Source organism: Mucilaginibacter flavidus, assembly GCF_024055575.1.
Taxonomy (GTDB): domain Bacteria; phylum Bacteroidota; class Bacteroidia; order Sphingobacteriales; family Sphingobacteriaceae; genus Mucilaginibacter; species Mucilaginibacter flavidus.
The window spans coordinates 114,379-172,041 of the sequence record NZ_JAMXOE010000013.1 but is presented as its reverse complement, the minus strand read 5'-3'; the positions used below and the strand labels follow the sequence as shown (position 1 = coordinate 172,041).

The 57,663-nt window shown below is 45.3% G+C and carries 54 protein-coding genes (1 of these 54 only partly in view); 22 read left to right on the top strand and 32 right to left on the bottom strand.

What is annotated here, in order from left to right; translation table 11 throughout:
- Nucleotides 1-123 precede the first annotated feature (123 nt).
- Nucleotides 124-1,035: a metallophosphoesterase gene (locus tag NAF19_RS18900; RefSeq protein WP_370362894.1), complete on the top strand. Its 912-nt coding sequence runs from the start codon at nucleotides 124-126 to the stop codon at nucleotides 1,033-1,035.
- Between the two features lie 148 nt (nucleotides 1,036-1,183).
- On the opposite strand, the gene NAF19_RS18895 is transcribed toward NAF19_RS18900, so the two are convergent.
- The 3 genes from NAF19_RS18895 to rsfS form a co-directional block, all read right to left on the bottom strand.
- A complete protein-coding gene (locus tag NAF19_RS18895; RefSeq protein WP_252791892.1) occupies nucleotides 1,184-1,822 on the bottom strand; it encodes a LutC/YkgG family protein in 639 nt (212 codons plus the stop codon).
- A 115-nt stretch (nucleotides 1,823-1,937) separates the two neighbouring features.
- Nucleotides 1,938-3,962 carry an ATP-dependent zinc metalloprotease FtsH gene (ftsH, locus tag NAF19_RS18890; RefSeq protein WP_252791891.1) on the bottom strand — a complete coding sequence of 675 codons (2,025 nt, stop codon included), beginning with the start codon at nucleotides 3,960-3,962 and terminating at the stop codon, nucleotides 1,938-1,940.
- Between the two features lie 174 nt (nucleotides 3,963-4,136).
- On the bottom strand, nucleotides 4,137-4,511 hold the full coding sequence (rsfS, locus tag NAF19_RS18885) for a ribosome silencing factor (RefSeq protein WP_252791890.1): 375 nt from the start codon (nucleotides 4,509-4,511) through the stop codon (nucleotides 4,137-4,139).
- Nucleotides 4,512-4,558: 47 nt separating this feature from the next.
- Here rsfS and NAF19_RS18880 point away from each other — a divergent pair, with 47 nt between their 5' ends.
- From NAF19_RS18880 to apaG, 5 genes are all read left to right on the top strand, one after another.
- Nucleotides 4,559-5,329, top strand: coding sequence for a biotin--[acetyl-CoA-carboxylase] ligase (locus NAF19_RS18880; protein WP_252791889.1), 771 nt, complete (start codon nucleotides 4,559-4,561; stop codon nucleotides 5,327-5,329).
- 108 nt (nucleotides 5,330-5,437) lie between these two features.
- Nucleotides 5,438-5,890: a protein-disulfide reductase DsbD N-terminal domain-containing protein gene (locus NAF19_RS18875; protein ID WP_252791888.1), complete on the top strand. Its 453-nt coding sequence runs from the start codon at nucleotides 5,438-5,440 to the stop codon at nucleotides 5,888-5,890.
- A gap of 8 nt (nucleotides 5,891-5,898) precedes the next feature.
- Entirely contained in the window at nucleotides 5,899-6,351 is a 453-nt protein-coding gene (locus NAF19_RS18870) for a protein-disulfide reductase DsbD domain-containing protein (RefSeq protein WP_252791887.1), read from the top strand.
- Between the two features lie 11 nt (nucleotides 6,352-6,362).
- The gene (locus tag NAF19_RS18865; RefSeq protein ID WP_252791886.1) at nucleotides 6,363-8,117 is read left to right on the top strand and encodes a protein-disulfide reductase DsbD family protein; all 1,755 of its coding nucleotides are present in this window, start codon (nucleotides 6,363-6,365) and stop codon (nucleotides 8,115-8,117) included.
- Nucleotides 8,118-8,240: 123 nt separating this feature from the next.
- On the top strand, nucleotides 8,241-8,627 hold the full coding sequence (gene apaG / locus NAF19_RS18860) for a Co2+/Mg2+ efflux facilitator ApaG/CorD (protein WP_252791885.1): 387 nt from the start codon (nucleotides 8,241-8,243) through the stop codon (nucleotides 8,625-8,627).
- A 112-nt stretch (nucleotides 8,628-8,739) separates the two neighbouring features.
- On the opposite strand, the gene NAF19_RS18855 is transcribed toward apaG, so the two are convergent.
- The 3 genes from NAF19_RS18855 to NAF19_RS18845 all read right to left on the bottom strand — a co-directional run bounded on the left by NAF19_RS18855 (nucleotide 8,740) and on the right by NAF19_RS18845 (nucleotide 11,128).
- The gene (locus NAF19_RS18855; RefSeq protein WP_252791884.1) at nucleotides 8,740-9,903 is read right to left on the bottom strand and encodes a hypothetical protein; all 1,164 of its coding nucleotides are present in this window, start codon (nucleotides 9,901-9,903) and stop codon (nucleotides 8,740-8,742) included.
- Nucleotides 9,904-9,996: 93 nt separating this feature from the next.
- On the bottom strand, nucleotides 9,997-10,287 hold the full coding sequence (locus NAF19_RS18850; RefSeq protein WP_252791883.1) for a hypothetical protein: 291 nt from the start codon (nucleotides 10,285-10,287) through the stop codon (nucleotides 9,997-9,999).
- Between the two features lie 121 nt (nucleotides 10,288-10,408).
- Nucleotides 10,409-11,128 carry a zinc metallopeptidase gene (locus NAF19_RS18845; protein WP_252791882.1) on the bottom strand — a complete coding sequence of 240 codons (720 nt, stop codon included), beginning with the start codon at nucleotides 11,126-11,128 and terminating at the stop codon, nucleotides 10,409-10,411.
- A gap of 119 nt (nucleotides 11,129-11,247) precedes the next feature.
- On the opposite strand from NAF19_RS18845, the gene NAF19_RS18840 reads away from it, so the two are divergent.
- The 3 genes from NAF19_RS18840 (at nucleotide 11,248) to NAF19_RS18830 (ending at nucleotide 13,276) form a co-directional block, all read left to right on the top strand.
- On the top strand, nucleotides 11,248-12,390 hold the full coding sequence (locus NAF19_RS18840; RefSeq protein WP_252791881.1) for an NAD(P)/FAD-dependent oxidoreductase: 1,143 nt from the start codon (nucleotides 11,248-11,250) through the stop codon (nucleotides 12,388-12,390).
- Nucleotides 12,391-12,482: 92 nt separating this feature from the next.
- Complete coding sequence (locus tag NAF19_RS18835; RefSeq protein ID WP_252791880.1) at nucleotides 12,483-12,662, top strand: hypothetical protein; 180 nt, start codon at nucleotides 12,483-12,485, stop codon at nucleotides 12,660-12,662.
- The gene (locus tag NAF19_RS18830) at nucleotides 12,662-13,276 is read left to right on the top strand and encodes a hypothetical protein (protein ID WP_252791879.1); all 615 of its coding nucleotides are present in this window, start codon (nucleotides 12,662-12,664) and stop codon (nucleotides 13,274-13,276) included. Before NAF19_RS18835 ends, NAF19_RS18830 begins: the two co-directional genes overlap by 1 nt.
- 22 nt (nucleotides 13,277-13,298) lie before the next feature.
- Here NAF19_RS18830 and NAF19_RS18825 read toward each other — a convergent pair whose 3' ends face one another.
- Entirely contained in the window at nucleotides 13,299-14,324 is a 1,026-nt protein-coding gene (locus NAF19_RS18825) for a GntR family transcriptional regulator (protein ID WP_252791878.1), read from the bottom strand.
- A 386-nt stretch (nucleotides 14,325-14,710) separates the two neighbouring features.
- Between NAF19_RS18825 and NAF19_RS18820 the strand changes: the two genes are divergently transcribed.
- From NAF19_RS18820 to NAF19_RS18795, 6 genes are all read left to right on the top strand, one after another.
- Nucleotides 14,711-17,170: a PIG-L family deacetylase gene (locus NAF19_RS18820; RefSeq protein ID WP_252791877.1), complete on the top strand. Its 2,460-nt coding sequence runs from the start codon at nucleotides 14,711-14,713 to the stop codon at nucleotides 17,168-17,170.
- Nucleotides 17,171-17,379: 209 nt separating this feature from the next.
- Complete coding sequence (locus tag NAF19_RS18815) at nucleotides 17,380-17,820, top strand: GNAT family N-acetyltransferase (RefSeq protein WP_252791876.1); 441 nt, start codon at nucleotides 17,380-17,382, stop codon at nucleotides 17,818-17,820.
- 501 nt (nucleotides 17,821-18,321) lie between these two features.
- A complete protein-coding gene (locus tag NAF19_RS18810) occupies nucleotides 18,322-18,738 on the top strand; it encodes a DUF695 domain-containing protein (protein WP_252791875.1) in 417 nt (138 codons plus the stop codon).
- Between the two features lie 624 nt (nucleotides 18,739-19,362).
- On the top strand, nucleotides 19,363-22,179 hold the full coding sequence (gene carB, locus NAF19_RS18805) for a carbamoyl-phosphate synthase large subunit (protein ID WP_252791874.1): 2,817 nt from the start codon (nucleotides 19,363-19,365) through the stop codon (nucleotides 22,177-22,179).
- A gap of 84 nt (nucleotides 22,180-22,263) precedes the next feature.
- Nucleotides 22,264-22,959: a hypothetical protein gene (locus NAF19_RS18800; protein WP_252791873.1), complete on the top strand. Its 696-nt coding sequence runs from the start codon at nucleotides 22,264-22,266 to the stop codon at nucleotides 22,957-22,959.
- A 351-nt stretch (nucleotides 22,960-23,310) separates the two neighbouring features.
- Nucleotides 23,311-24,714, top strand: a complete 1,404-nt coding sequence (locus tag NAF19_RS18795) for an NHL repeat-containing protein (RefSeq protein WP_252791872.1) — start codon at nucleotides 23,311-23,313, stop codon at nucleotides 24,712-24,714.
- Nucleotides 24,715-24,825: 111 nt separating this feature from the next.
- On the opposite strand, the gene NAF19_RS18790 is transcribed toward NAF19_RS18795, so the two are convergent.
- From NAF19_RS18790 to NAF19_RS18765, 6 genes are all read right to left on the bottom strand, one after another.
- Nucleotides 24,826-25,371 (bottom strand): NUDIX hydrolase, encoded by a 546-nt coding sequence (locus NAF19_RS18790; protein ID WP_252791871.1) that lies wholly within the window; start codon nucleotides 25,369-25,371, stop codon nucleotides 24,826-24,828.
- Complete coding sequence (locus NAF19_RS18785) at nucleotides 25,368-25,772, bottom strand: hypothetical protein (protein WP_252791870.1); 405 nt, start codon at nucleotides 25,770-25,772, stop codon at nucleotides 25,368-25,370. The genes NAF19_RS18790 and NAF19_RS18785 overlap by 4 nt, the downstream gene beginning before the upstream one ends.
- Nucleotides 25,773-25,883: 111 nt before the next feature.
- Entirely contained in the window at nucleotides 25,884-26,687 is an 804-nt protein-coding gene (locus NAF19_RS18780; RefSeq protein ID WP_252791869.1) for a TPM domain-containing protein, read from the bottom strand.
- 10 nt (nucleotides 26,688-26,697) lie between these two features.
- Complete coding sequence (locus tag NAF19_RS18775; protein ID WP_252791868.1) at nucleotides 26,698-27,132, bottom strand: TPM domain-containing protein; 435 nt, start codon at nucleotides 27,130-27,132, stop codon at nucleotides 26,698-26,700.
- A gap of 88 nt (nucleotides 27,133-27,220) precedes the next feature.
- Nucleotides 27,221-27,799: a LemA family protein gene (locus NAF19_RS18770; protein WP_252791867.1), complete on the bottom strand. Its 579-nt coding sequence runs from the start codon at nucleotides 27,797-27,799 to the stop codon at nucleotides 27,221-27,223.
- Between the two features lie 730 nt (nucleotides 27,800-28,529).
- Nucleotides 28,530-29,048, bottom strand: a complete 519-nt coding sequence (locus NAF19_RS18765) for a hypothetical protein (RefSeq protein ID WP_252791866.1) — start codon at nucleotides 29,046-29,048, stop codon at nucleotides 28,530-28,532.
- 146 nt (nucleotides 29,049-29,194) lie between these two features.
- Here NAF19_RS18765 and NAF19_RS18760 point away from each other — a divergent pair, with 146 nt between their 5' ends.
- The 4 genes from NAF19_RS18760 (at nucleotide 29,195) to NAF19_RS18745 (ending at nucleotide 32,462) form a co-directional block, all read left to right on the top strand.
- A complete protein-coding gene (locus NAF19_RS18760) occupies nucleotides 29,195-29,980 on the top strand; it encodes a Type 1 glutamine amidotransferase-like domain-containing protein (RefSeq protein ID WP_252791865.1) in 786 nt (261 codons plus the stop codon).
- A gap of 144 nt (nucleotides 29,981-30,124) precedes the next feature.
- Entirely contained in the window at nucleotides 30,125-31,213 is a 1,089-nt protein-coding gene (locus NAF19_RS18755) for an Mrp/NBP35 family ATP-binding protein (protein WP_252791864.1), read from the top strand.
- A 225-nt stretch (nucleotides 31,214-31,438) separates the two neighbouring features.
- Entirely contained in the window at nucleotides 31,439-31,717 is a 279-nt protein-coding gene (locus NAF19_RS18750) for a NifU family protein (protein ID WP_252791863.1), read from the top strand.
- 112 nt (nucleotides 31,718-31,829) lie between these two features.
- The gene (locus NAF19_RS18745) at nucleotides 31,830-32,462 is read left to right on the top strand and encodes a peptidase associated/transthyretin-like domain-containing protein (RefSeq protein ID WP_252791862.1); all 633 of its coding nucleotides are present in this window, start codon (nucleotides 31,830-31,832) and stop codon (nucleotides 32,460-32,462) included.
- 95 nt (nucleotides 32,463-32,557) lie between these two features.
- Here NAF19_RS18745 and radA read toward each other — a convergent pair whose 3' ends face one another.
- The 5 genes from radA to mutL all read right to left on the bottom strand — a co-directional run bounded on the left by radA (nucleotide 32,558) and on the right by mutL (nucleotide 38,842).
- Nucleotides 32,558-34,021, bottom strand: coding sequence for a DNA repair protein RadA (gene radA, locus NAF19_RS18740; RefSeq protein ID WP_252791861.1), 1,464 nt, complete (start codon nucleotides 34,019-34,021; stop codon nucleotides 32,558-32,560).
- A 192-nt stretch (nucleotides 34,022-34,213) separates the two neighbouring features.
- The gene (locus tag NAF19_RS18735; RefSeq protein WP_252791860.1) at nucleotides 34,214-35,323 is read right to left on the bottom strand and encodes an endonuclease/exonuclease/phosphatase family protein; all 1,110 of its coding nucleotides are present in this window, start codon (nucleotides 35,321-35,323) and stop codon (nucleotides 34,214-34,216) included.
- Nucleotides 35,313-36,170, bottom strand: coding sequence for a rhomboid family protein (locus tag NAF19_RS18730; RefSeq protein ID WP_252791859.1), 858 nt, complete (start codon nucleotides 36,168-36,170; stop codon nucleotides 35,313-35,315). Before NAF19_RS18730 ends, NAF19_RS18735 begins: the two co-directional genes overlap by 11 nt.
- An 86-nt stretch (nucleotides 36,171-36,256) precedes the next feature.
- On the bottom strand, nucleotides 36,257-36,961 hold the full coding sequence (locus NAF19_RS18725; RefSeq protein ID WP_252791858.1) for a rhomboid family intramembrane serine protease: 705 nt from the start codon (nucleotides 36,959-36,961) through the stop codon (nucleotides 36,257-36,259).
- 24 nt (nucleotides 36,962-36,985) lie between these two features.
- Nucleotides 36,986-38,842 carry a DNA mismatch repair endonuclease MutL gene (gene mutL / locus NAF19_RS18720; protein ID WP_252791857.1) on the bottom strand — a complete coding sequence of 619 codons (1,857 nt, stop codon included), beginning with the start codon at nucleotides 38,840-38,842 and terminating at the stop codon, nucleotides 36,986-36,988.
- 618 nt (nucleotides 38,843-39,460) lie between these two features.
- Here mutL and NAF19_RS18715 point away from each other — a divergent pair.
- Both NAF19_RS18715 and NAF19_RS18710 read left to right on the top strand, forming a co-directional pair.
- Nucleotides 39,461-39,859, top strand: coding sequence for a BlaI/MecI/CopY family transcriptional regulator (locus NAF19_RS18715; RefSeq protein ID WP_252791856.1), 399 nt, complete (start codon nucleotides 39,461-39,463; stop codon nucleotides 39,857-39,859).
- A 23-nt stretch (nucleotides 39,860-39,882) separates the two neighbouring features.
- Complete coding sequence (locus tag NAF19_RS18710) at nucleotides 39,883-41,928, top strand: M56 family metallopeptidase (RefSeq protein ID WP_252791855.1); 2,046 nt, start codon at nucleotides 39,883-39,885, stop codon at nucleotides 41,926-41,928.
- A 195-nt stretch (nucleotides 41,929-42,123) separates the two neighbouring features.
- Here NAF19_RS18710 and NAF19_RS18705 read toward each other — a convergent pair whose 3' ends face one another.
- From NAF19_RS18705 to NAF19_RS18665, 9 genes are all read right to left on the bottom strand, one after another.
- Complete coding sequence (locus tag NAF19_RS18705) at nucleotides 42,124-42,501, bottom strand: DMT family transporter (protein ID WP_252791854.1); 378 nt, start codon at nucleotides 42,499-42,501, stop codon at nucleotides 42,124-42,126.
- An 11-nt stretch (nucleotides 42,502-42,512) separates the two neighbouring features.
- Nucleotides 42,513-43,472 (bottom strand): sterol desaturase family protein, encoded by a 960-nt coding sequence (locus NAF19_RS18700; RefSeq protein WP_252791853.1) that lies wholly within the window; start codon nucleotides 43,470-43,472, stop codon nucleotides 42,513-42,515.
- Nucleotides 43,473-43,706: 234 nt separating this feature from the next.
- Nucleotides 43,707-45,137, bottom strand: a complete 1,431-nt coding sequence (locus tag NAF19_RS18695) for an N-acetylneuraminate synthase family protein (protein WP_252791852.1) — start codon at nucleotides 45,135-45,137, stop codon at nucleotides 43,707-43,709.
- A 123-nt stretch (nucleotides 45,138-45,260) separates the two neighbouring features.
- On the bottom strand, nucleotides 45,261-46,067 hold the full coding sequence (locus tag NAF19_RS18690) for an SDR family oxidoreductase (protein ID WP_252791851.1): 807 nt from the start codon (nucleotides 46,065-46,067) through the stop codon (nucleotides 45,261-45,263).
- A 67-nt stretch (nucleotides 46,068-46,134) separates the two neighbouring features.
- Nucleotides 46,135-47,490, bottom strand: a complete 1,356-nt coding sequence (locus NAF19_RS18685; RefSeq protein WP_252791850.1) for an aminotransferase class III-fold pyridoxal phosphate-dependent enzyme — start codon at nucleotides 47,488-47,490, stop codon at nucleotides 46,135-46,137.
- Between the two features lie 11 nt (nucleotides 47,491-47,501).
- Nucleotides 47,502-48,440, bottom strand: a complete 939-nt coding sequence (locus tag NAF19_RS18680; protein ID WP_252791849.1) for a transketolase family protein — start codon at nucleotides 48,438-48,440, stop codon at nucleotides 47,502-47,504.
- Nucleotides 48,441-48,442: 2 nt separating this feature from the next.
- Nucleotides 48,443-49,300: a transketolase gene (locus tag NAF19_RS18675; RefSeq protein ID WP_252791848.1), complete on the bottom strand. Its 858-nt coding sequence runs from the start codon at nucleotides 49,298-49,300 to the stop codon at nucleotides 48,443-48,445.
- Nucleotides 49,301-49,310: 10 nt separating this feature from the next.
- A complete protein-coding gene (locus tag NAF19_RS18670) occupies nucleotides 49,311-50,120 on the bottom strand; it encodes a cytidylyltransferase domain-containing protein (RefSeq protein WP_252791847.1) in 810 nt (269 codons plus the stop codon).
- A gap of 16 nt (nucleotides 50,121-50,136) precedes the next feature.
- Nucleotides 50,137-51,183 (bottom strand): hypothetical protein, encoded by a 1,047-nt coding sequence (locus NAF19_RS18665; RefSeq protein WP_252791846.1) that lies wholly within the window; start codon nucleotides 51,181-51,183, stop codon nucleotides 50,137-50,139.
- A 212-nt stretch (nucleotides 51,184-51,395) separates the two neighbouring features.
- Between NAF19_RS18665 and NAF19_RS18660 the strand changes: the two genes are divergently transcribed.
- Nucleotides 51,396-52,718 (top strand): APC family permease, encoded by a 1,323-nt coding sequence (locus tag NAF19_RS18660; protein WP_252791845.1) that lies wholly within the window; start codon nucleotides 51,396-51,398, stop codon nucleotides 52,716-52,718.
- Nucleotides 52,719-52,809: 91 nt separating this feature from the next.
- Here the strand turns inward: NAF19_RS18660 and NAF19_RS18655 are convergent, their stop codons facing one another.
- The 5 genes from NAF19_RS18655 to NAF19_RS18635 all read right to left on the bottom strand — a co-directional run.
- Nucleotides 52,810-53,343, bottom strand: a complete 534-nt coding sequence (locus NAF19_RS18655) for a YceI family protein (protein WP_252791844.1) — start codon at nucleotides 53,341-53,343, stop codon at nucleotides 52,810-52,812.
- A gap of 144 nt (nucleotides 53,344-53,487) precedes the next feature.
- The gene (locus NAF19_RS18650) at nucleotides 53,488-54,795 is read right to left on the bottom strand and encodes a carbohydrate porin (RefSeq protein WP_252791843.1); all 1,308 of its coding nucleotides are present in this window, start codon (nucleotides 54,793-54,795) and stop codon (nucleotides 53,488-53,490) included.
- A gap of 147 nt (nucleotides 54,796-54,942) precedes the next feature.
- A complete protein-coding gene (locus tag NAF19_RS18645) occupies nucleotides 54,943-55,584 on the bottom strand; it encodes an HD domain-containing protein (protein ID WP_252791894.1) in 642 nt (213 codons plus the stop codon).
- A gap of 146 nt (nucleotides 55,585-55,730) precedes the next feature.
- Entirely contained in the window at nucleotides 55,731-56,348 is a 618-nt protein-coding gene (locus tag NAF19_RS18640) for a SprT-like domain-containing protein (protein ID WP_252791842.1), read from the bottom strand.
- 857 nt (nucleotides 56,349-57,205) lie between these two features.
- Nucleotides 57,206-57,663, bottom strand: partial view of a T9SS type B sorting domain-containing protein gene (locus NAF19_RS18635; RefSeq protein ID WP_252791841.1) — the end only. The gene runs 1,486 nt beyond the window's last position; only the last 458 of its 1,944 coding nucleotides appear in the window; its start codon lies off the right edge, out of view; its stop codon occupies nucleotides 57,206-57,208.

The following is a 57,663-nucleotide window of genomic DNA, read 5'->3' as shown; positions in this document are numbered from 1 at the left end:
CACTTTATTATAATCATTGCCCCCCTCGTCCTGTATAGTAAATTTACGCAAAACACTTTGAACTTCAAAGAACTTTTTTTCATATTTTTGTTTGTCCCAACTGATATATAGTTACCTAAATTTATCATCCTTTCCGATCAGCACAAAGGTGCACGCGACGGAGCCGATGTTTTTGCAAATGCCGCACCAAACTATCTCGCCGCGCTCGACTATTATCACACAAACAATTTCTGCTACATTAACCTGGGCGATAGTGAAGAATTATGGGAGAACCTGTTTGTTACCGTAAAACGGCACAATAAAACAACTTTCGAGGCAGAGCAAAAGTTCATCGAGCGTAATGCCTTCGTGAAAATATTTGGCAACCACGATCTGTATTGGGCAAATGATCCGCTAGCGCCGGTTAGCCTGCAAAGCATATACCATCAGCAAGTTAAAATTTATGAAGGCGCTATACTCAAAACAACCGTTAATGGCAGCCCTTGGGAGATATACATGACCCACGGTCACCAGGGTGATTTGCAAAGTGACGGTAATTGGTTTAGCAAGTGGTTTGTGTCTGACATATGGGGGCCGTTCCAGGCATATCTGCGCATAAACCCCAACACACCCGCAAATAACAACCAGTTAAAGACCGATCATAACCAAATAATGTATGAGTGGAGCTCGAAGCGAAAAAACCTGTTACTGATAACCGGTCACACGCACCAGCCCGTATTCAGGTCGTTAACCCAGTTGGAGGCATTATACGAGAAATTAGGGATTGCGAAAAATGATAACGATACCAAGCAGGAAGCGGCACTACAGGCTAAAATTGACGCCCTGCATTTAAAGAGCAACCGGCCACCTGATTTTAAAGGATATTTGGATACCTATTTTAACAGTGGCTGCTGTTGCTTTGATGATGGCGACATAACAGGGATCGAAATTGCCGATAGCTGTATCAGGCTGATAAAATGGGAATATGGCGCGGGTAAAATTAGTGAGCGGCTAGTTTTGGAAGAATGTAGGTTGGAGGAATTGAAATTGAACTGAGAAGCTAAAAAAAATTGTCATTGCGAGCGAGGAACGAGCGCGGCAACCGCGAACTTTACAGAGCAGGTTGACGGGTAGTCAGCGATACATGGCGGCTGTGCATGCGTGCGGTTGCTTCGTACCTCGCAATGACAAATCGGCTTAAACTTTATCCTTCCAGCAAAAAAACAAACAACTCCTTAGGCCCGTGAGCGCCCAGTACCAGCGTCTTTTCAATGTCCGCAGTACGACTCGGGCCGGTTACATTGCTTATCATTGATGGTAAATTGTTTTCGTATCTGGCTTTCAGCAGCTTTAACCCGTCTTTTATATCGAGCACCATTTGCGATGTGTATGCCAGTACAATATGCACAGGTGGATAGATGCTTAACCGGCGACCGGCCATGTTGCCGTTCGAAAGTAAAATACTGCCATTGCGGGCTACCAATGCCTCGCAAAGGGTAAAGCCAACGTCGGCCTGGTCAAAGTCTCTATCGGTTTCGTAATAAGGGTATTCGTAACGGGCAAGCACTTCCTGCAGGGCCGGTTCCCAGCAATATATTTTATGCCATTTACGCTCTTCGGCAAGTTGCAATAAGTTATCTATAAATTGCACCTCGTCCTCGCAAAATAAAAACTGGCCCGATATTGCCGTAAATTGCTCAGCAAATAACACATCAAGAGGTTCGTCTGTCGCCGGGTAATGCGGTAGGTCCTCAAGGTTAGGGTATGGGTTATCCCTTTTCTCCAAAAGCGCCTTACGGATTTTTTTTAACAGCTTTTCCTTAGATGTTGTTATATCTCTCATTTTTTTGTCCTGAGTCCTCAGTCGAAAGTCTAGAGTCAAAATTAAAAAGTCTTAAGTCCTAAGCTGAAATTGACTTTCGACTCAAGACTTAAGACTCCCGACTTAAAATTTATTCTTAAGCGTTTATGTCCTTCTCCTCAGGGTTCCTGTTAAAGGTTCCTGAATGGTCGGCTACACCTTCGGGTACCAGTGCCGATGCAGCAGGTTCCTGGTTGGCTTCCGGGCCGTTCACAAATTCATCATAAGTGGTACGGTTATCAAACGGACGCTTGCCTAATATTTCTTCAAGGTCTGATTGGAAAAGAATTTCCTTTTCCAGCAGCTTATCCGCCAGTTTTATCAGCCCATCGCGTTTATCAAGCAAAAGCTTTTTGGTCATTTCGTAAACCTCAGCTATCTGGTTACGCACTTCTACGTCAATTAGCTCCGAAGTTTTTTCAGAATATGGCTTGTTAAACTGGTACTCGCCCTGGGTATCATTAAATGATACGTTCCCCACTTTTGCATTCATACCATAAATGGTAACCATGGCGTAAGCAAGTTTCGTAATACGCTCCAAATCGTTTTGTGCGCCGGTTGATATTTTCCCGAAGGTAATATCCTCAGCAACACGGCCACCCAACGTCATACACATGCCATCAATCAATTGTTCGGTAGTGTATAAAAACTGTTCTTTCGGAAGATATTGTGCATAACCTAACGCAGCAACACCACGCGGAACAATGGATACCTTAACCAACGGGTCAGCATGCTCTAAAAACCAGCCTGCAATTGCGTGCCCGGCTTCGTGGTAAGCAACAATGCGTTTTTCTTCAGGCGATATGATTTTGTTCTTTTTCTCCAAACCACCAATCACACGGTCAATAGCATCCTGGAAATCCTGCATTTCAACCGCCTCTTTATTTTTACGTGCGGCAATTAGTGCAGCCTCGTTACATACGTTGGCAATTTCAGCGCCGGCAAAACCCGGTGTTTGTGCTGATAATTTTTTGGCATCAACACCTTCAGCAAGTTTAACCGGCTTTAAGTGTACCTTAAATATCTGTTCGCGGCCAATTAAATCCGGTTTATCTATTGATACCTGGCGGTCGAAACGGCCCGGGCGCAATAAAGCAGAGTCTAACACATCGGGACGGTTGGTAGCGGCAAGTATAATGATACCCGAGTCGGTACCGAAACCATCCATTTCAACCAGCAACTGGTTCAATGTATTTTCGCGCTCGTCGTTACCGCCAACAATATTGTTTTTACCACGGGCGCGGCCAATGGCGTCAATCTCGTCAATAAATATAATACACGGTGCTTTGTCTTTTGCCTGGCGGAACAAGTCGCGAACACGCGATGCGCCCACCCCTACAAACATCTCCACAAAATCAGAACCTGAAAGTGAGAAGAAAGGCACCTGTGCCTCGCCTGCAACGGCTTTTGCCAGCAACGTTTTACCTGTACCCGGCGAACCTATTAATAAGGCGCCCTTAGGTATTTTACCACCCAAATTGGTGTATTTTTTAGGGTTTTTAAGGAAATCAACAATTTCCATTACTTCCTGCTTGGCTTCTTCCAAACCGGCAACGTCATTAAACGTAACCGATACCTGGGCCTCTTTATCAAACAGGGTAGCTTTTGATTTGCCTATGTTAAAAATCTGGCCACCCGGGCCGCCGCCTGCACCACCGCTCATGCGGCGCATAATAAACAACCATACTGCAACCAGTAACACTGCCATTATAATGCATTGCACAAACCAGTTCGAAAGCAGGCTCTCGTGCCCGGCCTCAACACTAACCGGAATCCGCTGATCTTCGGTATAGCCAAAGTCCTTTTCGGCGTTAAGTATCGATTGCTTTATGCCCTCGTAAGTAGCGTCAGAAAATGTGTATTGCGGCCCGTCAGCATTATTCATACTGAACGCACGGTTGTCCTTTTTTGCATCGGAATATTCGCCTTTACTTTGGGCTTCCTTTGTCAAATAAACTTCGGCTACAAACAAATCTCCGTTGCGGAACGCTACAACTCGTTGCACATCATGCTTTTTGAGCATTTCGGCAAATTTTTGAAAAGTTATGGCATTTGTTGTGGTAGTATTTAAAAGTGTGGCAACAACCAGCAGCACTACAACTATAATAGCGTAAAACCACATAATATTGGGTTTCGGCGGTTTTGGCGTAATTTTTTTATTCGGTATTTTCCTTATCGGTTTTGGATTTTCCAACTTGTTATCTAATTTAATTTACAAACTCAAACTTACAATCTTTATTTTATAATTCGCACGGTATGATGATGACGCGCTGGCAAACACAATTGTTGCGTGCGCTTATGCGCTTTTATACATTTTTATCTCGGCATCGCCCCAAAGGTCTTCCATGCCATAAAACTCGCGCTTATCGGTTCTGAAGACGTGCACAACTACGTCAATATAATCCAGCAGTATCCATTCTCCATATTCAAGCCCTTCTTTTCGGTAAGGGTCCTGTTGTGTAGCCTTGTATATCTCATCCTCAATGCTATTGGCTATAGCTTTAACCTGTGTGGTCGAATCCGCGTGGCATATTACAAAATAATCTGCCACCGAACTGAATATATTACGGAGGTCTAACCTGATAATATCATTTCCCTTTTTTTCCTGGATCCCATGAATTGCCAATTCTGAAATATAGGCAGATTCATTTAACGCTTTGTTTTTTACCATCAAAAAGAATTAGTTTTGAACGATTTAGTATTTAATAATATTATACCTTGCAAAATAACATATTTTCGGGATTATTTGTTGGACAAAATTTTGTAACAATTAAAGAAGTTGACTCAACAAACAATTTCCTTAAACAATTAGCGTCAAATTCCAAGCCAGTGATTGAGGGAACAGTCATTATGGCAGAGAACCAAACAGCTGGCCGGGGCCAGCAGCAGAACGGATGGCATGCCGAACCCGGTAAAAATTTAACTTTCAGCCTGTTATTAAAACCTTCGTTTTTGCCCGTTACCCAACAATTCGACCTTGTGAGAGCCGTTAGTTTAGGCGTTTTCGATGCTTTGCATCCTTTGCTTGGCGACGGTTTAAAGATTAAATGGCCCAATGATATTTACTATGGCAACCGTAAAATAGGCGGCATGCTAATTGAAAATATGATACAGGGCGGACAAATAAAAAACGCCATTGTTGGCATAGGCCTTAATATAAACCAGCAAACCTTTCCGGATTACCTGCCAAATGCAACATCTGTAAAGCAAATCTTACAACAGGATTATGATTTAAAAACTTTATTATCCGACATTTGTCGCCATATTGAGGCTTATTATTTGAATTTAAAGGCCGGCAAAGTTTTATTTGTAAGGGAAACCTATTTAACCCGACTATACTGGTTAAACGAACAGAAGGAATACAAGTCAAAAGACGGGCCGTTTGCCGGAACTATCAAAAGTGTAAAAGACAACGGTATATTAGTCGTTGAAAATAATAACAACGAAGAATTGGAGTTTAGCCTGAAGGAAATTGAATTTGTAAATTAACCAGGTTGGTAAATTTAACATTTCTTCACATTCAACTTCATAATGAAAACAGTAATCAGCGCTACATTAGCGTTAAATTAAATTTGAGTAACTGATAAAACTAAATAAATGAAAAGAATATTGCTGGCAGCAGCTGCCCTTGTTTTAAGCTTTGGCGCCAAGGCGCAAATCGAATCGCATGTAAAATGGTCATACGCGGCAAAAAAAATCAATGCTACCGAAGCCGTGGTATTTATAAAAGCAACCATTGATGATAAATGGCATATTTATGGCCTCGACGTTAAAGATGGCGGACCAATAAAAACCTCGTTTACCTTTACAAAATCAAAAGATTATGTAACCGTTGGCCAACCCACACAGCCCGCCCCGATAAAAAAGTACGAAACTACTTTTAAAATGGACGTTACCTATTTTGAAAAATCGGTAGTGTTTCAGCAAAAAATCAAACTAAAATCGGCCAATGCCACAGCTGTTAAGGGCCAGCTGGAGTACATGACCTGTAACGACCAGAAATGCCTTCCTCCCGAAGACATCGATTTCACTATTCCATTAGGCAAATAAAATTAAGGATGAAGAAGTTCCTCCTGGTGTTCGCAGTGTTGCTGGCATTCGGCTACAGCGCATGGGCGCAAATAGACAACCCGGTAAAATGGTCGTACGCCTCAAAAAAAACAGGTGATAAAGACGCTGTGATTTTTTTGAAGGCAACCATACAAAAAGGCTGGCACATCTATTCGCAAACCGAACAGGGTGGGCCTGCCAAAAGCTCGTTCACATTTTCAAAATCGAAAGATTACACGCCGGTTGGTAAAATTGTTGAGCCAAAACCGCTTCAGAGGTATGAACAGGCTTTTAGCATGAACATAGGTTATTTCGAAACTGCCGTTGTGTTTCAGCAAAAAATAAAGTTAGGCACAGCAAAATCGCCGGCGGTTAAAGGCGCGCTTGGCTACATAGCCTGCAACGACCATAAATGCAACCCACCCGAAGAAGTTGAGTTTAACATACCCATAAGCAACTAATACATATAACAATGAACCGTACGGTTAACAAGTACTCTTTAAAACGGTATTTAATTCTTTTTTTCGCCATAGCTGCGTTTGTAGTTACAGGTACTAATCCTGCAAAAGCATTTCAAAATAAAAAGGCAGACACGGTATCGTCTGCTGATGTGCAGTTTACGAATATACCTACTGCGGCCGATAGTTTAAAGGCTTTTAAAAAGAAACAGGCTGAATTAAAAAATGCGGATAGTTTAAAAGCCTTAAAAAATAAACAGGCCGTTGTTAATGCCGTCCCAGCCGAAAAACCTAAAACACTTTGGGAGATTTTTATTAAAGGTCTGCTGGGCGGCTTTACCGCTATATTACTGCCTTGTATTTACCCTTTGTTACCGTTAACGGTTAGCTTTTTTACCAAAAAAAGCGGCTCAAGGGCTAAAGGCGTTTTACAGTCGTTACTGTACGGGTTGTCCATCATAGTTATTTATGTTTCGCTTGGAATGCTTATTTCGGTCCTTTTCGGCTCGGACGCGCTTAACGCCCTGGCAACCAACGGCATATTTAATATATTTTTCTTTTTACTGTTGGTCGTTTTCGGCATTTCGTTTTTGGGCGCCTTTGAGATTACTTTACCCAGTTCATTGGCCAACAAACTGGATGCAAATTCGGATAAGGGCGGCCTTGCCGGGATTTTCTTTATGGCGTCTACGTTAGTAGTAGTTTCATTTTCGTGTACAGGGCCGGTAATCGGAACTTTGCTTGTTGATGCCGCCTCGAAAGGTGACCGTTTAGGGCCGGCGGTTGGTATGCTCGGTTTTTCATTAGCGCTGGCGTTGCCGTTTACAATTTTCGCTTTGTTTCCATCGGCTTTAAAAAGCCTGCCTAAATCAGGTGGGTGGTTGAATAGTGTAAAAGTAGTTTTAGGGTTTTTAGAGCTTGCGTTCGCATTAAAGTTTTTATCAAATGTCGACCTGGCATATCATTGGAACTGGTTCGACCGCGAGATATTTTTATCAATATGGATAGCGATAGGATTATTGATGGGGCTTTACCTTATAGGCAAGATTAAATTTTCGCATGACAGCGACCTGCCGTATTTATCAGTACCGCGCACGTTTATTTCAATTGGTGTTTTTGCGTTTGTTATTTATATGATTCCGGGCCTTTGGGGTGCTCCCTTAAAATCCATCAGCGCATTTTTACCCCCAATAGCAACACAGGATTTCGACCTGTCGCAAATACCGGCGAACACTGCGGCCACTGCCGATACGAAGCAATCATCGATAAAAGTTAAAAAATACGCGGGCAATTACGACCGTATTAAAACCCGGGGGCTGGACGCGTGGTTTGATTACGACCAGGCATTGCAGGTCTCGAAAGAGTTACATAAACCCATATTGATAGATTTTACCGGTTTTAACTGTGTTAATTGTCGTAAAATGGAAAGTGATGTGTGGACCAACCCCCAGGTGTTTAATCATTTGCGGAATGACTTTATATTGCTTCAGCTTGTAGTTGATGACAAAGCAGCCTTAGAGACCAAAGAGCAATTTACATCAGAATACAGCGGCAAAAAAATAACGAATTTGGGTGGTAAGTGGAGTGACCTGGAAGCCTCGCGGTTTAATTCCAATTCGCAGCCGTTATATGTGATTCTTGACAGCGACGGTAACTTAATGAATGATAAAGACGGAAAATTAATAACTCCATCCCCGGCTGAATATCATGTAGATCTTTATTTAAAATATTTGGAAAGCGGTTTAGAAGCGTATAAAAATAAAAAGTAGGCATTCTCCGGCTGCATTCGCGTATAATGCACTCAGGTAAAGCGCCCCTAACAATTTTTTTTTAAAAATGGCTTGATATTTGACTGGATAATATATATTTGAAGCGAAGGAGATTTTGTTAACATGGTTACAGTTATTACAGACGGCGTTAAGGTATCGGTAGACACTATCTACCAACCCGAGTATTCGAACCCGGCGAATGACCATTTTATGTTTGCCTACAAGGTAAAGATTGAAAACATGGGCAATTACGCGGTCAGACTGCTGGGCAGGCACTGGTATATTTTTGATTCGAACGGCGCCAAGCGCGAAGTTGAAGGCGAAGGCGTGGTTGGCCAGCAGCCGGTTATTGAACCAGGCATGGCACACGAATACGTATCCGGCTGTAATCTTAAAACAGATATGGGCAGCATGAAAGGCGAATACCACATGGCCCGCCTGATGGATAACCAATTGTTTAACGTACAAATCCCCGAATTTTATTTGATTGCCCCCTACAGGATGAATTAATTTCACTCAGCATATAAGATAAAAAGAAACCCCGGCCATCTCTCAGGCCGGGGTTTTTGTTTTTATATTTTGAGCAGGTTCCTGCCGAAAAAATCCCACGAGGGGGAAATTTTTACCGGTGATGTTCTGGCCTGGCTTGCGGCGCATGTTGCGCAGGTGCACGTTGTGGAGGCGCTGCCCGTTGTACCGGCGCACGTTGGGGTGGTGCTGCCCGTTGTACCGGCGCACGTTGGGGTGGCGCTGTCCGTTGTACCGGCGCACGTTGCGGTGGTGCTGCCCGTTGAACAGGAGCCCTTTGCGCAGGTGCACGTTGCGGCTCTACACGTTGTTGTGGCGCCCGTTGCGGTTGCACGCGTGGTTGTTCGGTGCGCCCTGGTGCTACGCGCGGCTGTTCAGCCCGGTTCGGTTGCACGGCACGTTGCCTTGGTTCAGTTTTTTGTTGCGGCCTGGCACGTTCTGCTGCTGCGGGGCGTGCTGCCCTTTGAGCAGGCTCAGCCCGTTGGTTACGCGTTGGCCGTGCCGCGTTTGGTTTATCAGCACGTGCGCTGTTAGCTGGTCTTGCAACAGCTGGCCTTGCATCTTTTCTGTCGGCCCCCGGGCGGCTTAGTGCCGCTACTTCTGGTCTTCCATGGTTTACTTTGGCGAACGATGACCTGTCGCTGCGGGCGGCCTGCTGATGTGAAATCTGGCTGGGCGTTGGCTGTATGTGGCGATCCCGCATAGCAACCCGGTCCTGTGGCCTTGGCCTGGCATTTACGCCACCACGGCCACCGTTAAAGCTCCGGCGATCATTATTATTAACTATCACCGTACGGTCGATATAAGTATTGTGGATTATAGTGCGGTTTACGTTTACCACTGCAGTATTGTAGCGGAATTGGTTACCTTCCCACCTGCCACCGCCGTAGCCATAGCCGCCATAGCCGTAACCATAGTTAATGCCACCGTAAAAACCAACATGGGGGCCCCAATAACCAACGTGAAATCCGTAGAAGCCGCCTGTATAGCCCCAATAAGCGGGCGTCCAATACACGCCGGGGTTTGGCGGCGCAACCCATACACCAGGTACCCAGTAGTAACCATCGGCATCATCGTCATAAGCCCAATAACCCGGCTGCCATATATAGCCATCGGCGGGGCATTCTGGCTGCTCATAAACCGGTAATGCCGGTGGCGCCGTGCGCACGGTAAGGCTTACGCTAACCTGCGCATATAACTGAGGTGCGGCAAAACATACCGCACAAGCAATTAGAAATACTTTAACTAACTTTTTCATAGGGGTAGATATTATTTATTGTTTACTTAACCCCTTGCAATAGCCGGGGGCCATAGTATACGACAAATACAACCCCATAATGTTTCAGTTGCTTTAGTTTGATTTGGTGGTGTCTTTTTTCAACTCCTGCTGCGCTTTTTTAACTTTTTGCTCCTCGGCCTGGTGTTTTTGTCCTTGCCTAAGTTGCATCTGCCTCCGGGCAGATTTTCCGGTTACCGTATGCCTTCTTACCCGTCGACGCTTTTTATAAACCTTGTGTTGCGTTTGCACGGTTTGCTGAACAATAACCCCGGGCAACCTTGATTTATTAGCCGATACGGCAGTTTGTGGTAAGCACATCGTAAAAATGCCCGCCAGCACAAATAAAAATATTGCCTTTTTCATTATGGTTAAATTGGTAAATGGTAGACAATAAAGATAGCAGAATGTTTGAACAATGAAAAAAGTGCGGGCCGTCCCCCGCCCACGCTAATCAAGAACTCCCCCTTCAGGGGGCTGGGGGGCCCTAGTCCCTCCTGTTAAACAATAAGCTTGCATAATACAGCAAAGTAGCCAGGGCACTCAATGCAGCAACTACGTAGGTCATTGCCGCCCACCACAGTGCATCTTTGGCCTGCTCGTGCTCCTCGCGGGTTTGCATAACCGTGTAATTATTGTTTAACCAGGCAAGCGCACGGCGACTTGCGTCGAACTCAACAGGCAGCGTAATAAAGCTGAACGTGGTAACCAGTGCCAGCGCGGCGACACCCATAGCCAACACATATGGGCTATGGATAAAAAACAGCAGCAGCACGCCAATAAATAACGTCCACTGGGTTAGTGTCGATGCCACATTAATTACCGGCACCATGGCCGAACGTAAACTTAACCAGCTATACGCTTTTGCATGTTGTACCGCGTGCCCGCATTCGTGTGCTGCCACAGCTGCCGATGCCACGCTCCGGCTGTTATAAACATCGGGGCTAAGGTTAACGGTTTTGTTTTCGGGATTATAGTGGTCGGTAAGTTCGCCCTCAACAGAAATTACCTCCACATCGTAGATACCGTTATCGCGCAGCATTCGCTCTGCAACTTCCTGCCCCGAAAGGCCCGACAGTAAAGGCATCTCGGCATATTGGTTAAACTTACTTTTAAAGCGCCATTGAACAATAAAGCTTACTATTGCTATAACTATCATTAAAAACCAGGCTGAATTGTAGCCTATATACATTGCTATGTGATTCATATTTTTAATTTTGTTAGGTAATTCACCGGCCCTGGGTCAACCGCTATAAACACCAATGACTAATGACCAGTGACTAATAATCAATTAATCAAAAAGCATTCCGTAAAAAACACCATAAATTGAAAGGGAACACATTTTCGTACTGGGAACGCACCGCGTTTATTGATAATGCCGACATAATTATCATAGGCAGCGGGCTGGTGGGCCTTAGCGCCGCGCTGCATTTAAAAAAGCAGGCGCCGGCATTAAATGTGCTGGTTTTGGAGCGTGGCTTTTTACCAACCGGCGCCAGTACAAAAAACGCAGGATTTGCCTGTTTCGGCACCATTTCTGAGCAAATATCCTACTTGAAAAAGTCATCAGAAGCCGAAGTGCTGCGCATGGTTGACTACAAATGGCGGGGATTGCAACGGCTCAGGCAAAACCTCGGTGATGACAATATAGATTTCCAGCAAAACGGCGGGCATGAATTGTTTATGGATAACGAACTGCCGGCGGCTACCGAAGCTTTAGATCAATTAACGTATTTTAACACTTTATTGCAGCAAGTAATAGGCAAACCTGACATTTATTCAGTAGACAATGCTAAAATAGCAGATTTTGGGTTTAACGGTATCCGTCAAATAATATACACGCCATTTGAGGGCCAGCTGCACACAGGTAAAATGATGCGCACCCTGTTAAATAAGGTATACAGCCTTGGTGTCATGGTTTTAAACGACTGTGAAATACACAAGGTAGAGCACGAGGGCGGGCAAGTAACACTCACCACATCGCAGGGCAATTTTAAAACCGGTAATGTAATACTGGCCACCAACGCCTTCGCCAACCAGCTGTTTCCAGAGCTGAAAGTCATCCCTGGCCGCGGGCAGGTACTGGTGACCAAACCAATCGACGGACTAAAACTAAAGGGCACCTATCATTTTAATGAGGGCTATTACTATTTCAGGAACATTGATAACCGCGTTTTATTTGGCGGCGGCCGCAACCTCGACTATGCTGCCGAAGAAACCTGGGAATTTGGCCATACCGATAAAGTGAAAGACCAGTTGATTACCTATCTGAAAGAAATTATACTTCCCGGCCAGCCATTTGAGGTTGATTACTGGTGGAGCGGCATCATGGGCTTTGGCGACGACATCAGCCCAATTGTAAAACAGGTAGAACCCAATGTTTTTTGTGCAGTACGTTGCAACGGCATGGGCGTGGCCATGGGCAGTCTCGTAGGCGAGGAAGTGGCGGATTTGGTGCTGAAAAGTTAAGAAAATTAGCAGGCGTATTTAAAACTTCACAATCCTGTTGCTATTTATTTTATCCGCAATTTGTATCTTTGTTATTATTAAAATTGATAAGAATGACCGACAAGCAAACTGCAGAACTAATAGCCGATATCCGTGAGGTAACCGAACGTATTTGCGTTTCCCGCGAATCGGCCGGTGAATTTTTACGAAACGCAGGTATTTTTGGAAAAGACAGTGTTAAGTCAACAGCCAACAATAATAAAAATCTTAATACCAAAAAAAAGGCTGAATAATGCCGCAATATCAATCCCCTGATATAATCGGCTTCCATAGTTGCGATATGGAAGTGGGCTTACAACTTTTAAATGGGGTCGCTGATATTTTACCAAGTAAAAATGACTGGGACTGGCTGGGTCCAGGCAGTTATTTTTGGGAGCAAGACCCATCGCGCTCCCTGGTTTACGCTACTGAAAATGCTACAGGCAAGCAAAAAAACCGCAAGCCTGCTAAAATTCCTTTTGTAATTGGCGCTATTATAGAATTAAGCAATTGCCTCAATTTAGTTGACTCAACATCTCTGGAAACGTTAAGCGAGGCTTATGAGGGGTTAAAGAGTGTAACCAATAAATATGGAGAATTGCTGCCGGTTAACAAGGGCAGTAACAGAGCCCTCGATTGTGCCGTGATTAAATACATTCACGAAATAAGGAAGGCACAAGGCAAACCACTCTACGATTCCATCCGCTGCGCGTTCCCTGAAGGAGAAGAAGCGTACCCAGGTGCAATGATTACCTCACGACTGCATATCCAGGTATGTGTTTGCAATCCCTATTGTATTAAAGGCTATTTTTTACCGCGCCCAATTAAGAAGTTTAATCCGCACCTTCCGGTTTTCGATATGCGGTAATATTACCGAACGCGCATGGAAGTTATAACGAATTCCTCACCGTAACCCTAAATGGTATTGCCACATGCTCTTTGCTGTTATTCAGCACCAATTCGGCGGCATTTTGGCCCATCAGCTTGAAATCGGTTGATATGGTAGTAATGCCGTTTACTATTATTTTTTTCAACGGCGTCTCGTTATAACTGATTACGCCAATGTCTTCGCCGATTTTTAAGTTATCACTCACTATTTTTTCAACCACCTCTACCAAATCATCCTCCATTAAATTAATGTAAACTGTACCGGGTTGCAGGGTTTCATTTTTCAGGTGATGGATAATATCATACTCAAAAGCATACTGCCCGCAAAACTTCAAAAAGCCGGTAAGTATTTCCTGTGGATAATAACTGTTGCCGGGGAAAATAATTTTCAGCGTACTGTATTTACTCAGCTTTTCCAAAAGCTGCTCCAGCGCAAAGTAAATATCCTGCTCAAATTTTTCAAAAACAGCAGAGAAGGTCCCGGTTATGCTTTCCGGCAGTTTGTCCATCAGCACCAGCTTTTCCTTTGGCAGGCTATTAATTATGGCAAACGCATTTTCCTCGTTCTCTATAAAATGGGGAATAATGACCAGTTTTGAATAGTGGTCGATATTGGCCGGCAAAACCTTTTTAAAAACGTTAAAATCGTTATTGTAAATATAAAAATCGATAGCGGCGTTGCTGCCCAATGTCTCAGCAAAGGCATCGTATATGATCTTTTTGTGGCTGCTTAGCTTGTTGAACAGCAGCAACACTTTAACCGGCTGGTTAAAAGCCGTATTGCTGATAAAATACCCCTTGCCTGCAACCGATTTTATAACGTCATATTTCCGCAGTTCCTTGTATGCCCGCTCAATGGTGGCGCGCGATACCTCCAGCGCAATACTCAAATCATTAATAGATGGTAAAATATCATCACGCTCAATTTTCCCCTCCTCAATCCCCCGCAAAATCGAGTTGCTTAGCTGCAGGTACTTTGGCGTAATGGAGTACTCATCAATATTTATAATTTTTAAATAGTTTTTCATTGCTGGTTAACCCGGGCTATAACTGAACGGTAAAACTAAAAAATAATAATGGATTAAAATCGGTTGCCAGAACTCCGTCAGGGAAATCGCGTTTCGCGCAGGGCCTGCGACCTGTGCTCACGAATGCCGCCCCTTTGGGGCCGGGTAATTCTAAACAATGAAACAATTACTTATAAAGACCTGGTGTTTAAATTGAAGAATAGTCACAGAAGCCCCAAAGGGGCGCGACTTACCGGCGCAGGTCGCAGGCCTGCGTGGAAAAGGCGTAATGGAATTTAAAAGATATTGCTATGCAAAAGCCTCAGCAAACGCCATACAAAAATCATCTTTTTCTCATTCGCACATCCAAAATCCGCACATCCGCACATTTTAATATATTTGTTTGCATGAACCGCATCAAACTTATTGCTGCACTGTTATTTACAGCGCACATTACCTTTGCCCAAACTAACCCGCCAACGGATATTGCCACCATACAGCAAAACTTTAAAAAGCTGGATGTGCTGGGCAGTGTGCTGTACGTCGCCGCTCACCCCGATGATGAAAACACCCGCCTGCTGGCCTACCTGGCGCAGGAAAAACATTATCGCACCGGCTATTTATCAATGACGCGCGGCGATGGCGGACAAAACCTTTTGGGTAACGAACAAAGTGAACTGTTAGGTTTAATACGCACGCAGGAACTATTGGCAGCCCGTCGCGTTGACGGTGCCGAGCAGTTTTTTACCCGCGCCAACGATTTCGGTTTTTCGAAGGGGCCCGATGAAACACTGAAGATTTGGGACAAGGAAAAAGTTTTAAGCGATGTGGTTTGGGTGATACGCAAGTTCAGGCCCGATGTAATTATATGCAGGTTCCCTACCACCGGCGAAGGGGGTCACGGGCACCATACTTCCTCGGCCATACTGGCGCAGGAGGCCTTTGCCGCTGCTGCCGACCCGAAACGTTTCCCTGAGCAATTACAATACGTGCAACCGTGGCAAGCCAAACGTTTATTGTGGAATACTTTTAGCTTCGGCACGGTTAACACTACCGCTCCCGATCAGTTTAAAATTGACGTAGGCGTATACAACCCAACCCTTGGCAAAGGCTATGGCGAACTGGCTGCCGAAAGCCGCTCGAACCATAAAACACAGGGCTTTGGCTCAGCAAGGCAGCGCGGCGAATCGTTTGAATATTTTAAAACTATTTTGGGCGACGCCCCGCAAAACGAATTGATGGACGGCGTAAACACCACCTGGAAACGCGTTAAGGATGGCGAAAACATCGATGCAGGAATAGCTATCATTCGCAAGAGTTTTGACGCCGACAAACCAGAGGAGAGTGTGCCCGCATTGGTAAAGCTTTTGGCTAAAGTTGAAAAAGTATCTGACGTTTACTGGCGCACGCAAAAAACCAAAGAACTTAATAATTTGATAGCAGCCTGTGCCGGTTTGTGGTTTGAGAGTTATGTTGCTGAGCCGTCATATGGATTGCACGATAGCATCCTTATCCATTCGCAAGTGCTCGACAGGTATAACAATAACGTTAAGCTAAATACCATCAGTATAAATCAAACAGAAAAAAGCTACAACAGCCAGGTTATACCGGCAAACCAGTTACAAACTTTCGACAGCAAAGCCTCCGCAGATAAAATTACCCAACCATTTTGGCTCGAAACACCGCATAGTATTGGTGCATATAATATCCCCGGGCAGTTATATGTAGGCAATCCCGAAAACCCGGATTTGCCCACCGTTAATTTTGAATTTATAATTGAGGGTAAGCCGATCCATTTTGAACGCCGCCTGTATTATAAATACGTTAGCCCGGTTAACGGCGAAATTTACCAGCCTATTGAAATTGCGCCGCAAGTAACTACCAATGTTGCCAGCCAGGATTATATCTTTAACAGCAGCAGCCCGCAGTCTATCCAGGTAAAATTAAAGGCCTACACCAAAAGCAGCGGCTACGTCAGCGTAAAACCCATACCGGGCTGGCAGGTAAGCCCTGATAAATACACTTTTACTGATAAAAATAAAGGCGAAGAATGGACCGTCGCTTTCACAGTAACCCCAACCGACCGGCAGTCGAAAAACACTATGCTGGAAGTGTTGGTAAACGGCAGCCCGGCTATGGGTGTGCAGCACATTAAGTATGACCATATCCCGAACATCACACTGTTCCCGCCGGCGCAGACCAGGTTAATAAATATCGACCTGAAAATTGCCGGTAAAAAAATTGGCTACATTGAGGGTGCAGGCGATTTGGTGCCCGAAGCACTTCGCCAGGTAGGATACGATGTGCACCCACTTACCGAGAAAGAAGTTATGAACGGCGACCTATCCGGCTACGACGCCATTGTTACCGGCGTCCGTGCCTATAATGTTAACGACCGCCTCGCCGTTGAGCAACCCAAGCTGCTGGAATACGTTAAAAATGGCGGCAACCTGGTGGTGCAATACAATAACAACAACGGCCTGGTAACCAAACAGATTGGCCCTTACCCCTTTAAGCCGGTAAACCAACGGGTTACGGATGAAAATGCAAAGATCACCATACTCGATAAACAAAACCCCATTCTCAATTACCCCAACAAAGTAACCGACGAAGACTTTAACGGCTGGGTACAGGAGCGCGGCCTTTATTTTGTAGGTGATATTGACCCGCAATACAAAGCAGTAATGGAAATGAACGACCCCGGCGAAGCACCGAACAAAGGCGCCGTTATAACCGGAAACTATGGCGAGGGCAGGTTTATATACACCTCGCTGGCGTTTTTCAGGCAGCTACCCGCAGGTGTGCCGGGCGCCTATAAGCTTTTTATTAATTTACTAAGCAAGCCGAAAAATACAGTTATACCGTAGATAAGAAATCGCCGGTGCACCCGGCCATTGCGCATCGGTCGCGTCACCCAATCCCGCTCCAAACAAGAGGGGCCTAAAAAAGGCAGTTTGGGGTCGGGAGTTGAAGTTAAAGTCCTCGTCGTTGGAGAGGATTTTAGGTGAGGTGAAGCAGACATTTGTTAATTCTTATACAGAACTCATGTTAGTATGGACAAACACCGCGTAAAATAATGGAGATAAGACAAGCCACCCCTGACGATGTGCCATACCTGGCCCTGCTGTTTAACCGGTACCGCGTTTTTTATGGCAAGCCGCCCGATATTGGCGCAGCGGCTCAATTTTTAAATGATCGCCTTGTCCGCCACGAATCCGAAATATTCGTGGCGGTTGAGGGTGACACTATTGCCGGGTTTATGCAGCTATACCCCTTATTTTCATCAACCCGGATGAAAAGACTATGGCTGCTGAACGACCTTTTTGTCAGCGAAGAATACCGTGGCCAGGGTTTCAGCAAAGCACTTATTGAACGTGCCAAAGAACTTTGCCGCCAAACCGGCGCCTGCGGGTTTACGCTCGAAACTGGTAAGGATAATAAGATTGGCAATCAACTATACCAACAAGTGGGGATGCGGTTGAGTGAGGGGTATAATGCTTATGGGTGGTGGGTGTAGTATAGCAATGGTTACGCACATTTAATTAGATATTTTTTCTTCCCGAGAGACCCGTTTCCCCACTTTTGTCTTTCTTTTTGCTAAGCCGCAATAAATACCGTAGATTTAGAATGCGGTAGAACCATAGACAACCTAAACAAAATACTCATTCGGGCACGGGTGAATAGTATTTTGGCTCCCGTTAAATACCCAACAGGCGGCTGTTTGTGCGTGTCTTTCGATAATACTGTTTGAAACCCGTGGCCAACATCGGATAATGGAAATAAAAATAAAACGCACGCACCCAGCAATTAAAAGGCATTATCTTTTTCTAATTTTCATTTTAATACTTTCCTGTAATTCGATAGATAAAAACTCACACAAAATTTTTTTTAGGGAACCACGCCCGGAGAAATACGAAAAAAGCAACCTGCATATAAAAGGGACTTTTGATGAAGCTATGAGCGTGTTCTTTTCAAAGGATAAAAAACCGAAAGATAAATTATAACTGTTGGTAGAAATATGAAATGGAATTCTTTGGATACGATTTATGATGATTTCCCGCTGTATTTAAGAAAACCAGACTATAAAAACGTTTGGACTTATCAGAATATTTTTACGAACGTTTTTTGCATCACCCATAAACTTGAAAAAGTAAAGCAAAATGGATTGCCAGAACCGGATTATAACAAGTCATTAAGTGATTTTGATCATTATTTATGTGAATTATTTGATAAAAATAAACAAGGTATAATCGTTTTGATTGAAACATTCGGTGGTGAAAGAAATTACTGGTATTACATCAAACCAGATACTGACTATAAAATATACGTTTACTTGATTGAAAGTAAATATCCGCAGAATTCAATTGAAATTTGGTCTAAAAAAGACTCGGATTGGGATTTTTTAAAAACCTATGCGGTTAAATTATACGATTGAAAATAACATTTGTCCCAACTCACATATCATTACCTAGGTTTAAGATACTGGAGAACGACTCCACGGCTGTCTTTGAAACCAATAGTTTTGACAGCAAATACGGAAGACGGTATCAATATTATGTGTACAATGGAGAAAAAGCAATTAAATACACAATTTGATGTAAAAACGGAACGCCTTTTGGATTTGCTAAAAAAGCAAATACCTTATAATGAACATGTTTCACAGCGTTCCGGGTGTTCCGCGTGAAAAAATGGAACGCCTGGGCGTGTAAAGCAGGCCATTTTATTTATCCCGATAGCCACCAGGACCACAAATTTTACAGCCAGAGTGGGCAGTTAATGCACGGCGAAACTATTGCCAAAAAAAATCATATCCCCACCAACGGCCTAAAAAACAACGGCCTTTCAGCCGATTTTAACAGCCCAAATAACCCAATCAACCCCTCTCTTAATCAACCGAATCAACCCCTCAACACTAATTCAAAAAAATTATTAGTAAATCCCTTACAAACTGTATCTTTGCACCCCGACAAGAAGATTCCGACATTGCGAAATGTGTGCCACCAATCCCGGATGTTTTAAGTTGGCATTTCGCAACGGCTTTCTTGAATAAAAAAAGAACATGCCCAAAGACACCTCCATAAAATCCGTACTGATTATTGGCTCCGGACCTATTATTATAGGCCAGGCCTGCGAGTTTGACTATGCCGGTTCACAAGCGGCCCTTTCCCTTAAGGACGAAGGTATCTCCGTTTCCATCATTAACAGCAACCCTGCTACTATCATGACGGATAAGGTTATTGCCGACCACGTGTACCTGCTACCCTTAACCAGCGATAGCATCGAGAAAATACTAAAGGAACAACAAATTGACGCGGTGCTGCCTACCATGGGCGGCCAAACGGCGCTGAACCTTTGTATTGAAGTTGCCGAACGCGGTATCTGGGAAAAATACGGGGTTAAAATTATCGGGGTTGATTTAGCTGCAATCGAGAAAACCGAAAACCGTGAAGCCTTCCGCCAGCTGATGGTTGACATTGGCGTTGGGGTGGCTACCTCAAAAATAGCCAACTCGTTTTTAGAAGGTAAAGAAGCTGCGCAGGAAATTGGTTTCCCGCTGGTGATACGCCCAAGCTACACGCTGGGTGGTAAAGGCGCCGGCTTCGTACATAAAAAAGAAGATTTTGATGCCGCGCTAAGCAAAGGCCTTCAGGCATCGCCCACCCACGAAGTGTTGGTGGAACAGGCTGTAATAGGCTGGAAAGAATATGAGCTGGAGTTGCTGCGCGATAACAACGATAACGTAATCATCATTTGCTCGATTGAAAACTTCGACCCGATGGGCATCCATACCGGCGACTCGATCACCGTGGCCCCGGCCATGACATTGAGCGACCGCTGCTACCAGTCGATGCGTAACCAGGCTATCAAAATGATGCGCGCCATCGGTAACTTTGCAGGCGGCTGTAACGTGCAGTTTTCGGTAAACCCGGCTGATGAGGCCATCATCGCTATCGAGATTAACCCACGGGTTTCGCGGTCATCTGCGCTGGCATCAAAAGCAACCGGTTACCCTATCGCCAAAATTGCTGCAAAGCTGGCCATAGGTTATAACCTTGATGAAATAGAAAATCAGATCACCAAAACAACTTCGGCCTATTTTGAGCCGACTTTGGATTATGTGATTGTAAAAATACCGCGCTGGAACTTTGACAAGTTTAAAGGCGCCAACCGCCAGCTTGGCCTGCAGATGAAATCGGTAGGTGAAGTTATGGGCATTGGCCGCAGCTTTATCGAAGCCTTGCAGAAAGCCTGCCAGAGTTTGGAAATCGGCCGCGCCGGTCTTGGTGCCGACGGCCGCCAAAGCCGTAACCTTGAAGAGATAATGCACAGCCTTGAGTTCCCGAGCTGGGACAGGTTGTTCCATATTTATGACGCGTTGAGCTTAGGTGTGCCTATCGAATCGGTACGTAAGGTTACCAAAATAGACCGCTGGTTTTTAAACCAGATTGCCGATGTGGTAAACATGGAAAACGAGCTGCGCCGCTACTCTTTAAATAATATTCCTGAAGAGTTCCTGTTCACGCTGAAACAAAAAGGGTTTTCGGATACGCAGATTGCTTACATACTTGGCAACGTAACCGAAGAGGACGTTTACCAGCGCCGCAAAGCGTTGGGCATGCACCGCGTGTACAAAATGGTGGATACCTGCGCCGCTGAGTTCCCCGCGAAAACACCTTACTACTACTCAACCTACGAGGGCGAAAACGAATCCATCGTATCTGACAAGAAAAAGATAATTGTACTGGGCTCAGGACCGAACCGTATTGGCCAGGGTATTGAGTTCGATTACAGCTGCGTGCACGGCTTGCTGGCCGCAAAAGAATCGGGCTTTGAAGCCATCATGGTTAACTGTAACCCTGAAACCGTATCGACCGACTTTAACATGGCCGATAAGCTTTACTTTGAGCCGGTTTACTGGGAGCATGTACGCGAGATCATAGAACTTGAAAAACCTGATGGTGTAATTGTTCAGCTTGGCGGGCAAACGGCTTTAAAAATGGCCGAGAAAATGCACGAGCACGGCATCAAAATCATAGGTACATCGTTTAACGACATGGATATTGCGGAAGATCGCGGCCGCTTTAGCGATTTGCTGAAAGAGCTGGATATCCCTTACCCTAAATATGGTGTTGCCGAAAGCGCTGAAGAGGCAATTGAAGTTGCGCACCATGTGGGTTACCCGGTGCTTGTTCGCCCAAGCTACGTGTTAGGCGGCCAGGGCATGAGCATTGTGATTAACGATGAGGATTTGGAAAAGGCAGTTGTTGGCCTCCTGAAAAATCTCCCCGGCAACCGCGTGCTGATTGACCACTTCCTTGACCGCGCCGCCGAAGCAGAGTCTGACTCGATTAGCGACGGCGAGGACGTGCATATTGTAGGTATCATGGAACACATCGAACCTGCAGGTATCCATAGCGGCGACTCGTTTGCTGTATTACCACCGTTTGATTTGTCGGACAATGTGATCAGCCAGATAGAAGAATATACCGTTAAAATTGCAAAAGCACTAAACGTAATCGGTTTACTGAATATACAGTTTGCTGTTAAAAACGACATGGTGTATGTGATTGAGGCTAACCCGCGTGCATCGCGTACAGTGCCGTTTATCGCTAAGGCATACGACGTGCCTTACATCAACATTGCCGCCAAGGTAATGCTGGGCGTGGCTAAATTAAAAGACTTTACTATTGAGCGGAAGCTATGGGGCTATGCAATAAAAGAGCCCGTGTTCAGCTTCGATAAATTCCCGGAAGTAAATAAGGAGCTTGGCCCCGAAATGAAATCGACCGGCGAGGCTATCCGTTTTATACCAAACTTGCAGGACCCGTATTTCAGGTCCCTGTATAAAGAAAAATCAATGTACTTAAGCAGGTAGCAGCTTATTTTAGCTATCAGGATTAAAGTTTACCGGCGCCAAAACAGGTTCCGGTAAGCTATGGTTTCACTTAGTGAATTTGTTTTGAAAATTAACTTTAAAAACGACAACCAGGTCATCAATTTACATAATGTTGACCCTGCGGATATTGATGATGTGCTGTTGAAGATCCAACGTTCGTTCGATATCAGGTTTGAACAGGCAGACCTGGACCATGTTAAAACCTTCGGCAACCTGTGCGATTCCGTGGTTAAAAAGCTTAAGGACAGGCAATCTGATAATTACTGTACCACCCAGCACGCATTTTACATGCTGCGCAACGCCATCAACGTATCTGTTGATGTGAACAAAGAGTTTATTAAGCCACAAACCAAACTTTGTGACATTTTCCCCCGTGATACCCGCCTACAGGTAATTGCCGAAATTGAAAATGAGCTAGGCTTTAAAATGAAGCTTCTGGCCCCAAAGCCCACTATTGTTTTTACACTTTCGCTGATACTGGGCGCATCGCTGGTTGGCTTGTATTTTTCGTTGGTGATTGGCGCCATAGGTGCGCTGCTGGCAATAACAGGCTTGACATTGGCAAATAAATTCGGCAAAGAAATGCAGGTAAAAACCCTGGGTGAGCTTGCCGAAAAAATTTCGCGCGAGCACTACCGCAACTGCCGCCGCAACGCCCAAACCGTTAACCGCAATGAGGTTGCCGAAAAGGTAAAGCAACTTTTTACACACGAACTCTATTTGGAGCCGCAGGTGGTGAGAAGAGAAGCGAAGTTTTAAGGGAGACAGAATTTAGAGCCGCGTCTGGCATAGGTCTGTGCTGAAGGATTGCCGCCCCGTTGGAGCTGAGTGTTTGAAACTAATTATATAGCTGCTCTCCCTGATAGGTAAGTATTCTTTCCGGAATCTTAATAAAAGAAAAATCTAAAAGCCCGAACGTCCGCAATTCACCGGCACCAGTCACAGGCCTGTGTGACAACGCCATTCCGCATTTCCTTTCCCCTCCCCCTTGTTAATATTTGTTAAATTTTTACACATCCATAATACAATTAATATACTTGCAGTTAAATAACGAATACTATAGCGTAAGCTGCATGAATTAAACATTTACACCCTTTTAATCTTATTTGCATGAAAACCCCCTATTTCGGCAAAGTGCTTTTGCCTGCCTTGTTCATCTCGATTGCGTTGCTATTTAACAGCTGTAAAAAAAGCAGCACCACAACCACAACGTCTACTACAACATTACCCACCATTACCACCGACGCATTAATTATCAACTTAACGTCGACGACGGCGCAGAGCGGTGGCAGCATAACAGATGCCGGCACCAGTGTTGTGACTACTGCAGGTGTTTGCTACAGCGCCACCAACAAAACGCCAACTACGGCTGATACCAAAGTGGCCGCCGATTTGAATAACCTATCGGCGCTGCCCGCCCAGGTTTCCTGCGCACTAACCGGACTAACTGCGGCTACAACTTACTACGCAAGGGCCTACGCCAGCAACAGCAGCGGGACGGCATACGGCGCGGCGGTGCAATTTACTACCGCCTCAGCGCTTAGCGGGCTGGTTACTACGGTTTCGACACTTGCAGGTAGCGGCACTGCAGGATATAATAACGGGTTGGGTACTGCAGCACAGTTCAACAACCCGGGCGGTGTTGCCGTGGATGCCGCAGGCAATATTTATGTGGCTGATTCATTTAATAACCGCATCCGTTTTGTAAATCCTGGCGGCACGGTTAGTGCATTTGCCGGTAAAGGCACGCTCGGCTATACCGAAGGCGCCGCTGCTGATGCAGAATTTTACGGCCCGCAGGGGATAGTTGCAGACGGCGCAGGTAATATTTATGTGGCCGATTTTGGTAATAACGTAATCCGTAAAATAACAGCGGGTGGTGTCGTAAGCACTTTTGCAGGCAGCGGTACCGCGGGCTTTGTAAATGCCACCGGCACAGCCAGCCAGTTTAACAACCCGGCCGGCCTGGCAATTGATGCTTCGGGTAATATTTACGTAGCCGACCGGGGCAATAACGCTATCCGCAAAATCACCAGCGCCGGCGTGGTAACTACGCTTGCCGGGGTTAAAACCGCAGGCTATGTAAACGCAACAGGAACGGCAGCTGCGTTTGATACGCCCAACGGCGTGGCAGTTGATGCAGCCGGAAATGTTTATGTGGCCGACCAAGGCAACTCAGCCATCCGTAAAATTACGTCTGCCGGTGTAGTAACCACAATAGCAGGCGGTCCGACGCAAACAACGCTGCTCAACTTCCCATCGGCATTAGCGCTGGATAGCCAGGGTAATATTTTTATAGCCGATGAAGGCGGGCGCATAATTGAATGCACTACCGCAAACGTATTGTATATTTTAGCCGGCACATTAAATGTATCGGGCTTTACAAACGGCGACGGTGCAACAGCCCTGTTCAGCAATCCGCAGGGGATAGCCGTTGATGCATCAGGAAACATTTATGTAGCCGACCAGGACAATAATTGCATCAGGAAGTTAACGGTGGTGAAAAAGCCTTAGTTGAAGTGCCCCCACGTGCGGGATGCAAATACGAAGATGTGCGGATGAAAGGATTTGATAATGAAGAGATTTGTCAACTTTCAAAAAGTTGACAAATCTTAGCCACTCGCCTTAACTTTTCAATTTTTCAAAAGCATAAAAAAGCCCGGTGCAATGCAGTGCCTGGGCTATTTTGTTTTCGGCCAGCAATTGCTTTACTTCATCGATAGTAAAAGTTTCAACTATAAGTTCTTCGTGTTCATCAAGCGATTGGTCCTGCACTTTGCGGCCGCCCCGTGCCAGGTAGCACGATGTATAATTATTTGCGGTGGATGGGTTGGCGTAGGTAACACACAGCAGCTCAAAATCGTCAAACTGGTAACCGGTTTCTTCCAGCAGTTCGCGTTTCAGGCCAGCTTCCGGGCTTTCGCCTGCCTCTATAACCCCGCCAGGTAATTCTATCGATACGATCTCCGCAGCATGGCGGTATTGCTGTACCATTAAAATCTTGTTGTCGTCGGTAATGGCAACGGCATTTACCCAATTGGGGTACTCTAAAACGTAGTAGTCTTCAACTATTCGCCCGTCAGGCATTTCGCAACGATCGCTGCGCAGGGTGGCCCAGGGGCCTTTGTGTAAATAATGGGAGGATAATTTTTTCCACCTAAGGTCCTTCATGAATTGTTATGCAGATATTGATTGATAAAATTTCTTTTGTTAATGTTACCGAGCGATTGCCCGTGGTATTTTTTCTCGAGCATGTCAAAAATAAGCAGCACTTTTTGGAGGCAGACTAACGTTTTATCGCTGGCATCAAAGGGTTCAGCGCGCAGGTATAAAATTTGTGCCAGCACATCAAGCTTATCGGCGTTGTAATTGCTATTTTGCAGCAGCGCCTCAAAATCATTTAAAGGCATACCCGGCAATTCGTCCCAATCGATATTATACTCGCTTAAAAGCGTGCTATCAGCAAGCTGTACAAATTCATCAGCTTTTCCATCGGCCTTTAGCCCCATCAACCGGGCAAAAATAAGCGCAAGTTTGCGGATTTCGTTATCTATAAAGCTTTCCTTGTACATAAATTTCGCGCCGCTGTTTCAGTATTTTCATTTAACACAATCAATGTCGGCATTGCGTCTACACCTGTGGTTCTTTTACTGCCTACTGCCCACTCAAAACTGCCAACTGAATTACCAGCTACCGCTCGAGCCGCCGCCGCCGAAGTCACCGCCGCCAAAGCCGCCGAAACCACCGCCGCTGTCGCCGCCTGATGAGCCACCACCAAAGCCGCCGCCGGAATCGCTAAAACCGCCCCAGCCGCCGCTACCGCGCCCAAGCAAGGCGCCACCTAAAAACCACCAGAACGGACTTGCGCCACCGCGGCTGCCAATAATATGGCCACCACCTCCGCCTCGTTTACTGAAAACGATAACAAGTATTACAATTACAATAACTACAACAAGCCCAATTGGGAAGCCGCCGCCATCGTCGCCTTTCACTTTTTTGGTAGCCTTGTACTCGCCTTTCATGTACTGCATCAGCTTCGTGGTGCCTGCATCAAGGCCTCCATAATAATCCTGTTGCTTAAACCGGGGGACGATATCATTGGTAATAATCTCGTGTGTGGCAAGGTCTGTTACTGCGCCCTCAGCGCCAAAGCCTGTTTGTATAGCAACTTTATGGTCAATAAGGGCTACCAAAACCAGGATGCCATTATTTTTGCCTTTTTCGCCTATGCCCCAGGCGCGGCCCAGTTTTTGGCCATAGTCGTTAATATCATAATCGCCGACCGACTTAATAATTACCACCGCAATTTGTGTCGAGGTTGAGTCGGCAAAAGTAACAAGCTTGCGCTCAAGCAAGCCCTTTTCCTGGTCGCGAAGCGTGCCCGTATAATCGGTAACCAGCGTGTTCGACTTTGGGGGGAGTTGCTGTGCAAAGGCTATAAAGCCGATCAACAACAAGGATGAAAATAAAATTAGTTTTTTTAACATGGGGTTATGTTTATTCGCCATCCATAAAGGCTACATCGTCTGATATTTCATTGCTGCCATCGCTTTGGTGCGGAAAGTATTGCTTCAGTTTGTCGCCGGCTATGGTAAGCCCGGTAACAATCCCTTCAACCAGGTTGCCGTATTTAAACTGGTTCAACATCTGTTCTTTGGTGTCATCCCAAAAGTTGTCCGGGACCACTTTATTTATTCCGGCATCGCCAATAATGGCAAATTTACGGTCGACAGTGGCTACGTATATCAGCACGCCATTGCGCAGCCGGGTTTTGTGCATGTCCAGCTGGTGAAAATATTTGGCGGAACGATCAAGCACATCCTCGCTACAGGTTTTTTCAATACAAACCCTAATCTGCCCCGAGGTATTCTTCTCGGCACTTTCAATTGCGCTGCGGATGCGCTGCTGCTCCTCGTCGTTAAATACGGCCATGTGGGTACTGTTTTTAAGAATGCATTAGTTTTTTAAGTGTGAATTAGTGATTGAAGAAAAACTAATCACTAATTCAGTCCTTCACTAATTAGAATGCTACTTTAGGCGCCTTTTGTGAATCGGCATCTGCTGCAAAGCCTGATTTTTCGCTAAATCCAAAAATTTTGGCAAAAATAACAGCAGGAAATGATCGCACGCTGCCATTATAGTCCTGCACTGCATCATTGAAATCGCGGCGCGAAACATTGATGCGGTTTTCGGTCCCTTCCAATTGCGATTGCAGGCCCATGAAGTTTGCATTCGATTTCAGTTCCGGGTAATTTTCCGATGCTACAAGTAACCGGCCGAGTGCCTGGCTCAGCCCGCCCTGTGCGGCCTGGAATTTTTGTATCTGTTCAGCATCCAGCTTGCTGGCGTCAACCTGTATTGATGTTGCTTTGGCGCGGGCGTTGGTAACATCAACCAATGTGCTTTTTTCAAAGTTAGCGGCACCTTTTACGGTAGCAACCAGGTTGGGGATCAAATCGCTGCGGCGCTGGTAGTCAGATTGTACATTCGACCATTTTGCCTTCACAACCACATCTTTTTTAACAATGCCATTATAACTGCATGAGCCAACGAGCACAATCACAATGATAATGCCCAATACTATTAGTAAGTTTTTCATATGTTTTTTCTTTAGGATTTTAGCCCGGCCTGTTGCCGGGATGTATATTTACAAATTAGATAGCAAACCGCATACCGTTGTTACAAAACCAAATTTATGTGCCAATATGGCAATTTGCTTTTTGTAAATATACTATATTAAAGTGATTTCACCGACTGGGGTGGGCGTAAATCAAATTGTCGCATATCACCATGTGTTCCTAACGGAACACTATCAATTCATTAATTTTTTTCTACCGACCAAACGTCCCTAAGGGCAATGTCATTAAGTTAAGGGAATTAGCCCCACCTAAATCCTCCCCGCTAGGGAGGACTTGAAAAAAATTAAACGCGGGCGAAGCTAAAGTCTCCCCAACCGGGGGAGATTTAGAGGGGGCTTTACGCTTTGGTTTCCTTAACTTAATGACATTGCCCATCGGGACGAAGCTGCAGTGTGCTCCATAGGAGCACTTCGTCGGTAGAAAAATTCACGAAGAGGTTTTACGTTCCATCGGAACGTTTCGTGATTAAGCGACAATCTGATTGCACCATTGGGTTTGATTTCACCGATTAATGTTTAGCCAGGCTTGCTTCAAATTGTCGCTTCCTTATTTTTGGCTAAAGCCCCTCTTCATTATTTATGCTCCTTCGCTTAAAAGCGACGGCAATGAAAAAATTCTTGTCAATTCATTGCCGTCGGCTTTAGCCAAAGCTCATCGTACTATCTGAAAGCAGCGGTAGCCATCAACATTTTATTGTTCTTTAAAATGCATGCTCGCCAAAAGCTCTTTTAAATCCTGGCGGGCCTTATCCTTGTCGGTTGCCTTGAATTGGATGATGCCATTAAGGGTCTGCTCTTTTGAATTAGGATCCGAGCGATACCTGATATAAGCCTCGCCATCGCTTTCAAACTCATAAATTAAAAACCGGGTATTGTTTATGGTTTCAATGCGGGCGTAGTTAACGGTATTGTTTTTTTGCAGTACCTCAACCATCCGGGTTTGCATTTCTTCCAAAGGCTTCGATTTTACAGTGCCTGCGGGCAGGCCCCAAAAGCAAACGATCACTCCGTCAGCAAGATAGGTATCCTCCTGGTTTGATGGCACAAGTGTCTTTTTGTAGTTACTATGAACGTAATCCTGTAAGGCCTGCCCGGTAAGTTTGGCCGCCCCGGAGGGAGCGGTTGCAGTAAAAATGTCTGTTGTTACCTGTTGCCCTAATGCGCAAAGGCCAAAAAGCAGGCCCACGGTTAAAAGTGTTAATTTTTTCATCTGTAAAAAGAGTTTAATTAAAAGTTTGAACTGCGAGGCATTAGGGTTGCCTTCAAATCATGATCGATTTATCAAATATATCGAAAAGAACGCTTTTTATTTACTGACTTTCCGGACTTTTCCGACTTTCGGACTATCTTTAAAACATGATACGCAGAAAATTCATCACTCAATCTGCCATCGCATTGGCCGGGCTATCGTTTTCCTGTAATATGTTGGCAGCCGCCTCATCAAACCCAAAGCCATTAAAAAAGATATTGGTTACGGGTGGCGCTTACGGTCCGCCATGGATTAAGTACCTGATTGGGTTAACCGGCAAGGAAAAACCGAAGATTTGCGTGTTGCCAACGGCATCGGGAGATAACCAGGGATACATCAATTACATGCTCGATAACCTTAAAAAGTTTTCTACCGAGCCATACGTGCAAAAGGTATTCATCGAATCGTCCACGCAAAAAATATCCTTCGAAGAATCGCTGCTGGCTGCTGATGCCATTTTAGTACCGGGTGGCAACATCCTGGATATGATTGCCCTCTGGCAGGCACATGGAATCGATAAAATATTAAAAACAGCCTGGGAGAAGGGTATTGTTTTAACAGGCTCAAGCGCCGGGGCAATATGCTGGTTTCATGAGGGCCTTTCCGACTCGCGGCCCAAAGCTTTAAGCAGCGTTAAAAGCCTCGGGTTTTTAAAAGGCAGTGTAAGCCCGCATTACCATTCGTCGCCTACACGCGCAACCACCTACCAGGATATGGTTTTAAAGGGCGATATAAAACCAGGTTACGGCCTTGATGAAAACGCAGGCCTCTATTTTGAAGGAACAGCGATAGCCAAAGTACTCGCCAGCGATGCCAAAAGCAAGGTTTACCAGGTATCGGTTGAAAGCGGCGCAATTGCAGAAAAGATATTGGAACCTACAATCATAAGTTAGGATTATGGGATTCCTTTAAAACCAAAAGCGTTTCCCCAACAACTTCGTCTTTCGGACTTCGGACTCTCCTACTTTCGGACTCAAACTAAACTATCATTCAAATGACACTAATGCGGCTTGCATTGAGTAAGTTTGCTAGTAATTATGGCCATAACCCGTGAACAAGTTTTAGAAGCCCTTGGCAATGTTGAGGAGCCGGACTTAAAAAAAGACCTGGTAACCCTGAACATGATACAGGATATTGTTATTGAAGGCAACCGCGTTAGCTTTTCGGTAATATTAACAACGCCCGCATGCCCGCTAAAGGCGATGATTGAAAACGCATGCCGGAACGCTATACTTTATTTTGTAAGCAAAGAAGCCGAGGTGCACATCAACATGACATCGCGCGTTACATCGCAAAAAAACACCGGCGTGCCGGGGGTTAAAAACATTATAGCGGTAGCATCGGGCAAGGGCGGTGTTGGTAAGTCAACCGTTGCTGTTAATTTGGCACTCGGGCTGGCAAAAACCGGTGCAAAGGTGGGGTTGATAGATGCAGATATTTATGGCCCGTCAATACCCATAATGTTCGGCCTGGAGGGTTCGCGGCCAATGGCGAGGGAAGTTGAAGGCAAAACCCGCATACAGCCGATAGAGAAGTATGGCATTAAACTGCTCTCGATAGGTTTTTTCACCGACCCGAGCCAGCCTGTACCGTGGCGCGGACCAATGGTATCAACGGCGGTTAAACAATTATTTAACGATGCCGACTGGGGCGACCTTGATTACCTGGTAATTGACCTGCCACCCGGCACCGGCGATATACACATTACAGTAACGCAAACCTTCCCGGTAACCGGGGCGGTAATAGTTACTACACCGCAAAATGTGGCCCTTGCCGATGCAAAAAAAGGTATAGGCATGTTCATGATGCCAGCCATTAATGTGCCGATATTAGGCATAGTTGAAAACATGGCCTACTTTACCCCGGCCGAACTACCCCAAAACAAATATTACATCTTCGGCCAGGGTGGAGGGCGAAAGCTTGCCGCACAACTGGAGGTTCCGTTTTTAGGCGAAATACCATTGGTAAAAGGCATAAGCGAAAGTGGCGACGCCGGCAAGCCGATTGTTTTGGATGACGACAGCATAATGGCCAAAGCGTTTATTGATATGGCTAAAAGTGTAGCGCAACAGGTTGCCATAAGCAACGCAAAGGCCTTCGAAAAGGCAAATGCAGATCAGATTTAGGCGACTGAATCCGGCCTGGCAATATCAGCGTTGGGACGGGATAGCCCCCATAAGGGCTAAGCTTGGTAGAAAATAAAACAATAGTATTTAGCGTACCGTAGGTACGCAGCTTTCTACAAGGCCTGGCCGACGGGTGCATAAAAATGCACCAGCGTTGCAGTTGCTGGTCGGCATTTGTGTATAAATTAAAAATATTTAATAACTTTACTTTATAAATAAGTACAAATGAGTTTATTAGAACAGGTGGAAGCAGCGTTGGACACGATTCGTCCGTATTTGCTTACAGATGGGGGGAATGTCTCGGTTGAGGAGATTACACCGGATAATGTGGTTAAGCTCAAATTGCTTGGCTCGTGCGAGTCGTGCCCAATGAGCATCATGACACTTAAGGCCGGCATTGAGGAGGCAATAAAAAAGGCGGTGCCTGAAATTACTGCTGTTGAGGCTATAAACCTTACAGACATTGATGACCCTAACGCAGTGTTGCCCGAAAACTTGAGGTAGTGTTAAGTTTTGTTAAATTGCCACACTATTTGCGGCAATAAATTATTTTTGTTGAACGTTTGAAACTTTTATTCTGAAAATCTGTAAAAGAGATAAACAGCATACCCCTAAAATGAAAAAACTAATTGGCCTTTTATTCTTTCTGTTTATAACAGCGGCAGCCATTGCGCAGCAGCAGGAAAGGCCTATAGTACAGTTTACCGGTATTGTGCACAACGCCGATAGCACCAGCGTAATTGTGCCTTATGTAAGTATAGTTAACACCACTAACCAAAGCCAGGTTTATGTTGCCAACTACAAAGGCTATTTCTCATTCCCGGCACATGAGCGCGACACCGTCCGGTTTTCGTGTGTGGGCTATGCATCCGAAACGGTAGTTATACCATCCAACGTAACCTCGAAAAGCTATACTGTACAAGTAGCACTCAAACCGCAAATTATTAACCTGCCGGTATTCAGAGTGTTCCCATGGGCCACTACCGAGGAGTTCAGGAAAGATTTTATATCGATGAAAATTGCCGATGACGATTTGGCCATCGCACAAAAAAACCTCAGTCGTTCCTCAATCCTTAGTCTGCAACGCACCCTGCCGCGCGACGGTTCAGAAATGAATGGTTTCCAGGATTTTCATAATAATGTAGTTAACTCGCACTCCATTACTAACCCGCTGCTAAACCCTTTCAACTGGGGAAGCCTGATCAAAGAAATTTCTGACGGGGATAAAGCCAGGGCGCCGAGCAATTAAGGCGCTCCGCTGTAGAGACGCAACACTTGCGTATCTACATAGAATTTTCGGATTAAAGACGCAAGTATTGCGTCTCTACTGTTGAACTGCTTTTATCACCCGAACAACAACCCAAAAACCTCCTCAATATTACTAACAACCTTTACATCAATTTTATAGCGCGACAGGTCCATTTTCTTTTTATCATTTCCCCCCTGCGGGATGTTGTATTTCGATATAAATATCTGCTCAAATCCCAGCTTCTGTGCTTCGGCGATGCGCTGCTCCACCCGGTTTACAGCACGGATTTCACCAGATAAGCCAATCTCACCGGCAAAGCAGGTTTTCGATGAGATAGGCATGTCCTCGTGCGAGGATATAATGGCAGCGGCAAGCCCCAAATCAATCGCCGGGTCTTCAACGCGAATGCCACCTGTTATATTTAAAAACACATCCTTGGCGCCCAGTTTAAAGCCGCAGCGTTTTTCCAACACGGCCAGCAGCATGCTCATCCGTTTGGTATCAAAGCCAGTTGCGGTACGTTGCGGTGTGCCATAAGGCGAATCGCTTACCAGGGCCTGCGTTTCAATTAACATAGGCCTCATGCCTTCCAATGTAGCTGATATGGTGATGCCACTTAACGGTTCATCCCGCTGCGACAGCAATATTTCCGACGGGTTAGATACTTCTCTCAGCCCCTCGCCAAGCATTTCATAAATCCCTAGTTCCGACGATGAGCCAAACCTGTTTTTTACAGTACGCAATATGCGGTACACATGGTGGCGGTCGCCCTCAAATTGCAAAACGGTATCAACCATATGCTCCAGTATCTTTGGGCCGGCTATCATGCCGTCTTTGGTAATATGGCCTATCAAAAACACAGGCGTGGAGCTTTCCTTGGCAAAGCGTAGCATCTCGGCAGTGCACTCCCGCACCTGTGATACACTCCCCGGCGTCGACTCGATATGCGCCGAATGCAAAGTCTGTATCGAATCAATTACCACCAGGTCCGGTTCCAGTTCTTCAATCTGCTTAAAGATATTCTGGGTTGATGTTTCGGTAAGGATATAGCAGGCCCCCCGGCCCCCTAAAGGGGGAGTGTTAATGGCTAACCCGGCAGTTTCCGCTCCCCCTTCAGGGGGCTGGGGGGCTATTGCCAACCGTTCAGCCCGCATTTTTATTTGCCGTTCGCTTTCCTCGCCTGATACATACAGCACCTTCAGGTTGGGCATATTTAAAGCCAGCTGCAGCATCAGGGTTGATTTCCCAATGCCCGGCTCGCCACCTATCAGCACCAATGATCCTGCTACTATGCCGCCGCCTAAAACGCGGTTAAATTCATTGTCGGGAGTTAACAGGCGGTCTTCTTCGTTAAAGGTAATATCGGCCACCTGTATGGGTTTATTGGCGCGCTGCTGGGTGGTGGAGTTACTTTTCCAATTGGGCACTGAGGTATTTGCCTTCTCGATAATTTCTTCGGCAAAAGTGTTCCATTGCGCGCACGACGGGCATTTGCCCAGCCATTTCGCTGCTTCGTAGCCACAACTCTGGCAGAAATATGCGATTTTTGATTTAGCCAATTTGATGTTGAATTTTCGAATACGAATTTACTAAAAATAATAGCAATTTCTAAAATAATCCGCTAATTTAACCACAGAGTGCGCAGAGGAAGCACAGAGAACACAGAGATTGAAAGGATAATGGTGTAAATGTTAATGTTTTTTTCTCTCAGTGCTCTCTGTGCATTCTTTGTATCTCTGCGGTTAAAAAAATCATTTCAGCACCAAATCAGCCTTCACCGGGTAATGGTCCGACAGCTTTTTCTGGATGATCAAATAATTATGGACATCAAACTGTGGACTTGTCATAATATAATCAATCTGATAGTTCGGGAAATCGCCATTATAGGTTCGTCCAAAGCCGGAGCCTGATTCGCGGAAAGCATTTTTTAAACCCTTGGCCATTTGGTTTACGGCGTATGATGCCGGGGTGTCGTTAAAGTCGCCGGAGATGATGTACGGATAAGGGCACTTTGCGGCGTGTTCCTTTATTTTCACCACCTGGTCGCTGCGTTTGATGAAAGCAAGCTTTAATTTGCTGCCCAGGCGCCGGGCCGATGAACCTTCGGTTTTACCCTTGTTGGCTATGCTATTGAGGTATTTATAATCTTCCGGGTCAAACCTTATGGATTGCAGGTGCAGGCTGTACACCCTGAATATCTTGTCGCCTTTTTTAACGTCGATATAAACGCATGAGTTTTCGCTCATTTTGCTGGCAAAAGGGATATTCCCATGTGCGACTATCGGAAATTTCGAAAATATAGCCAGTCCTAGGGCCTCCTGGCTGTTGGCCAATACCGGTTCAAAATAATACCAGGTGGTATTCATTATTTTTAATATCGAGTCGCGCATGTCATATTGCCCAACGTTGCGCGTATAAAACTCCTGGAAACCGATAACATCGGGATGATTTTCATTAATCATCTCCAAAATATCTCGCTTGGTTGAGATATCGTTGCCTGACCCATAGCGCTTAAAATTGTGCACGTTATAGGTCATCATGTGTACAACTGACGAATTGGGACCGGCCGAAAAGGAATCACTGAGGCGCAATTGAAGATTATTTGCCAATACATTATAGCCAATTGCTATGCAAATAATAGACACAAAAACATACCGGCTGCGGCGAATGGCCCAAAAAACCACGAACACAATATTACCTATCAGCAATAGCGGGTAAGCCAGGCCGAAAAAAGCAATGAGCCAGAAAGTTTTAGGATCTACAACCGGGGCGAGGTAGCTGAGCAGTAACGCAAAACAAAGGAGGCCGTTTAGCCAAAGGATGATCTTATCGATAAAGGATAGCTTTTTTTTAGCCTTCATTACTGCTTGCGCGAAATAATATCTCTTTTTCCTGCTTGCTGAGGCTGTCGTAGCCCGACTGGGAAATCTTGTCTAAGATAAGGTCTATTTCTTCTTGTCGCGGCTTCCCGGTTGATTTTCCGGAAGAATTTTTTGAAACCACCTTTAATTTAGGTTTCGCTTTAAAAATATTGGCAATGCCGGCAATCCAATCGTTGCCTTTTTGTAGTTGTTTAATATAGACAAACCCGATTAAAGCACCACCCATATGGGCAATTTCGCCACCTGCGTTGGGGCCTACTATGCCCAGAAAATCGATAAACAGAATAAACAAGGCTATCCATTTTAATTTAACTGGACCTATTAATATCAGCGAAATGGTGTAGTCTGGCAGTAATGTAGCCGTTGCAATAATTATTGCCATCACACTGGCTGATGCGCCAACCAGCGCAGCATCGCGACCCGCGAATACAGGCAACGCATTGTAGCATAAAACGAACAAAAACGCACCGGCAAGGCCGCCCATAAAGTATAACCCCAGCGTCCGTTGCTTGCCCAGGTATTCTTCAAATATCTGCCCGAACCAGTAAAGCCAAAGCATATTAAACAGGATGTGGAAGACCCCGGCATGCATGAACATATAGGTTACTGGCGTCCAAAAATGTGTAAGTAATGTTTGTAAGTTGGGAGATAGCAACAAGTACTCGTTACTATAAAAGCTTATTATCGCCGAGTTAAAAAAGAATCTGCCTAAGGTATCGGTAATGTTTACCAATAAATAGGCAATAATATTAATACCGATAAGCAGGTTCAATTTACTGCCCGAACGCAGCATTTTATGTTGTATGTTTTGCCAAAGGGTATTCATAGCTGTAAGTACTTATTAGCTGATAACTAATATTTTAAGAAAAAGTTGTTGGACTTTCCCGATTTTACAATTTGTAAAAAGTTGGGCTATTGTATTCGTCGTAAATTCCAGGCTTTTATCAATAAAAAGCCAAATATAGCTCCGCCAATGTGTGCAAAGTGGGCAACGTTGTCGCCGGCAAACTGGCCGAAACCAAGATATATTTCCAGCCCTATGTAAAAAATAATAAGATACTTTGCTTTAACCGGCACGGGTATAAACATCATCATCAACTCCATATTGGGGTAAAGCATAGCGAAGGCCACCAGAACACCAAAAACAGCTCCGGATGCACCTATAACAGGACCATAATATATCGCTTTTATTTGATCAGGAATTGAAGGATCCTCGATTGAAAAATGCGGCATTGTGAAGTTGCCGGTGAGGGAATGAACGGCTATCGCCTGTACAAGCATTTGTAATAAACCGGCGCCGATGCCACAAATAAGATAAAGGTTTAAGAACTTTTTGGGGCCCATAGAATATTCGAGAATTGGGCCGAAAGAAAATAAGGCAAACATATTAAAAAGAATATGCGTCCACCCACCGTGGAAAAACATGTAAGTAAATACTTGCCACACTTTGAACAGTGGCGAGTTAAAATAAAACTCACCTACATTTTTTACGACGAGATTATCATACATATCGTTGTTCATCACCACAAATGGTAAAAAACAAATCAAATTGATTATCAGCAGGTTTTTTACAACCGGTGTTAAATTGGCGAATGGTGATTGCCTGTATACGCTCATAAATTTTTATTATTCCCCGCAGGGCTATTTTTCAAATCGTTCTAAAAGTTCGTTCAGTGTAAATGTAGTAATTACCAGCTTACCATTTAGCGCAACATTTGGCATCTGGCAGGCAAACAGCTGGTCAATCAGTTCATTCATTTCTTCTAATGACATCTTAACGCCGGCTTTCGTTGCAGCATTGCGCGCTAAGCTGCGGGCCAGGTTGTCGCGTTTGTCAAGTTTTAAAATACTCTGGTTATTTTTAAAGCCCTCCAGCAGTTGCTCCAGTATTTCGTTTTCCGATGCATTGTTCAAATCGGCCGGCACGCCCTCAACCACCACCGTATTTTTACCAAACTCCCGGATGTCAAAACCCAGTGCACGAATATCGGGTAAAAGTTCTTTTAACAACTCAAAATCGCTGCTATTTAACGTAACCGACTCCGGGAACAAACTTTGCTGGCTTACTCCCGAGTGATTTTGCAGTTGCTGCAAAAAACGCTCGTACAATATACGCTCATGCGCCGCCTGTTGGTTGATCAGCATAAACCCCGATTTTATCTGCGACAAAATAAACCTGTTTTGCAACTGGAACAGTTGCCGCTCGCTTGCCTTGTTCAGTTCCTGTTCATCAACAGCTATGCTTTTCTCCTCGTAAACCTGTTGCTGTATATTAACATCCTTTTTGGTGATTTCGTACAGCGTATCCCAGTTTGATGGTATAGGCGAGCTACGGTAGTCGCTGGCGCTTTTATATACCGGTGCATCGTGCGCTACCTGCCGGTCGTTATTAAACGGGTTATAGTTAGGATTAAAACTGATGGTTGGCGGCACAATTTCTTCTATAGGTATCGGCGTTACCAAATGTTCAATGCTGTTTTCCTGGTCGAAATCAAGACTCGGCGTGATATTATACCTGCCCAATGAGCGTTTTACAGCCGACCGGATAATGGCGTAAATAGTTTGTTCGTCCTGGTATTTTATCTCCGTTTTTGTAGGATGAACGTTGATGTCAATTTTACTTGGGTCTATATCGATAAACAGCACATACAGCGGGAAGGTATCTTCGGGCAGCAGCTCTTTAAAGGCCATCAGCACCGCGTGGTTTAAATAAGCATCCTTTATAAAACGGTTGTTTACAAAAAAGAACTGCTCGCCGCGGGTACGTTTCGCATATTCGGGCTTGCCAACAAAGCCACGCAGGTTAATTACGCTGGTATCTTCTTCAACAGGCACCAGCCGTTCGTTATAATTATTGCCAAACAGGTGGATGATACGCTGCTTTAACGTGGTGCCCGGCAAATGATAAACTTCCTGCCCGTTATGGTGCAGGGTAAAAAATATCTCCGGGTGCGCCAACGCTACCCGCTGCAGCTCGTCGATGATATAACGCATCTCCACCGAATTGCTTTTTAAAAAGTTACGGCGCGCCGGGGTGTTGTAAAATAAATTTTTAATGGATATAGATGTGCCCGTATTGGCCGAACAGGCCTCCTGGCTCAAAACTTCCGAACCCTCAATGGTGATACAGGTACCCAGCTCATCCTCGTGGCGGCGGGTTTTCAACTCAACCTGGGCAATTGCCGCTATCGATGCCATAGCCTCGCCCCTGAAACCCATGGTGCGGATGGCAAAAAGATCTTCAGCCTTGCGTATTTTCGAGGTGGCGTGGCGTTCAAAACACATGCGCGCATCGGTAACGCTCATACCGGCGCCGTTATCAATCACCTGGATCAACGATTTGCCTGCATCCTTAACAATCAGCTGTATTTTATCGGCCCCTGCGTCTATCGAGTTCTCTATAAGCTCTTTTACGGCAGATGCCGGCCTTTGTACCACTTCGCCTGCGGCTATTTGGTTGGCAACGGAATCTGGTAAAAGCTGTATAATGTCTGGCATTTTGTAATAATTCCCTTCAGTTCGTTTTCGCTGCTAAATTAAATATTTGACGGGATAGTTTGGGGGTTGATAATAGGATAGTTTTTCGACGCCGTTGTTGGTGTTGTCACCAACAACCGATGATGTTTGTGTTTTGCAGGATGCTGCAGAACAGTGCGCCTGCTTTTTGCACATCAGGATGTCCCTCCACTTTTTGGGCATAAGACTAACAAAGGCGCAAGGGCAATAAAAACTGTTCCTGTTCACACTGAAACATAAGGAACAGGGTGGAACAGTAAAAAGTCACCCTGGGTGACTAAAAAGCTTGTTTCTTCGATAATAACGCACTTTTTAATCTTTTCTGATACGCAAAAATGCGAAAAGTACTGACAAATTAGTGTCAGTAATTTTCGTTGTCGTTACGCTTATTACCGCCAATAATCCGTTGATGTTTGTATTTTCCCGGATGCCCCGGAGCTGTCTGCCGGCTTTTTGTACACAACCTGTTCCCCGCTTTTTGGTCACAAACTAACAAGGGCAGCGCGCTTCTTAATATGCCAAAATCACCTTTTGCTAAAATATTTTCAAAAAAATAAAGGTATCGCTTGTTTCGTACGAAATTATTCCTACGTTTGTGTTATGAATTCAGAACAGGAAAAAAACAGCCGCAAATTCGACCCTACAAAATCAGAACTGGAGATACTGCAGGTGCTTTGGGAGCACGGTCCGTCTACGGTTCGTTTTGTAAACGATAAGCTGAACGAGCAAAGGGATGTTAACTACACCTCAACCCTAAAGCTGATGCAAATTATGGTTGATAAGGAAATATTAAAACGCGACGAGAGCCAGATGAAGCATGTATACATTGTTGTTGAGGAAGAACAAAAAACAAAAAATCACCTGCTGAATAAGTTTGTAGATACCATGTACAAAGGTTCGTCAAGCAGCCTGGTGATGCAGATACTGGGCAATAATACGCCTTCGAAAGAAGATATAAAAGCGATAAAAGACCTGCTTAATAAATTAGATAAAGAATAATAACCCGATAATAAACCAACAGTATGGAACTTTCAGCAACAGGCAGCTTACTAAGCAGCCAGCTTATTAAAGCTTTGGGCAATACATTAATGCATTCGTTATGGCAGGGCGTATTGCTTGCTGTTGTGGGAGGCCTGGTTGTGGTTTTTACCAAAAGACAAAGCGCGGCAGTAAGATATAACCTGCTTATTGCCGCCATGCTGTTGTTTGCCTGTGGCACCGTGGTTACCTTTTTAGGGCAGCTGCAGTTGACAGAAGCCCGGCACACGGTTATTGTAAACACGGGTAATGCGGCAGCGGCCAATGTGGCGGTTATACAGCAGGAAAGCAATGCTTCCCCTGTCTACAAAGCGAAACAAAGCGTCGGCAGTATCCTGGTAGGTTATTTAAATGAGCACAGCAATACCATTGTATTAATATGGTTTTTAATTATCTGTGCCAAAAGTATTAAGCTGGCAGCCGGCGTTTACGAAGTTTACCAGCTTAAAAACACCAAAATAAAGGCGCTGGATAAATATTGGAACGACAGGCTGCGCCAGTTATCCGCTCATCTCAAAATAAAACAGGTTATCGGCATAGTGGAATCGGGCATTGCAAAGGTACCCATGGTGATAGGGCATTTTAAGCCACTAATATTGATTCCCGTAGGATTTATAAACGCACTATCAACCGACGAAGTAGAAGCCATACTGGTACACGAACTGGCGCATATCCGCCGCCGCGACTACCTGGTGAACCTGCTGCAAAGTTTTATGGAGATCGTGTTCTTTTTTAACCCAGCCGTGCTTTGGATATCACAGCTAATTAAAGCCGAGCGCGAAAACTGCTGCGACGATATTGCCCTTGAACAGGCCAGCAGCAAATACGGCTATATACAGGCGTTGTTAAGCTGCCAGGAATACCAGGCACCAGGCTTAAGCATGGCGCTGGCCAATAACAAAAGCAATTTATTAAACCGTGTTAAACGCATGGTAAACAATCATAACCAATCATTAAATATCATGGAAAAAACGCTGCTCACCATTTGTTTGGTGGCCGCCGGATTTTGCACAGTTGCATTTTCGGCCAATAAAGAAAATAAAAACACCCCGGTAAAGGTATCAGTTGCGAAACATCAGCAAACCAAAGAACATACCACCACGGTAGATCCTAAGGTCCTTTACTATTTTAAAAAGGACAACAAAATCTATAAGTTCAATAAAACCGGTTCAAAAATCAGCGACCTTAAGGTAAATGGCAAAACAGTGCCGAACAGCCAGGTGGGTAAATACGCACCGCAAATTGATGCCCTTTTAAAGCAAAACGAACAAACAAAACAAGCCGAAGCCGGCGAGGCACCGGTAGCGGCAAAGGACACCATGAATGGCAAGATTAAGATATACAAGCCGGGCGAAGTTGGTGATGGTACTGTCATGATGCTGCATCAAAGTAAAAACGGTAAAGCTAAAGCAACCTATCTTTTTAAAAAGGACGGCACACTGTACCAGGTTTTTATGGACCGCAAAATGGTAGAATCATTTTATGTTAACGGTGAGCCAAAGCCGGTGAGCGAAAACCGTGAGAAAATTGATGAGTTGCTTGATGAATATGCAGATATAACCCAACCTGTGCCGCCTATGGCCCCAATGATGGCAATGACCCCGATGCCCGCCATGGCCCCTGTTGCAGCAATATCAATGAAACCAATGCCACCTATGCCCGTTAAGCCTATGACACCCATGGTCCCGATGAAGCCAATGGCTATGGCATCGATGCAATCAATGACCCCGATGCCGGCAATGCCGCCAATGGCAGCTATGGCCCCAACGCCACCCATCCCGCCGCTCAAACCAGATGGAAGGATGAAAGAGGCCGCCGACATCCTCATAAAAAAGGGGATAATAAAAGATAGAAAAGACTTCGAAATGTCGTTAAGCAATAAAAGATTAACCGTTGATGGTCTGTTACAGCCCGAAGAGCTTCACCAGCAGCTACTAAGGATATTTGTAAAAAAATCAGGCGACAAAGTGAACTGGAATTACAGCAGGCATGAATCGTCAGAATCCAGCGACGAAACAACCGACAAGTAGGGCTGTCTTTTTAAACAAGGGTGTTCAAAAGATAAAAAAGCTTGTCATTCTGAACGTAGTGAAGAATCTTATACAATTGATACGTATACGCTAAAAAAGTGATGCGCATACCTTCAAGCGCAAAAATCGCTAGAATAAGATTCTTCACTACGTTCAGAATGACAAAAAAGGAGTGCCTGCGAAACCCCAAACTACTTATTTAACCTGCATTGCATAGGTTTTCAACCCGATTATTCCCACCATTATCAGCATCAAAAAAAACACTTCGATCCACGAAGTGCGCTGATTAAAAAATGTGGTTTCGGCAATTTTAATCAATAAAAGGGTAACGGCTGTCCACACGGCAAAGGCGGTAGCTGTTGAAATTTGTTTTATCGCCATCGAAAACAGGTAGATGTTGGCCAGACCAAAAACAAGATAGCCAACAAAAGGACTAATCACGGAGCCGCCACCGTGCCAGCGGTATAAATTGGCGAACCGTAACGCTTTAAGGTCGCTGAATTTCATCAGCTTCAGGCAAAATGTCCACGCCGTTTCACAAAGCGCAGCTAGTAATAAGTAGATCCAGGCCACCAGGTTTATATTTACTTGTTATTCGATATTAAATTTTCGCGTTCATTATTTTCAATCAACACAGGCTCCGGGCTACGTTTGTGCATCCTGACAACAATGGCGTTTTTATTCAGCCGCAAAAGTTTCTTAATTATGATGATAATGGCTGGCCTTGATTTGTAATAGCGCCGAAACCATTTATATTTTAGCAGGCCCTTTTCGTCAAAACGTTTTACTGAAAAAGCGTGCTGTAAAAAATAATCTTTCGGATAGTCGTAATAGAGTCCCCAGTTTTCGGGCTGGTTACCGGGTTTAAACCCAGGGTCGTAAACCGTGCCAAAAAGATAATCCCAAATAGCAAACTTGGTTGAGAAGTTAGCATGGAAAACCTCGCGGTAATTGGCATGGTGCCACAAATGCAGCTCCGGCGAGTTAAAAATATATTTCAGCCTGCCCAGCTTAACGTTAATATTTGCATGGATAAACATACCGAACATAGCATCGAGCATAGCCTTTATAGGGATAACTTCCGGGTGGGCGCCCAGGATAACAATTGGTGCAAATTCAATGGTCTGGTTAATAATAATCTCAACTGCGTGCGAACGCGAGCCCGCTAAAAAATCAACTTCCTTACCCGAATGATGCGCCTCGTGCGTGCGCCAAAGCAGTTTGCTGGCATGTTGCAGCCGGTGGAAGAGATAGATATACAGATCATGGGTAATCAAAAAGAACAGCACCTGTTCGGCTATGCTCCAGCTTTTAAAAAACGCAAAGCCCTGCCAGGCAATACTGTGCTGCAGTGGTGCAATGATAAAATCAAATATTAAAATTTTAAGCACATAGCTTTGGATAAGCGTGTACCAAACCAAATCCACCCAAAAACCCTCCCTAAAAAAGGGCAAGCCTTTTCGGTAGGGCGATATACGTTCCCATGCTATGATTAAAATAACCCAGCAGATGAGGATGGTGGTTGTTGTTTGAATTAATGTCATTTTCTATTGCCGATACATACAATAATGCACAGAGCACTCACCAATTCGTCATTGCGAGGAACGAAGCAACCTCTACGCATGCAAATCAATAAAGCAAAATGTACAAGGTGAACGGACAGCCGGATTACAGGTTCGCACGGACATTAAGGTCCTTGAATGTCCTATGTAGAGGTTGCTTCGTTCCTCGCAATGACGCGCGGTTTTGTATTGGCGCTGGTTGACGAATAATAAATGTTATGCTAATGATTTATCCCTATACTCTTCCCCAATATTAACCCTCAACCTTTTCATCGGCCCAAGTTCAGATTCATAAACTTTTTTTACACCATCCCCGGTGGCAGTTTCCACATCATGAATATCGCGTACCAGGCGCTGGAAGCCTTGTGGCTCTACGGATGCGGCATGGTCAGAACCCCACATGGCCCTGTCGAGGGTAAAATGGCGCTCTACGAATGTTGCACCTAATGATACCGCTGCTACGGTAGTAGCAAGGCCGGTTTCGTGACCCGAATAGCCTATTGGGAGGCCAGGGTATTTATCACCAAGCGTCTGTATCATTTTGAGGTTCAGCTCTTCGGGTTTGCATGGGTATGCCGATGTTGAATGAGCAACCAGCAAAGGGTAATTTTCATCAAATGCCCTTACCAGGTTTACGGCATCTTCAATTTCTTTGTAGGTCGACATGCCTGTTGATAGCATCAAAGGTTTACCTGTTAACAATATCCGGTTTATCAGCGGAAAATCGGTTAACGAGGCCGAGGCCAGCTTATACAAAGGGGTATCAAAACGTTCCATAAAATCAACCGCCTCAACATCCCAGGTTGATACAAACCAGTCAATCCCCTGCTTTTTACAATATTGATCGATGGTTGCATATTCGGCAATGCCAAATTCAGTTTTACGTTTGTAATCGATGTAAGTAATCCGGCCCCATGGCGTATCGCGCATAATATCCCATTGATCCTTTGGCACGCAAATCTCGGGGGTCCTTTTCTGGAATTTTACAGCGCTGGCTTTGGCGGCAACCGCTTCATCAATCAGCTGTTTGGCAATTTCGAGCGAACCGTTGTGATTGATACCAATCTCGGCGATTATATAGCAGGGTTCTCCTTTCCCTATTTTCTTACCGGTATTTAGTTCAATTACGCTGTTGGCAGAAGAAGCTGCTTTTGCCGAAGTTTGATGCGACGCGATAATCATCTCAGCAAATTCCCTGAAGCATCCCTGTCCGCCTTTTGCCTCACATATTATGCCGGCAACTTCTTTTATAAAAGATATGGCATCAGCCGGGCAAGCGGTAACGCCGGCAAGCTTCATCACCTCCAAATCATTGGTATCGTCGCCTATGTAGGCTATTTCTTCAGGTTGCAGTTCCAGTCGGGCTAAAATTTCTTTAAATGCCGCAGGTTTGTCTTTCACCCCTAAGTGCAGCTCTGCTATTTTTAGTTTTTCGGCACGTTTAATCAGTGAGGGAGAAAGTTCGCCGGTAATAATGCCGGTTGTTACACCCGCAAAATTGCGCAGCCTTTCAACACCCATCCCGTCACGGATATCGAATTTCTTGAACTCTTCGCCGGTCTCGCCGTAATACACACCGCCATCGGTTAATACGCCGTCACAATCTGTAAGGAGTAATTTAATGCGTGAAAGTTTTTCGTTTAACATATCAATCAATATTTAAGGGTTCTGTTTAAAATGTTCTCCCCGCCTCACCTAAATCCTCTCCAAAGGAGAGGACTATAAGAAAAGAACGCCTCCCTCTCTTTTGGAGAGGACCGGGGTGAAGCGTTAAATAGCGGTCCATCCGCCATCAACTACCAGGTTTGCACCGGTCATATATGCCGAGGCCTCGCTGGCCAAAAAAACCAACGCGCCCTGGTAATCAGTTGCTGTTGCCATTCGGCCCAATAATGTTTTGGCCGAATAGCTTTGTATAAAAAATTCGTTTTGTGCATTCTCAACCCCGCCCGGCGAAAGCGTGTTTACCCGCACGCCTTTGTTACCCCAGTAAGCGGCCAGGTAGCGAGTAAAGTTTATTACCGCGCCCTTGGTAACCGGGTAAACCGGCGACTTATAAAAGGTTTGTTCGCCGCATTCGTTGCGGTAGATAGATTGGTCGGGGCCAACCATGCCATAGGTAGAAGCTATGTTGATAATGCTGCCGCTGTTTTGGTCGGCCATTACGGTACCGAATACCTGCGATGCCAGGAAAACGCCCGTGATATTCACGTCGAGCGATTTTTTAAACGCATCCAGCGGGTAGTTTTCAAATGCCGAGAGATCTTTAGCTAGGCCGGGATTCTCGAACATGTCGTTTATCGCGGCGTTGTTCACCAATACGTCAATCGACCCATAGCGGGTTAGTATTTTATCACGGGCAATTTTTAAGGAACGTTCGTTGGTAACGTCAATCCCAAGGCCACCGTGCTGTTCGCCGAGCGTTTCGGCAAAGGCTTCCGCGCCGTTTTCATCCAGATCGGCAACTACTACATTTGCGCCGACTAATGCCAGGGCCTCGCAGTGTTTTTTACCAAGCAGGCCAAGCGCGCCCGTTACAATTGCAGTTTTATCTTTTAGTGAGAAAAGGTTGTTCATTAGTTCACTTGCTCATTAGTTCATTAGTATCTTTTCGTTATTAAAGGTTGCTATGCCCACCAATGAACTATTGAACCAATGAACTAATGATTTTCTTTGGTTTGATATTGTAATTGCTCACCTTGCGGAAAACAGCCTCCAGCACATCGCCTTTTAGGTACTGTTTAACGTTGCCGCTTTGTATAGCCTCTTTCATTATTGGCATTACATCGCGATAGGCTGAAAGGGTGTAGGCTATGTCCTCATCGCTATGGCTATAGCACATGTTATGGAAGCCGGCCCATAATACGCCGCGCTTTATCATCTCCTGCTGCATCAGGGTTTTTACCTCAAGGGCATTGCCTGCTTCGGGGGTAAATGTCACCATTGAACGGCAGTTGTAGCCTATACAGCGCGTGTAGATATCCGTGCCCATTTCAATGGCGAGGGTGTTGTAGCCGTCTTTCAGCAGCGCGCCTTTTTCGTCAAGATACTGTGGTACATTTTTATCTCGCAGTTCATTTATGGTAGCAATACAGGCAGCCAGCGACAGCGCCTCGCCGCCAAAGGTGGTGTAGCTAAACACCTCCGAGTTGAACAACTCCATTACATCGGCGCGACCCGTAAGCAGTGCTATCGGCATGCCGTTGGCGCAGGCTTTTGAGTACACGGCAAGGTCGGCCTTCACATCAAAATATTCCTGTGCACCGCCTATGGCAATGCGGAAACCGGTCCACATTTCATCAAAAATTAACAGCGTTCCGTTGGCTTTGCATACTTCGGCCAGTTCTTTCAAAAAGCCTGGTTTAGGCGCTTCAAAAATAAACGGCTCCAAAATCAGCGCGGCAACGGTTTCATCCAACGCAGCTTTTATGGCTTCAATGTCGTTATACTCGAAGGTATACGTCATGTTTTGGATAGCCTCAGGGATACCGGCATTACGGCTGGTAATACCGATATACCAATCGTGCCAGCCGTGGTAGCCACAGCAAAATATTTTGTCGCGACCGGTAAAGGCGCGGGCAACGCGAATGGCTGCGGAACATACATCTGCCCCGGTCTTCGATATTTTTACCGCCTCGGCATTGGGTATAACTTCCTGTATCAACTCCGAAAGCTCAACCTCCAGCGGGTGCATCAGCGAAAAGGTGATACCATCAGCCAGTTGCTTTTTTATCGCCTCATCAACTGCGGGATAAGCGTAACCCAGTGAAATAGGGCCTATTGCCGAATTGAAGTCGATATACTCGTTACCATCAACATCCCATACGTGCGAACCCTGCCCGCGTTTAATGTACTTGGGGGCAACACCATTAGTAAACTGGCCCGGGCCTTTTGCCAGGGTTTGCGTAACCGGCTTCTGCACCTTTAAGGCGCGTTCGTAAAGGCTGTTTGATTGAGTTATTTCGGGGTAATCGGGGTTAAATTTTACAGTGTTTGGCATAATCAATTTTTTTATTCTGAAAATTCAGGAACGGCCATTTTAGGCTGAGTGAAAAAAGTTTTGTAACCCAATATTCTTTCGGCGACTTGCTTCCCGGTGAAACCTTCGTGCTGCAGCACATTTGGCAACAGCGATGGCTTAAACCATCGTTCATTCAATGCAATTGGCAATACATTGGCGGTAAGCCCATGCTTAAGCAGCACGGTGGCGACTATACTGTAAAGGCCGCCTGTTTGAAAATGGTCTTCCAGCGTTATGGTGAGGCGGCTTTCGCGCGTGGCTTCCAGTATGGCGCGTTCGTCAACCGGCTTTAGGCTGCGCATGTTTATAAGGCCTACGCTCAACCCTTCGCTTTTTAAAACTTCGGCCGCTATCAATGCCTGTTCAAACAACAGCCCATAGGTTAATATGGTAACATCTTCACCAATAGAAACAACTTCTGCTTTTCCCCACTCAAAAGGTGCGTGCGCGTAATCGGTTTTCCGGGTGTTGATGCGTACGTATGAAGGATTGGGGTGCTTCCATACCTGCGGCAGCATTTTTACCAGGTCGTCCTCATCTGCCGGCGCAAAAACCGTCATGTTTGGGATGCCGCACATCAGGGCGATGTCTTCAAGCGCCTGGTGCGTCGGGCCGTTTCCGTCCGACAAAAACCCAGGTATAAAGCTGCTCAGCTTAACCGGCAGTTTGGGGATGCCCGCATCTGTACGGATAAACTCAAATGCCCGCATAGATAAAAAGGATGCAAGCGCGTGCACAACCGGTATACGGCCGCGCAGCGCAAGACCGGCGGCCGCGCCGATCATGGTTTGTTCGGTTATGCCGGTGTCGATAAACCTGTTTCCTAATTTGGCTGGTATATTGCGCACTAAAGCCCTGTTTTCGGCCGTCATCACTATAAAGCGATCGTCGTTCAGGGCGGTTTCGGTTAATAATTCTTCGTAAGTCATGGTTACCTCACTACTAAAGTTTCTGATGTTAATTGTGTGGTGTGCTCGCCGTGCAGTTCTTTCAGCAGGCTGTCAACTTCTTCGGCGTTAAAATTGCAGAACCACCTGTCGGCGCGGCGCTCAATGCTGGGCAGGCCTTTGCCCCTAACCGTGTCAGCTATTACCACGTTAACCTTGCCGGCTTCAAATGGGCACGCGGAAAATGCCTCGTGCAGGGCCTCAAAGTCGTGGCCGTTTATGCGTTTTACTGCGGCGCCAAATGCCGTAAATTTATCGTGCAGCGGCTCCAGCGGGATCAAATCCTCCGTTGCCATATTGGCCTGGAAATGGTTGCGGTCAATCACGAAGATCAAATTGTCAAGCTTATAGGCGTTGGCCACCAGGGCAGCCTCCCAGCAGGTACCTTCATTCAGTTCGCCATCGCCCATAATACAAACCACCCTGTTACTGCCGCCACGTATTTTAATATCCATGGCCACTCCAATTGCCACCGACGGCAAATGCCCCAGTGAGCCGGAATGAAACTCGATACCCGGTATTTTTGTATTGGGGTGCCAGTAAATATTATCGTTAAGGCTTAAATGATTTTGAAGGCGCTCTTTTTCCAGCAAGCCCAATTCGGCGAATGTGCCGTAGAGTGCTGGTACGTCATGGCCCTTTGACAGGAACAGGTAATCGCGGTTTGGATCGTTTAAGTTTCCTGCGTTTACATTTAAAAACTCCGAATACAGGTAAACTATCAAATCGGCAGCCGACAGTGAGGCGCCAACAAAGCAGCCCCCATCGGTCGACATTTTTATAATATGTTCGCGTACGTTTAAAGCTGTTGCTTCAAGCCGGTTTATTTGTGTTTGGTGCATTATTATTGGTTTATACTGCAGGTATTTTTGTCTGCTCAGCGGTAATGGTTTTTAGCTCATCCAAATGATGGCGGTACCAGTTTACGCCGGCGTATTGTGCATTAATGTTGTATATCCCGGGCTTTGCCTCAAGCAGGTTTATAATGTCGGTACAGGTAAATGCCGGGTTTGCTTCATACAGTTCTTCAAATACCCTTTTTATAAATTGATAATCGGCTTCGTAATCGATGGTAAAGCGGTGCGACATGGAATAATCGAGCCCTGTTTCCCAGCTCACATTACCTATCCTGAACCTGCCGGCGTTTTCCCATATATAAGGCGTGGTATGCTCCAGTTCCAAAGGTTTTACAGCTACCTGCCACGCCCTTTTTAAACAATCTATAGTCATCACCTCCACATCGTTCCCGTCCGGGTAAGTAGCCGGGTGCAGGTTGCTTACATAGTCGTATTTACCGCCATCGGCCATAAAAACATCAAGCACGTTGTCAACAATTTGAGGGTCGATAAGCGGGCAATCGGACGGTATTTTAAGCACGATATCAGCTTCAAATGCTTTTGCTGCCTGGTAATGCCGGTCGAGCAAATTATTAAGGTCGCCCCTGAAGCAGGGCACCCCCATTTTTAAGGATTCGTATTCGATGATATCATCATCCCCCTTATGCGATGTAGCGACTACCAGTTGTACTTCGTTGCGCACCAGCTTCAGCCGTTCAATCATGCGGTAGAGCAGGCTTTTCCCTAAAACCGGGAGCATAACCTTCCCCGATAAACGGCTCGACGACATCCGGGCCTGTACAACGATCACTATTTTTAACCCCATACCCTCTGCAATGCTGTTATGCGTATTCACACTCGTAATCCGGCATGGCCACAGGCAGCGGTATAAACGCCGGAACGAAATCTTCTTTCTTCCCCTCAAACTCTATAAATGCGCTGCAAACCTGGGCGATGTTTATTGCCGACGTGCCGCCGTTTTGCACGGGCGACAAGCGCTTCAATTCATCCACATTAAAACACGAATGCACTTTTTTACCCAGCGAAATGCCGGTATAAACTACTGTCGAATACTGCGTTACCAGTTCGCAGCAATTGGCTATCATGTGGCTGGTGTTGCCGCTGTTAAATACCAATGTTCCGGCGGGTGCATACTTGCGGATCTCGGCTTCGGCCCTGTCGAACTTTTCATTCGGGTGCAGTTTAAAAAGCATAGGCCGGCCGGCAGCTATTTTAACCGCCTTTTTTATAAACGCCACACGGTTTTCAAAACGATAGGTTTCTCGCATGTCCGACGTCGCCACCATCACATAATCACGAAACGGGAAATCGTTTTTTACATACTCAACATGATTATCGTAATTCGGTATCCCGGTTACAATTAATTTCTCTGCTGCTGTGCCATATTTAGTAAAATGATTTTTATATCCTTCGGATGCGGCACAGTAAATGTCGCATTGGTTGGTCGAACCATTTAATGATGTATCGCCGGTAAAATAAGGGGCAACACCCAGCGCCTTTACAATCCCGGTTAATATGGTGCGTTTATCAATCATCCCCTCCTGCACCCAAATCGTTTTGGCATCCTTAAACTTAGGGTCTACCACCATGTCCGAGCAATAAACCACAAGGTCATACTTGTTTAATTGCGCACCGTAATCAATCTGCAAACCCTGCGATGACAGGTAGTTTTCGGAGTTTTTCCGAAACTGGCCCGTTAATACTGTTCCATCGGCAAGCCGCGTATGTTTTATAATGGTCTTTAAAAATTGGGAGTTGGGAAACATCTGGCTAAACCAGCAATCGTACTGCTGCAGGTGCCGCGATATCTGGTGCATCTGTGTGGTTTGATTGATGGAGCCGGTGATAAATAATATCTTTTTCCGCATAGCAATAGCTTTCAATTTTATTAAAACTAAACAATAGGTTGCGGCTTTTTAAGGCGCGGAAGAAATGTAACGGTTACTTAATTTTGGTTTAACACGGTATGCGGGAAGGGAATAAATTGTAAAATTTATGATACGTTGAGTTAATGTTTTTTTAAGGAAATTTTAAAGTTGGCATTAGATTTCACGGCTAATAAATAATATTTTTATTGCCGATGCCAGCCGCTTTGCCACTAAAAAAAATAAGGATTATACAGCTTGTCGCTGTTATCTTTTTTACCGTATCCGGCGGGCCGTACGGGCTTGAACCTTTGCTAACGCATGTAGGTGAACATGGTGCGCTACTGCTCTTGATTATAACCCCGATACTGTGGGATGTGCCCGCAATTTTAACCGTGCTCGAGCTGAACAGCATGATGCCCATAACCGGCGGCTACTACAAATGGGTAAAATATGCGCTCGGCACCCGCTGGGGGTTTTTTGAAGGTTGGTGGACCTGGCTCTACACGTTTGTCGACCTGGCAATTTACCCGGGGCTGTTTGTGCTGTATGCTTCCTACTTTTTCCCGGCATTGGCCGAATACCGTATCCCTTTGTGTTTATGCGTTGTCTGGGTATCGGCAGGGCTTAATATATTAGGCATCGTACCGGTGGGAAGGACCGCGTTATTTTTAGGGGCGATAGTGTTTGCGCCTTTCATCATCATGTTTACGCTTTTTTTTGCGCACCATACCGGTGGTATACATATCCCGTCGCCATCATTAACAGGTGTTCCCTTCCCTTCCCTGGGCATGGGGCTGTATGTGGTAATGTGGAACTGCCTGGGCTGGGACAATGTAACCACCTATGCCGAAGAGGTTGATAAACCGGTAAAATCGTACCTGGTATCTGTTTTTACTGCTTTCGTGCTGGTTATAGTGTTATATGTTATGGTGATTTTAGTTACCCAGCAAACCGGTATAAGTGCTGCAGTTTTAGAAGATAAAGGCTTCCCGGCAGTAGCCGAAATTATCAGCGGCAAATGGCTTGGGGGCCTGATTGCTTTTGCAGGCATGGCCAGCAGCCTGGGGATATACGCCGCAGTTTTATTATCTGTTTCGCGGGTGCCAAAGGTAATGGCTGATGATGATTTGCTGCATAAAGGACTTAACCGCCAGCATCGCCGTTTTCAAACGCCCTACGTGTCAATAATCGTATGTTCTGTTATTGTAAGCTTGATGACGCTATGGAAATTCGGCGATTTACTGATTATCGATGTCACCGTTTACGGCGCCGGCCTCTCACTCGAATATGTGTCGCTAATAAGACTACGCAGAGCAGAGCCGGATAGACATCGCCCGTTCACAATCCCTTTGGGTATCCCTGGCCTCTGCCTGATGATTTTGCTACCCTTTACCGTTTATTTTGTTGCGCTGTTTGGCGCATTTTCATCAGAAGAGCATGCTGTTTGGGCTGCAGTTTTTGCAATTGTGGCACTATCAAGTGCTGAGCTGGTATGGCGCATTATTGTTTGGAGGAAACCGTATCATAAGAACTGAAGAGTCAAGTCAATAGTCTTTAGTCGGAAGTCCTAAGTCAATAATAACCTTTTCCGACTTAGGACTCAAGACTTTCGACTCAAGACTAAATTTAATCCTTAGCCGCAGCATCAATATTAATACTCACCTCATCGGCTAGTACCAGGCTGCTGGTGCCTATGCCGTAATCAAGGCGGTTTATTTTGAAGCTGCCCTTAAAGGTTGATGTGCCGTTGGCCTGGGTAAGCGTGAATGGAATATCAACCTGTTTAGTTTTGGCTTTTATAGTCAAATTGAACCGGCCGGTATAGTTGTTGCCGCTTCGGTGACTTATTGATACCGATTTCAGGAAGATTTTTGGATAATTCGTTACGTCGAAAAAGTCCTCGCCGTGCAAATGCTCATCACGACTTGAATTATCGGTATTTAATGTGTTTACATCAACCGACGCCTCGACGCTGCTGGCTGCGAGGTTGGCTGCGTTAAAGTGGATATCGGCCTGTAAACCACCAATGGTGCCATCAACGCCGATGCCCATATTTTTGGTTTTAAAAGCTATGGCAGCACGGGTTACCGTACTGTTTACATAGGTAAAAGCAGTCGATGCAACAACAATCAGCAATACGGGCAGCAAAAATTTCTTCATTGTACTAATAAACGCATTTTGTTTAGAATGGTTATAAACCAACGCGATTTTTACATTTGATTGAAAAAAGAGAGAAAGGATTAATGCGGGGTTAAATTTAGTCGGCATACATCGCGTTAATCCATTAAATCCCTAAATCCCGATTCAAAATTCCACATGTGCCCTTATCGAAAACACATTTACCGGCCCCCTGTCTTTGTTATAAGCCGGGTTTACAATAAACTGGTAATCGGGTGTTAAAAATAACTTGTGCTGATAAGCGTTAACCTTGTAATACAGTTCGGCAATCATTTCGGGGGCGTAGTTTAGTTTGCCATCGCCAATTAAAAACCCGTAGCCACCTGCCGCCAGGTAATTTTTATGAGGGGCCGATAAACCGTTGCCAATAAAGGCCAATCCAACTTCATCATCAGCGCGTTTCCATGAGGTACCTTTTAGCACACCGCCGAAAGATACCGTGCGGTCAATCTCGGTAAAAAACCAGGTTTGCGTATGGCCGTCGTTATAGCTGGCTTTTGCAAATACCCCAAAATCCTTACTTAAATATTGGTCGGCGCTTATACCGAAGCCATATTTATGCCGGCCGTAAGCCTGCGTGGTATCTACATTTGGTGCGGTTGGATTTTGGGCGATACTTAAGTTATAATCACCGAATTTGCCGTTGTTCCTGAAGCCCAGCACACGCAGTGTTCCTTTCTGACCGTTCAAAGTATAGCGTTTTTCGTACTCCAGCGTTTGTGTATTGGCTTTACCTACTTTGCCGTCCCATATCGAGGAATTGGCTTGCGTAACTACCATGGTAAGGGCAAAGCGCAGTGTCCAGGTTGGCTGGCCAAGTTCGGTAACTATGCCCATGGTGTAGCCGCGGGTATTCGCGGGATAATCCCAGGCGCCGTTATCCATCAATGCCCAGTTCATAAACTGTGAGCGCGGGTCGTGACTAAACTGGTTACCATCAAAAAAATCGGCCATGCCAAATTTACCGGCAGCTATCGAAAAATAACGTTTGCTTTTTAAGCCTGCCAAAACATTGGCATCGCTTTGTATGGTATCCTTTTCTGCTCCCCATTCAAAATTCTGTTTAAAGTATAAACGCGCGATATAAATTTTCGGTTCAGCAGAGCCTACCCTGAATGTTTCGCCGTTAGGGAAACCTGCTATGCCTAAAGTTTTGCTCAAGCCTGCCCCTCCCGAAATTTCTGGGTTAAAATAGGCTTCGGCGCCTTTCCATAGCCTGGCAGCACCAAAAAAGGTAGAGGTAATGGAACTCTGCGTTTCTTCTTTTGTTGATAAACTGTTCAGCCCTGTATAGCTGGCGCTGAAACCGGGTTTATATTGTGTAATTATGGTCTGCTGAAAATGGAAGCTAAAGCGTTCCTTTTTTACTGTATCCTGCGCAAATGCGCTGTTTATCCCGGCAATAATTAATAGGTATAGTAGGTATTTCTTCATAAGGGCTGATGCAACATTGTAAATTTTATACAAATCTAATAAAAAATTTAGACATGCCTAAATTTAAAATATAATAATATTAGTTTGCAAGATGCAACAGCTAAATGTGTCTATTGTTATCCCGGGATTAAGAAATAAGGTAAGCGATTAACACTCCGAATAAAACTGCTCCAGGTAGGCCAGCATAAAATCATGCCGCTGTTGGGCAAGTCGTTTACCTGTTTCGGTGTTCATTTTGTCCTTAAGCAATAGCAGTTTCTCGTAAAAGTGATTAATAGTGGGCGCGGTCGAGGCTTTATATTCGGCCTTGGTCATGTTCAAATTTGGCGTAACTTCGGGATTATAGAGTTCACGGCCTTTAAAACCTCCATAGCTGAAAGCTCGGGCAATACCTATCGCTCCAATGGCATCAAGGCGGTCGGCATCCTGCACAATATCCAGCTCGATGGATTGAAATTCTTTTTTATCAAAGCCTGATTTAAACGAAATATGCCTGATGATCTGCTGTACATGGTGAATGGTTTCCGCATCAACATTAATACCGTTTAAAAAGTTGCCCGCCGTTTGGGGGCCTATCTCTTCATCGCCGTTATGAAACTTACTGTCGGCAATATCGTGCAGCAGGGCGGCGAGTTCAACGGTTAGCGCATCAGCCTGTTCGGTTTGGGCAATTAGCCGGGCATTGTTCCATACGCGGTGTATGTGCCACCAATCATGACCGCCTTCGGCATCCTCTAGTGTCTGTTTTACAAAGGCTACGGTTTTATCAATCAATACTAAATTGTCCATCATAAATTGAAACGTCTATTAGCACAGGCCTGCGACCTGTGCTGACGGGTGCCGCCCCTTTGGGGCTCGGTGTTTTCCAAGCTCCAACGGAGCGAAATTCACCAGCGCAGGTCGCAGGCCTGCGGTAAAACGCATACCCAGGTCAATTAATCTGCAATCAGCTCAACCTCGGCAACCGGGCTAAATAAATACACCCGTTTCGAGCTTATTTCTGTGCATTTATAACGCTTCCTCAGCTTTTCCTCTTTCCTGAATATACGGCCGTCCTTCAGCTTAAACATTGCTTTTAACGGGATTTTCTCAACCGTTGCCACTGCTTCCGACTCCTTTGGAGCATCGTACTTACGCAACGACCGGTACAAATTAAGGTCGGTGCAGCTGGATGCGGCCGGATTATTCAAATAGCTTGTTATGGCGTGTTTAACATCCGCCGGGAAAACCTCTTTCTCAAAAAATGGTTGCATCATCCGTTTAAAATTCATTTTCCACTCGGTGCCATGCGGTTTGGCTTTATGCTTGTGTTCGTTCCAGGTATGAAGGTGCGCAAACTCGTGCACGGTTGTTACCAGGAAAGCATAGGGATTTAAATCGAAATTAACGGAAATGCGGTGCCCTTTGCCCGAATGCGGGGGCCGGTAGTCGCCAAATTTTGTGTTGCGGTTGCGCGAAATTTTAAATTCGCATTTAAAGTAGTCAATCCAGCGGCCGATGAGCGGGGCAGCATCGGGCGGGAGATACCTTTCTAAAACTTTAACTTTATCCAATTTTTACCTCAATACAAAGATAGGGTTTTGACGTGAAAGGTAAAAGCTGAAAGGGCGCAAACCAAATTGAAGCCGTAATACCTGACAGACGTTTATCTTCCCCACCATACAGCATGGCGAAATTTGGCTAAAGCCCTGCATTGTTATTTTATAATTTCCGTCGGCTAAAGCCAGACGGCAATGAATTGAAAAGAACTGTTTCATTGCCGTCCCTTTTAAGGGACGGGACATAAATAACACGATAGAGGCTTTAGCCAAAAATCTGTAAGCGACAATTTGATTTGCACTTGGCTGAAAGGCAAAAGGCGACGGTTTGTTACACTTGGAACGTTTGTTATTCCCCTTTACACGCGTTCCATCCGTTACAGGAAACATTTGTCTGAACCATGATTTATAGGATTTAAAGATTGGCATGATCAGACTGGATTGTAAAACCAAGCAATACAAAGGGTGTCATGCTGAGGCACTCGAAGCATGAGCGCAGTGGCCTGTCCGCGTGCTTAGCTGTGCGCAGACCTGTCCGCTTGTATAGGCCTTTGCCCGCATGCTTCGAGTGCCTCAGCATGACACCCTTTTTTGTCATTTCCCGCCCAGCATGACAGGCCGGTTGGTGGTTTATGGCTATTTCCTTGTAACACTTGTAACTCCCGTTATCCCCTATAACAAACGTTCCAGCCGCTCCAAACTCACCATCACGTCATTGCGAGGAACGAAGCAATCTTTACGCCTGCTAATCAAGAAGTAAAAAGCTTGTGTTTACTCAAACGCCGCATTTGGGATACCACCAGATAACGGTCCATGACTGTCCTTCGTAGAGGTTGCTTCGTTCCTCGCAATGACGTGGATTTGAAGGCTTTTTATCTCACAATCAGCACCCACCCCGTAAGCTTTGGCGTATTATTTTTTAGGTCGATGATATAATAATAAACCCCTTCGGGCAACTGCGAGCCGCCATAGGTGCCGTCCCAGGCTTTTGAGTAGCCGGTGCTTTTAAATACGTTTCTGCCATACCGGTCAAAAACCTGTAGCGAACAATCAGGGTAGGTTACCAGCGCCTCGATATTCCAAAGGTCATTGATACCATCATTATTGGGCGAAAATGCATTGGGTACCGTTACTTTTTTATAAACCCTTACAAAAACCTTGCTGGTTGCTATGCCGCAGTTTTGCGATGTTACTGTAAGGGTGTAGGTAATATCATCTGTCGGGTTGGCCGTTGGCGTAACCGACGATGGGTTATCAAGCGCTGTTGCGGGCGACCAGGCAAAGCTGCTGATTTCATCGCCACCTATGGTACCATTCAGTTTTACCGATT

Bases quoted from the DNA above. Each gene is read 5' to 3' on its own strand.
- NAF19_RS18895 (WP_252791892.1), bottom strand. From the start codon at position 1,822: ATGAGAGATATAACAACATCTAAGGAAAAGCTGTTAAAAAAAATCCGT.
- ftsH (WP_252791891.1), bottom strand. From the start codon at position 3,962: ATGTGGTTTTACGCTATTATAGTTGTAGTGCTGCTGGTTGTTGCCACA.
- rsfS (WP_252791890.1), bottom strand. From the start codon at position 4,511: ATGGTAAAAAACAAAGCGTTAAATGAATCTGCCTATATTTCAGAATTG.
- NAF19_RS18875 (WP_252791888.1), top strand. From the start codon at position 5,438: ATGAAAAGAATATTGCTGGCAGCAGCTGCCCTTGTTTTAAGCTTTGGC.
- NAF19_RS18870 (WP_252791887.1), top strand. From the start codon at position 5,899: ATGAAGAAGTTCCTCCTGGTGTTCGCAGTGTTGCTGGCATTCGGCTAC.
- NAF19_RS18865 (WP_252791886.1), top strand. From the start codon at position 6,363: ATGAACCGTACGGTTAACAAGTACTCTTTAAAACGGTATTTAATTCTT.
- apaG (WP_252791885.1), top strand. From the start codon at position 8,241: ATGGTTACAGTTATTACAGACGGCGTTAAGGTATCGGTAGACACTATC.
- NAF19_RS18855 (WP_252791884.1), bottom strand. From the start codon at position 9,903: ATGAAAAAGTTAGTTAAAGTATTTCTAATTGCTTGTGCGGTATGTTTT.
- NAF19_RS18850 (WP_252791883.1), bottom strand. From the start codon at position 10,287: ATGAAAAAGGCAATATTTTTATTTGTGCTGGCGGGCATTTTTACGATG.
- NAF19_RS18845 (WP_252791882.1), bottom strand. From the start codon at position 11,128: ATGAATCACATAGCAATGTATATAGGCTACAATTCAGCCTGGTTTTTA.
- NAF19_RS18835 (WP_252791880.1), top strand. From the start codon at position 12,483: ATGACCGACAAGCAAACTGCAGAACTAATAGCCGATATCCGTGAGGTA.
- NAF19_RS18830 (WP_252791879.1), top strand. From the start codon at position 12,662: ATGCCGCAATATCAATCCCCTGATATAATCGGCTTCCATAGTTGCGAT.
- NAF19_RS18825 (WP_252791878.1), bottom strand. From the start codon at position 14,324: ATGAAAAACTATTTAAAAATTATAAATATTGATGAGTACTCCATTACG.
- NAF19_RS18820 (WP_252791877.1), top strand. From the start codon at position 14,711: ATGAACCGCATCAAACTTATTGCTGCACTGTTATTTACAGCGCACATT.
- NAF19_RS18815 (WP_252791876.1), top strand. From the start codon at position 17,380: ATGGAGATAAGACAAGCCACCCCTGACGATGTGCCATACCTGGCCCTG.
- NAF19_RS18810 (WP_252791875.1), top strand. From the start codon at position 18,322: ATGAAATGGAATTCTTTGGATACGATTTATGATGATTTCCCGCTGTAT.
- carB (WP_252791874.1), top strand. From the start codon at position 19,363: ATGCCCAAAGACACCTCCATAAAATCCGTACTGATTATTGGCTCCGGA.
- NAF19_RS18795 (WP_252791872.1), top strand. From the start codon at position 23,311: ATGAAAACCCCCTATTTCGGCAAAGTGCTTTTGCCTGCCTTGTTCATC.
- NAF19_RS18790 (WP_252791871.1), bottom strand. From the start codon at position 25,371: ATGAAGGACCTTAGGTGGAAAAAATTATCCTCCCATTATTTACACAAA.
- NAF19_RS18785 (WP_252791870.1), bottom strand. From the start codon at position 25,772: ATGTACAAGGAAAGCTTTATAGATAACGAAATCCGCAAACTTGCGCTT.
- NAF19_RS18780 (WP_252791869.1), bottom strand. From the start codon at position 26,687: ATGTTAAAAAAACTAATTTTATTTTCATCCTTGTTGTTGATCGGCTTT.
- NAF19_RS18775 (WP_252791868.1), bottom strand. From the start codon at position 27,132: ATGGCCGTATTTAACGACGAGGAGCAGCAGCGCATCCGCAGCGCAATT.
- NAF19_RS18770 (WP_252791867.1), bottom strand. From the start codon at position 27,799: ATGAAAAACTTACTAATAGTATTGGGCATTATCATTGTGATTGTGCTC.
- NAF19_RS18765 (WP_252791866.1), bottom strand. From the start codon at position 29,048: ATGAAAAAATTAACACTTTTAACCGTGGGCCTGCTTTTTGGCCTTTGC.
- NAF19_RS18760 (WP_252791865.1), top strand. From the start codon at position 29,195: ATGATACGCAGAAAATTCATCACTCAATCTGCCATCGCATTGGCCGGG.
- NAF19_RS18755 (WP_252791864.1), top strand. From the start codon at position 30,125: ATGGCCATAACCCGTGAACAAGTTTTAGAAGCCCTTGGCAATGTTGAG.
- NAF19_RS18750 (WP_252791863.1), top strand. From the start codon at position 31,439: ATGAGTTTATTAGAACAGGTGGAAGCAGCGTTGGACACGATTCGTCCG.
- NAF19_RS18745 (WP_252791862.1), top strand. From the start codon at position 31,830: ATGAAAAAACTAATTGGCCTTTTATTCTTTCTGTTTATAACAGCGGCA.
- NAF19_RS18735 (WP_252791860.1), bottom strand. From the start codon at position 35,323: ATGAAGGCTAAAAAAAAGCTATCCTTTATCGATAAGATCATCCTTTGG.
- NAF19_RS18730 (WP_252791859.1), bottom strand. From the start codon at position 36,170: ATGAATACCCTTTGGCAAAACATACAACATAAAATGCTGCGTTCGGGC.
- NAF19_RS18725 (WP_252791858.1), bottom strand. From the start codon at position 36,961: ATGAGCGTATACAGGCAATCACCATTCGCCAATTTAACACCGGTTGTA.
- mutL (WP_252791857.1), bottom strand. From the start codon at position 38,842: ATGCCAGACATTATACAGCTTTTACCAGATTCCGTTGCCAACCAAATA.
- NAF19_RS18715 (WP_252791856.1), top strand. From the start codon at position 39,461: ATGAATTCAGAACAGGAAAAAAACAGCCGCAAATTCGACCCTACAAAA.
- NAF19_RS18710 (WP_252791855.1), top strand. From the start codon at position 39,883: ATGGAACTTTCAGCAACAGGCAGCTTACTAAGCAGCCAGCTTATTAAA.
- NAF19_RS18700 (WP_252791853.1), bottom strand. From the start codon at position 43,472: ATGACATTAATTCAAACAACAACCACCATCCTCATCTGCTGGGTTATT.
- NAF19_RS18695 (WP_252791852.1), bottom strand. From the start codon at position 45,137: ATGTTAAACGAAAAACTTTCACGCATTAAATTACTCCTTACAGATTGT.
- NAF19_RS18690 (WP_252791851.1), bottom strand. From the start codon at position 46,067: ATGAACAACCTTTTCTCACTAAAAGATAAAACTGCAATTGTAACGGGC.
- NAF19_RS18685 (WP_252791850.1), bottom strand. From the start codon at position 47,490: ATGCCAAACACTGTAAAATTTAACCCCGATTACCCCGAAATAACTCAA.
- NAF19_RS18680 (WP_252791849.1), bottom strand. From the start codon at position 48,440: ATGACTTACGAAGAATTATTAACCGAAACCGCCCTGAACGACGATCGC.
- NAF19_RS18675 (WP_252791848.1), bottom strand. From the start codon at position 49,300: ATGCACCAAACACAAATAAACCGGCTTGAAGCAACAGCTTTAAACGTA.
- NAF19_RS18670 (WP_252791847.1), bottom strand. From the start codon at position 50,120: ATGGGGTTAAAAATAGTGATCGTTGTACAGGCCCGGATGTCGTCGAGC.
- NAF19_RS18665 (WP_252791846.1), bottom strand. From the start codon at position 51,183: ATGCGGAAAAAGATATTATTTATCACCGGCTCCATCAATCAAACCACA.
- NAF19_RS18660 (WP_252791845.1), top strand. From the start codon at position 51,396: ATGCCAGCCGCTTTGCCACTAAAAAAAATAAGGATTATACAGCTTGTC.
- NAF19_RS18655 (WP_252791844.1), bottom strand. From the start codon at position 53,343: ATGAAGAAATTTTTGCTGCCCGTATTGCTGATTGTTGTTGCATCGACT.
- NAF19_RS18650 (WP_252791843.1), bottom strand. From the start codon at position 54,795: ATGAAGAAATACCTACTATACCTATTAATTATTGCCGGGATAAACAGC.
- NAF19_RS18645 (WP_252791894.1), bottom strand. From the start codon at position 55,584: ATGGACAATTTAGTATTGATTGATAAAACCGTAGCCTTTGTAAAACAG.